Below are 57,418 nucleotides of genomic sequence, written 5' to 3' on the forward strand. Positions count from 1 at the left end.
ACCTCCACCAACAGCGCAGAAATCACGTGATAATCAAAGTCGCCTCGGGCGGCTTTTTTTATTTCCGCGACACTTCCCGCCATACCCCTCGGGGGAAATATGGCTAAGCTGTTAGCGCGCTTGCATGGCATGCAAGAGGTCAGCGCTTAGCCCCCGCCAACCTCCACCAACAGCGCAGAAATCACGTGATAATCAAAGTCGCCTCGGGCGGCTTTTTTTATTTCCGCGACACTTCCCGCCATACCCCTCGGGGGAAATATGGCTAAGCTGTTAGCGCGCTTGCATGGCATGCAAGAGGTCAGCGGTTAGCCCCCGCCAACCTCCACCAACAGCGCAGAAACGGGTAGGTAAGGCAGTAAATAGATCAAAGTCGCCTCGGGCGGCTTTTTTTATTTCCGCAACACTTCCCGCCATACCCCTCGGGGGAATATGGCTAAGCTGTTAGCGCGCTTGCATGGCATGCAAGAGGTCAGCGGTTAGCTCCCGCTTACCTCCACCAACAGCGCAGAAATCACGTGATAATCAAAGTCGCCTCGGGCGGCTTTTTTTATTTCCGGGCCAATTTCGCCATACCCTTCGGCGAGCGTGGCCAAGCTGTTAGCGCGCTAGCGGTCGCGATAGATCGGCAGTGAAGTCGACATATTGGGTGGAAAGCCCGCGTAGCTGGTCGAGCAGTGGGCGGTTGTCTCCGCGCCGCCACTGAAAAGAATAGATTACCGGCGCTGGCATTTCGGCGGCGGCGAGCGGGAGCAGCAGGCCCTGGTTAACCAGCTTTTGACTCCAGCCAGTGGGCAGTATGCCGATCCCGACAGAGGCAATCAGCATGCCGGCAATGGCCCCCCAATTATTGCAACTTATGCGCTCAACGGCAGCGATGCCGTGAGCCAGCAGCCAGTCATCAATCAGTCGCGTGGTGCCAGCTGAAGGCGGTAAGGCAACGATGGGCTGTCCAGCGCCAAGTAAATCGGCGGCACCACGTAAGCCAGGCGGGCTGTCAGATACAGCCAGGGTTGGCGCGGCAAGCCAGATGAATTGTGCTTGGCTGACCGGTTGCGACAGGATGCCGTGGTGCGATGAGCGTCCGGCAATGATCGCAAAATCGAGCTCGCCCTTGGTAACACGGCTTTCCAGAACTGAGCCCACGTCGACATAGGGTTCAAGCGTCAATTTGGGATGCAGTGCCCGGACTTGCGCAATGAACTGCGGTAGCCAGGTCAGCGCGCTGAGTTCGCCAACACCAAAGGCGCAACGGCCAACTAGCCCGGCAGAGGGTGCGAAGGCGGTACGTATTGCGGCGGCGTCATCGAGCAGCGCCAGCGCGCGTGGCAGCAATGCCTGGCCTGCATCGCTGAGTACGGCGCGGTGGCCACTCCGGTCGAACAGATTGATGCCAAGCGCTTCCTCCAGTTCTGAAATGCGCTTGGAGAGAGACGATACGGACAAATGCAGGCGTTCGGCGGCAATCGCAAAGTTGGCGCAGGTGGCGGCCCAGTAGAACGCTTCGAGTTGCTTTAAAGTCATGGACATCACTTGTTCTCTTTTTTCGAAATTAATTGTACATAATTTTTCGCTTTTATCTAAATTGTGCTTGATCAAAAATGCTTGACAGGGCAAATCGCGTCGGTGCCAGGCGTTGGGCGGGCGGCATGTGCAGGCCTTCACCCTTCGCCAAAGTGATGCATGTAGCAGTGAAATGACGAGTTTGCTATTTTTTTGAGAGGCGCAATGAACAAGAAGCGTTATGCAGTTATCGGCGGGGGGATAAATGGCCTCGCAGTCGCACGTCAGTTATTGTTGGATTTTCCCGACGCCACGGTGGTGCTGTTCGAAAAGGAGGCGAGTGTCGCCAGTCATCAGTCCAGCCACAATTCGGGTGTGGTCCATGCCGGTCTGTACTATGAGCCGGGGGGGCTCAAGGCGCGACTTTGCAGGCGCGGGGGCGAATTGATTGGCAACTATTGCCGCGACAATGCGATCCCCTACGACGAGTGCGGCAAAGTTGTCGTCGCGCTACAAGAGGAAGAGTTGCCTCGCCTGGAGGCGATTTATCGGAAAGCGCAGGCCAACGGTGTGCCTGGCGTGCGGCTGATCGGCTCAAATGAGCTGCGCGAAATCGAGCCCAACTGCATCGGCCTGGGCGCCTTGCATTCACCGAAAACGGCGATTGTCAGTTACGGTCAAATTGCGGCCCGAATCGCCGATGAAATCAGGGAACGTGGCGGGCGCATTTGTCTCAATTCGCCGGTTGAGCGCCTGCTTGAGCAAGGCGGCGAAGTACGGGTCGAACTTGCAGACGGAGAGGTCTTCGATACGGTATTCGATCAGGCAATTGCCTGCGCGGGTTTGCAGTCAGATCGCCTGGCAGAGCGTTCGGGCGATCAGGGCACGCCACGCATCGTACCGTTCTTCGGCCAGTATTACGTGATCGACGAGGCTTTCAAGTCGCATGTCAAAGGCTTGATCTATCCGGTGCCGGACCCGCGCTTTCCTTTCCTCGGGGTGCATTTCACAAAGCGTATCGACGGACAGATGACGATCGGCCCGAATGCTTTCATATCCTTCGGTCGCGAGAACTATGACGGCCGCAGCATGAACCTGGCCGACATCTTCAATTTTGCCAGCTACCCCGGCTTTTGGAAGTTTGCGGCCCGTAACCTGCCGGCGACGCTTCGGGAACTGAAGACTGTGGTCAGCGAGGCGAGCTTTGTCCGCGAGGCGGCGCGCTATGTGCCGACGCTTGCCTCGGTCGGTATTGTTCCCGCGGTTCGTGGGATCCGTGCCCAGGCCATGGAGGCCAATGGTGCGCTGGTTGACGATTTCGTGATTCGCCAACACGGCAACATTACCCACATCCGCAATGCACCGTCACCAGGGGCGACATCGTCGCTAGCCATTGCTGAATACATTGTGCGTGAAGTGATGCGGCGCTGAGTTTGCGCAGCGGACAACGTACGGTTGTCTGTCGCTCCCCAGCTGGCCCCAACTCGAACGCTCTAGGCGAAAAAGAAAAAAATTAATTCATGAAGGAGACATTTTGAACATTCAAAAAACAGAACAGGAAACCCCGGCACAGACAAAAAGTCGTTTGCGCAAAGTGGCGGCAGCGACCATCGTCGGCTCAATGCTGGAGTGGTATGACTTTTATCTTTACGCGACGATGGCGTCGATTGTCTTCAGTAAGGTCTTCTTCGATACCTCGGACCCGGCGAATGCATCGCTGCAAGCCTTTGCCACCTTCGCCATCGGCTTTGTGGCGCGACCGATCGGGGGGCTGTTCTTCGGCTACTTCGGCGACCGCTACGGGCGCAAGAAAATGTTGTTCGTTACTTTCTGTATGATGGGCTTGTGCACGACCGCCATTGGCCTGATCCCTTCCTACGCCAGCATCGGCGTTTGGGCGCCCTTGTGCCTGGTGCTGATCCGTATTGTGCAGGGCCTGGGCGCCGGTGCTGAACTGGCGGGGGCGGCGGTAACTTCCTACGAGCATGCGGCCGACAACAAGAAGGGGCGACAAGGTGCGTGGCCTGCATTGGGGCTGAACCTTGGCCTGTTGCTGTCGTCGCTGACCGTTTATCTGCTGACCATCAATGGCGACAAGTTTTTGCTTGCCGGCGGTTGGCGCATTCCCTTCATCCTCAGTTTCGTGCTGGTACTGGTTGGCCTCTGGGTGCGTGGGAGTCTGCCGGAAACGCCAGAGTATCACCACTTCGAGGAAAGCCATCGCCAGAAGAGGCCGTTCCGCGAATTGTGGAAAACCAATCTTAAGGGCCTGGGCGTCGTGTTCTTTGTCGCCATCGGTTACAACGCACTGAGCTATGTCTTCAAGACCTTCTCGCTGGCCTACCTGACCCAGTTCAAAGGCATTTCGGCCAGCGTGACATCGCTATCGGTGACACTGGCCAGTCTGGTCGCAATCGTTACCGTCCCGCTCTTCGGCTATCTGTGTGACAAGTTCAGCAGCAAGAAGCTGCTGATCGTCGGCGGCCTGCTGTCAGCATTGTTCGCGTACCCGTTCATGCAGTTGCTCGACAGTGGCGAGAACAGGCTGATTTACCTGGCGCTGATCATCGGCACCGGGGTGCTGGCGCCGATGATGTTCGCCCCACAGGGCTCTTTCCTCAGTCGCCAGTTTGCCGTACAAAACCGCTCGACGGGCGTCGGTTCGGGGCGTGAAATCGGCACTGCCATTGCCGGCGGCATTGCCCCGTTGTGGGCGTTGTCAATGGTTGCCCAGTCTGCGACTCGTGATACGAGCGCAGTGGCCTTGATGCTCACGTGCTCCGGAGTGATCGTCGCATTGGCAGCATACTTCGACCAAGGTTATCGCTTTAGCCATTACAAGAACTGATGGTCAAGGCGGCGGGTCAAGCTTGCTCAGCTCCTCCCGCCGCCCAACCCTTGTATGACGTGGGTTGGGCCAGTACAAACGAAGGGGGAGGGGCAAGAGGCTTTCCTTTTGCTGGTCTGGCTGCTGTTGCTGAGGACCTGTACCTCGCCCGCGCAGCCGATCGATTGCACATTGAGCAATTGCCGCCGGGAACGGTTTCTTCCATGGAAAATAAGATGCGCCTGCGGTTGATTTTGTGAATGGCCCCGTGCTATACTTCGCGCACGCTTTTTTGAGGGGCTAGGCAAAGCCTTCAACGAAGAGTCCGCTGAGAGTAAAGCCAGCACAGGTCCCCATCGTCTAGAGGCCTAGGACATCACCCTTTCACGGTGAGTACAGGGGTTCGAATCCCCTTGGGGACGCCAGGATTTAGTTGTAAAGTAAGATTGCAGAGCTGAATGGGCCTGACAAGTCAGGCTTTTTTTGTTTCTGCGGTTGCTGCAGTACCGGGTCAGGATGCGAAGTAGTGCATTCAGGACAGATTTCTGTCCCCATCGTCTAGAGGCCTAGGACATCACCCTTTCACGGTGAGTACAGGGGTTCGAATCCCCTTGGGGACGCCAGATTCGCAAGCAGTCAGCACGTAAAGTAACAGGTCGGGATGCAAAGCAGCGCATTCAGGACAGATTTTCTGTCCCCATCGTCTAGAGGCCTAGGACATCACCCTTTCACGGTGAGTACAGGGGTTCGAATCCCCTTGGGGACGCCAGACCGGCTGAATCAGCCAACAAAAAAGCCGCCTGGTAACAGTGCGGCTTTTTTGTCATTGGCCGCCATGCCCATGTTTTTCTCTTCCCGTCGACTATGCCATTACCTACCGATCGCGCACCATCCCTTGCCATCTTCTGCAAAGTCGTCGACAACTACGGCGATATCGGCATTTGCTGGCGTTTGGCGCGGCAGTTGAGCGGCGAGCATGGCGTCGCCGTCACCCTGTGGGTCGATGATTTGCCCAGTTTCCGGCGCATCTGTCCCGAAATCGACGTGGCGGCCGAGGCGCAGCGGGCTGCGGGCGTCACGGTCCGCCACTGGCGCGGCCAGGATGGCGCGTTTGCGCCCGCCGATATCGCCGACATCGTCATCGAGTTCTTTGCCTGCGACATTCCGCCCGGCTATATCGCCGCCATGGCGCAGTGCGTGCCGCATCCGGTATGGCTGAACCTGGAAGGTTTGACGGCGGAAGAGTGGGTCGAGGGTTGCCATGCGCTGACGTCGCCGCGCCACGGCATGATCAAGCATTTCTTCTTTCCCGGTTTTACCGATAAGACGGGCGGCTTGCTGCGCGAAGCGGCACTCGACGAGCGGCGGCTGGCGTTCCAGGCCGATGCGGGGGCCATGTCGGCCTTCCTGGGGCAGCTCGGCGTGACGCCGGCAGAGGTGGGGGCATTAAAGGTGTCGCTGTTCTGCTATCCGCACGCGCCCGTGGCCGAGCTGTTCGCCGCGTGGCAGGCGGGAGGCGGGCCCGTGGTCTGCCTGGTGCCGGAAGGCGTCGCGTTCGATGCCGTTCAGGAATTTATCGGCGACGATGCGGCGGTAGCAGGGGTGGCGCGCACGCGTGGCGCGCTGACCGTGCGCGTCCTGCCCTTCGTGCCGCAGGATGATTACGACCGCCTGCTGTGGGCTTGCGACGTCAATTTCGTGCGCGGCGAGGATTCCTTCGTGCGTGCGCAATGGGCGGGCAAGCCCTTTCTCTGGCATATCTATCCGCAGGATGAAAACCTGCATCATGTAAAATTGCGCGCCTTCCTGCAGCGCTATGCGGTGGACGCGGACGGCGCCATCGACAGCCTCGTGCAGGCGGCGCTGGCCTGGAATGACGCCAGTGCGGACGCCTTGCCGTGGGTGCGGCTGTGGCCCGCATTGCAGGCCGATCTGCCGCGCATCGTCGCGCGCGCGCAGGACTGGGAGCGGCAGATGCGGACCCATGGTGATCTGGCAAGTAACTTGCTGGCGTTCGCCGGCGCGACGAGATAGGCGCTTGCTCAAAATTAAGGTAAAATGCCCGGTTATTTCTAACGTATTTTTAACCGATCAAACGCAAGCTTGCGGCGCTGATGGCACCCAGGCGGCAGATGGTCTTCATGCAACCCACTTTTTACGTACATTCCTATGAAACCCGCAAAAGAAATTCGTGTTGGCAATATCATCATGGTCGACAGCAAGCCAATGATCGTGTTGCGTTCTGATGTCAACGGTTCGAGCCGCACGGGCTTCACCTACAAATGGAAGATGAAAAATCTTCTGACGAACACCCCGATGGAAAACGTGTTCCGCGGCGACGACAAGTTCGACGTTGTTGTTCTGGATAAAAAGCCAGTAACGTACTCCTATTTCGCCGATCCGCTGTTCGTCTTCATGGACGCCGAGTACAACCAGTACGAAATCGAAGAAGAAAACCTGGGCGAAGCGCTGAACTACCTGAAAGATGGCATGGAATGCGAAGCCATTTTCTACGACGGCAAGGCCATCTCCGTGGAACTGCCTACGACCATCGCCCGTCAAGTGGTGTACTCGGAGCCTGCAGTCAAGGGCAACACCTCGGGTAACGTCCTGAAGGAAGCGAAGATCGAAAACGCCATCGACGCACACCGCCACACCGTGCAAGTGCCGCTGTTCGTGGCACAAGATGATGTCATCGAAATCGACACCCGCACCAACGAATACAAGCGTGTCGTGCGCAACTAATCGATGTCCGCGCTGCGCGGCACGCGTGGCCCGGCAAATGCCGGCCAGGCTTGCTCCAGTTGTCGATTATCAAGAAACGCTGCCTTCGGGCAGCGTTTTTTTTGCTTAAAAAATAATTCCTTGTCACAACTATTAGCTTGCAAGGACTGCTATGCTACGGCTATCACACTGTTGCGTTAAAAACAGTGAAGTTTCCTGGAGACTCCATGCAGCGCAGTCACTCGTTACGCAATGGCCCAGTCCGGGGTGTCTCGGCCGTGCCGGCGCGTGCTTCGCGGCCCGTACTGGCCCGCGCCACGGCACCGGCCAGTCCCATGACCCATCTGCTTGACGCAGGTGTGCTGCCGCAGCAGCAGATGATGCAGGCTGGCAAGCTCAGCTCGCATGCCCTGACGTCGCAGTACCTGGCGCGCATCCGCTCGCTGTGCAGCATGGGCGCGCGCGCCCACGCCGGCATTGAAATCAACCCCGATGCGCTGAAAATCGCCCTGGAAATGGACCGGGAACGCCAGGGGCACAAGGTGCGCGGGCCCTTGCACGGCATCCCCATCGTCTTGCGCGACAGTATTGCCACGGGCGACCGCATGAAGACGCGCACGCAGGCGCCGTCGGCCACGCGCGCCAGCTGCGATTCCTTTGTCGCGGCGCGCCTGCGCGCGGCCGGTGCCGTCATCATCGGCAAAAGCAACTTGCGTCAGTGGGCGGCCGTCAGCGTGCCGCATGCCAGTGCCAGCTGGGCTGGCCTGACCATCCTGGCCGTCGACAGCGAAGCGGACGGCTCCATCGTCGCGCCCGCGTCCGCCTGCGGCCTGGTCGCCATCGCGCCAACGGGCCGGGCCGCCGTCGCCGGGCAAGCCACGACCGGGCCGATGGCGCCCAGCGTGCGCGAGGCGGCCTGGCTGCTGGCGGCGTTGAACGGCGAGCTCGTGGCCGATGCGCTTGTCCTGAATGGTTCCGGCTTGCAAGGGCGCCGCATCGGCGTGGCGCGCAGCCTGTTTGGCCGCTGCACCGAGACCGATGCCGTGATCGAACTGGCCTTGCAGGTATTGCGCGCGCAAGGGGCCGAACTGGTCGACACGCTGCCGGCGCCCGGCGCCTGCGGCGACTGGCTGCAGGACCATGGGCTCGACGCGCTGGTCGGCCCCACTTGCCATGCCGTGCCGCAGGCGCACGCTGGCCAGCCGCACATCACCGTGCCTGCAGGCATGGTGCGCGGCTTGCCGGTCGGGCTGTCGTTCATCGGCGCCATGCATGCCGAGACGCAGCTCATTGCCATGGCGTATGCGTATGAGCAGGCAACCTTGCACCGGCGCACGCCAGCATTGCCGTCCAGCATTACCGAGGCGCTGCGCTGAGCATGCTGTTTTCCTTTTCTTTAGCGATCTGTTGATATCCTATGCTTGCAACTTTTCTGCTGAGTGCGGCCGTGACCGCCGCGACCACTCCCTTTGATGTCACCCAGCTGTCCGGCAGCTGGTCCGACAGCGTCAACGCCAACAGCGTGTGCGACCAGGCGCGGCACTTTACGCGCATGCAGCTGTCTGATGATCATGCACGTCTGGCGATCTTCAATGACCGTACCTGGAAAAGCAAGCTGGGCGAGACCAACCGCTTTGCCGCCACCGTGGTGGCGGAAACGGAACGCAGCCTCACTTTGCGCTATGACAATGAAACCCGCCTCAATGCGAATGGCAAGCTGGTGGAGTGGCAGTTGATCATCGTCGCGCCCGGCGTGTACCGCTGGCGCGAGACGGACTGGCCGGAAGGCAAGGTCAACGGCGTGGTGGGCATCCGCTGTTCGCCTTGATGCGGTGTGAAAGGCAGGCATGCCATTCTGCTATGCTGTGCGCATTTGCTTACAGGAGATGTCATGTCCGCACGTTTGTTGTTACCACTGTTCATGGGCGCGGCCGTGGCGCTGGCCACCATGCCGGCGCAAGCGCGTACGCCCAAATTGTCGCTCGTTGAGCAGGCGCAAAGCTGCGACGGCGGCCACACCTGCCCATATTTCCCCGATGTCTACAAGGCCGACTACGCCTTTCGCAAGGCCTTCAATGTGGGCATCAAGAAAGCCGGGCTGAAGCGGCAACGCTGGGTGCCCGATGGCGTGGCCAGTCCGCTCAAGCCTGTCGAGATCGATGGCAAGGCGCGCCTGCTGACCAGCGTCTGCGAACCGCACAATTGCGGCCACCGTTATGCCATTCTGTACGATCCGGCCGCGCGCAGCATGACGGGCGTGTACGTGGGCAGCGATCACAAGGGCGGCGTGCGTACCGTCTATTTCGGCGAGCCCAGCATTGCGGAAGCCGACATGCTGATCAAGAACTAATGCTCATGCGCATTTCCACCGATCGCGGCGAACTGGACGTGGCCATGATACACCGCTATCTGAGCGAACAAGCGTACTGGAAACGGGGCGTGGCGCTGGAAACGGTACGCAAGGGCATCGAGAATTCCCTGTGCTTTGGCGGCTATGTGGATGGCCAGCAAGTCGCTTTCGCCAGGGTCGTCACCGACTACACGGACTTTGCCTACCTGCGCGACGTCTTCGTGTTGCCCGCCTGCCAAGGGAGGGGATATGGCAAGCAACTGGTAGCCGCCGTGCTCGGAGATGAACGCTTGCGCGATGTCGTCTGGATGCTGGGAACCGATGATGCACATGGCCTGTATGCGGGCTTCGGCTTTGCGCCACTGGAGCAGCCGCAAAAATACATGCGCCGGCCAGCGCGAGGGAAATTATCAAAATAACCTTTAGGTGTCAAGATAACTATTAACATTATTATACATAATAATGTTGCCTTGATAATGACGTTATGTCATTATTTGCGCTCTGCTGTAATGTTGGAGCGATGCCTTCCTTTGCCGTGCCCATCGGGCCCGGGCAAAGGTGGTGAGCAGTGCAGTCGGTCATCCCTGGCAGGTTTTCTCGTCACTTTGAAGGAATACATCATGAAACAGTATGGAGCCGAGTTTCTCGGTACGTTCTGGCTGGTGCTGGGCGGCTGCGGCAGCGCCGTGCTTGCCGCCGCCTTTCCCGGCCTCGGCATCGGCTTTGCCGGCGTGGCGCTGGCGTTTGGCCTGACGGTGCTGACCATGGCCTATGCCATCGGCCACATCTCGGGTTGCCACCTGAATCCCGCCGTTTCCATCGGCCTGTGGGCAGGCGGCCGCTTCCCGGCGAATCAATTGTTGCCTTATATCATAGCGCAAGTGCTGGGCGCCATCGTGGCCGGCGGCGTGCTGTATGTGATCGCCAGCGGCCAGGCCGGTTTCGACGTCAGCAAGGGCTTTGCCTCGAACGGCTACGGCGCCCATTCGCCAGGCGGTTATTCGATGCTGTCGGCGCTCGTCATTGAAATCGTGCTGACGATGTTCTTCCTGATCGTCATCCTGGGTGCCACCGACAAGCGCGCCCCGGCCGGCTTCGCGCCGCTGCCGATCGGCCTGGCCCTGACCCTGATCCACCTGATCAGCATCCCCGTGACGAATACCTCCGTCAATCCGGCCCGCAGCACGGGCGTGGCGCTGTACGTGGGCGACTGGGCCACCAGCCAGCTGTGGCTGTTCTGGCTGGCACCGATCATCGGCGCCCTGCTGGGCGCGCTGGCCTACCGGTTGATTTCCGGCGAGAAAAACTAATCTTGCTCACTCCGCTAAAAGCGCAGCCTGCGGGCTGCGTTATTTTTGGGCTCTGTCCCCGTTAAACAGGGGATGTTCAGGAAATCTTGCGCTGCCCTGGCTGTCTGACTGTCTATACCAGACAAGCCGGAGCCTTCCATGCGGCGAGCCAACCGGATCCGTTTTACCGCGCAGTTTGCCCAGTTGCGCCGCCGCCAGCGCTGTTTGTTGCCGGTCATGCATCATGATGTCGTGCTGGTCACCGATGGCCATGCCGCCTGCCGGGCCTTCGCTGCGCAAGCGGGCATTCGCCACGTGGCCGTCAACTTGCGCGCCGGCATCCGCGTGCGGGGCGCCGCCCCATGTACAGAACGTCAACGCTTCTCACCGCCGCCTGCGCCTGGCTGCGGCCCATTCACGGCGTGGCGACGCGCTGCCTGCCGAATTGCCTGGCATGGCGCTGGATCCTCGACGCAGGTGCATCCGCTCGCCAGAAGCGTTATTGAAAGCAACGGTGGGAGCATTCCCACCGCTGGCGGTGACATCGCCTTTTTTTCGTCAGTCGCCGCCGCGCCACTCGCTCAGGTAATGTTGCGGCGTACGTCCCAGGATGCGGCGGAACATGGCGCTGAAGGCGCTGGGGCTGGCGTAGCCGAGTGCATAGGCGATGGCGGCCACGCCTTCGCCCCGGTCCAGGCGGCAGAACGCCTCGGCCAGGTGCACTTGCTGCAGCCATTGCCGGTAGTGCAAGCCGGTTTCCTTGGGGAACAGGCGGATCAGGGTACGCGCGCTGGCCCCCGCATCCTGGGCCCAGTCCTCGATGCTGCGCCGGCTGCCGGGCGCATCCATGATGGCCGAGCAGACGGCCACCAGCCGGCGGTCGCGGGGCCAGGGAATGGCGATGGGTACGGTATCGGCGGCCGCCAGCTCCGACAGGATCAGGTGCGCCAGCCAGTCGCCGCGCCCATCGAGCGCGTACTCGACCGGTTCGGCCAGCAGGGCCAGTATCAGTTCGCGCAACAGCCGGCTCACTTCCAGCACCTTGCAGGCGGGGCCGAAGACGGCGGCCACCTGCGCGTCGATGTATATGGTGCGCATGCTCAGCTTGCTAAGTATCTGCAACTCATGCACGACACCCACCGGTATCAGCAGGGCGCGGCGGGGCGGCAGTATCCACACGCCGTGCTCGGTGCTCACGCGCATCACGCCTTCGGTGGCAAACAGCAACTGCGCCCGCACATGGCAGTGCGGCGGTGTGTAGTCGGACGCCTCATATTGCTTGGACATGGCCGTCACGGGGCGCGCCACGTGCTGGTAGTCGTGCGCATTGGTGCTGCGGCTGAAGGGCATGCCGTCCTCATCGGCCAGGGCGGGGTGGGTCGTGTACATGGTGGCGGCGGCAAAAGTGGCGCCGAGCGGGTGTGGAATGTCACTTACTCGACGATTGTTGGAAGTTAGTAGTTCAGTGGCCATACTATACTGCTTTCTTTGCCGGGCTGCCTGCGGCGCCCGATCACTGCGGAAGATTCATGCACACCATCACCCCACCTCCCGGCACCATGCCGGCGGCCACCACAATTTCCACCCCACACCAGCAATCGGGCCTGGCCATGCACATCCTGGGCGCCGTCGCCTTCGTGCATTTGCTCAACGACTTGATCCAGGCCCTGTTGCCCTCGATTTATCCGATGCTGAAAGCCGAGTTTTCACTCAGTTTTACCCAGGTCGGCCTTATAACCCTGACGTTCCAGTGCACGGCATCGCTGCTGCAGCCGTGGATCGGCCTGTACACGGACCGCCGTCCGCTGCCATTCCTGTTGCCGATCGGCATGTGCTTTACCCTGGCCGGCGTGCTGATGCTGGCCGTCGTCTCCACCTTCCCGACGCTCTTGATCGCCTCGGGCCTGATCGGCGTCGGCTCCTCGACCTTCCACCCGGAAGCGTCGCGCGTGGCGCGCATGGCCTCGGGCGGGCGCTATGGTTTCGCCCAGTCGCTGTTCCAGGTGGGCGGCAACGTCGGTTCCGCCCTGGGGCCGCTGCTGGCGGCCGCCGTCATCGTGAACCGTGGCCACGGCAATATCGCCTGGTTCAGCCTGCTGGCCGTGCTGGCCATCGGCATACTGTACAAGGTCAGCGGCTGGTACAGCGGCCACCTGGCCAGCTTCAAGCCGAAGGCGGGCGGCCATGGCCCGAACTTGTCGCGCAACAAGGTAATGGGGGCGCTGGGCGTGCTGGCCCTGCTGGTGTTTTCAAAATACATCTATATGGCCAGCCTGTCGAGCTACTACACCTTTTATCTGATCGACAAATTCCACCTTTCGCTCGGCGATGCCCAGCTCTATCTGTTCCTGTTCCTCGCCGCCGTGGCGGCCGGCACCTTCATGGGCGGCCCCATCGGCGACCGTATCGGGCGCAAGCGCGTGATCTGGATTTCCATCCTGGGCGCCGCGCCGTTCACCCTGCTGCTGCCGTATGTCGACCTGTTCTGGACGGCTGTATTGACGGTGATCATCGGATTCGTCATTTCTTCCGCCTTTTCCGCCATCGTTGTCTTTGCGCAAGAGCTGGTGCCGGGCAAGGTGGGCATGATCGCGGGCATCTTCTTCGGCCTGATGTTCGGCGTGTCCGGCATCGCGGCGGCGGCCATGGGCCACCTGGCCGACGTGGCGGGCATCGCCTACGTGTATAAAATCTGCTCCTACCTGCCGCTGCTGGGCATCTTGACGGTGCTGCTGCCGCATATCGAGCAGGCGAAGAAGTAAGCGGCGGAGCGGGTCATGCAACGCTGGTCACTGGTTCTTCTATGCTGGGCGCAGCTGGCGCAGGCGCAGCCGCCCACTTGTCCCGGCTTTCCCGATACCTCGGGCCACAGCTTGCTGGCGCGCTTGCGCGCCTTGCCGCCCGTGGGCATCGACGAAGAGCGCGACAGCTGTCCGCCTGCCACGGTAACAAGCCTCGTGCATGGCGCCGGCGACCTGTGCCTGTTCAATGGCGAGGTGCTGGCGGCCATGGCTGCCGTCACGGCCCTGGCCAGCGACGCCACCGTGGTTGAATACAATTATCTGCTGCCGTATGCGCCAGCCGCGCACGCGCGGCTGCTGGCCATCCTTGACAAAAAATATGCGCGCTTGCCGGTGCAGCAGGCACCCGCGCATCTGCGCGCGCCTGTCAGGGGCCAGGAAACGACGGCTTTCTTCGACGGCGGCGCGTGGCTGGTCGCGCTGGGCAAGCCGACGCAGGGCGATCCGGCCGGCTGGTATTCCAACATCATCTTCGAGAGCCGCGCCCATCCCGCGCTGGGACTGCGCAAGCGCTGCCAGCCTTGACGGCCTGCGCCGCATATGGGATATTTGCGCCATGACGACCTTCGCCTTCTCCTCCCAGCATGCCGCCAGCGCCACCGCGCTGTGTCCGCGCGCACGGCCACGCGAGGGGACTGCTGCGCGCAGCTAGTCAGAACCAGCCGGTTCTATCCCCATTCCGATGGCCACAGCGTTGAAAAACCTGTGGCCATTTTCTTTTCCAGCAGCGCCTAGAGAAACCAGACCAGCATGCCACTGCACCTATACGACACCTACAGCCGCAGCCTGCGGCCCTTTGAATCCATCGAAGAAGGCAAGGCCGGCCTGTACGCCTGCGGCCCGACCGTGTATGACTACGCGCATCTGGGCAATTTGCGCACCTATCTGTTCGTCGACGGCCTGCGCCGCACGCTGGAGTTCAACGGCTGGCAAGTGCGCCACGTGATGAACATCACCGATGTGGGGCACCTGACGTCGGACGGCGACAGCGGCGACGACAAGATCGAGGCGAGGAGCGCCCGCAGCGGCAAGTCCGCCTGGGACCTTGCCGCCGAATTCACGCGCGCGTTCGAGGATGATTTGTGCCAGCTCAATATCCTGTCACCGACCGTCTGCTGCCGCGCCACCGACCACATCGCGGAACAGATCGCGTTCATCTCCGACCTGGAGGCGAAGGGCTACACCTACCGCACACAGGACGGCATTTATTTCGATACGACGCGCCAGGACAGTTACGGCAGGCTGGCGCGCCTGAAGCGCGATGGCCTGCAGGCGGGGAAAAGGGTGGAACTGGGCGAGAAGCGCGACATCTGCGACTTCGCGCTGTGGAAATTCAGCGGCGTGCCTGGCCAGCGGCAGATGGAGTGGGACAGCCCCTGGGGCCTGGGCTTTCCCGGCTGGCATATCGAATGCTCGGCCATGGGGGAAAAGCACCTGGGCCGCTATTTCGACATTCATTGCGGCGGCGAAGACCACGTGGCCGTCCATCACAGCAACGAGATCGCGCAGACGGAGGCGCGCCACGGCACGCGGCTGGCCAATTTCTGGCTGCATGGCGCGTTCCTGAAAACGCAGGATGCGAAGATGTCGAAGTCGTCGGGCGACTTCCTGCGCCTGCAAAGCCTGCTGGACCAGGGTATTGATCCGCTCGCCTACCGCTACCTGTGCCTGGGCGCCCATTACCGCAGCAGCCTCAATTTCAGCGGTCAGGCGCTCGATGCCGCCGCCAGTGGCCTGGCCCGCATGCGCGCCAGCGTGCATGGTCTGGGCGACGTCGCGGGAGAGGTTGATCGCGCGTGGCTGGCCCGCTTTACGGAACAGATCAACGAGGATCTGAATTTCCCGCGCGCGCTGGCCGTGGCCTGGGAAATGCTCAAGAGCGGCTTGCCGGACGCAGTGAAGAAGGCGACCATTGCGCGCTTCGATGCGGCGCTGGGCCTGGACCTCATGCGCTGGCAGCCGGCTGCGCTGGTGGTGCCTGCGCAGGTGAGCGCGTGGCTGGCGCAGCGTGAGACGGCGCGCGAGGAGCGGCGCTGGCACGATGCCGACGCGCTGCGCGCGCGGGTGCGCGAGGCCGGCTACGAGATCGACGACACGCCGCAGGGGCCGCAGGCGAGGGCGTCATGACGGGATCCGTCGAAGAGCAGGCCTTTCCCGCCGCATTGCGGCCTGCCGTGCGCGCCGTTGTGCTGCAAGTGGCGGGCGGCGTGCCGGAGCGGCTGCCGGCCGGCTACCGCGTCGTGCATGCGGGCGAGGCTTTGCTGCTTCCCGTGCGCGTGTATTACCCGCCGGCCGCGCTGCTGGCCGGCGTCGCACAAGAGGGGGATGCCGGACTCATCGCGCTGTGCCTGGGTACGCGCCACCACGACGGCCATGTGCGCGAACGCTGTATTCAGGGTGTGCTGGAAAGGGGCGCGCCATGGGCGATGCCCTTCGTGCTGCAGGCGCTGGACGACTACGTGCTGCCAGTGGTGCTGCGCATCGAAGCCGCCCGCACTGCGGGGGCGCGCGGATGGGATGAAAGTATTGCGGTGCGGCTGGCCGGCGAAAATCCGGCCTGGTTCGCCACGCTGGAACGGCGCGCCATCAGCTACTGGAATGAGCATCACCGGGCGCGCTACCAGCAGCGGCAGGCATATCCAGCCTGCCGCGTGATAGCAGCGCTGCGCGGCGCGGCGGGGCTTACGCCTCGATAAAGCGCATCTTGAAGCTGCGGCCCTTGATGTTGCCGAAGTCGCGGCCCAGGGAGTTACCGGCGTTGAGGCGCTTGAAGGCCGCTTCGGCCACCGTGCGGTCGAGCGCCACGTAGGTCATGAATTCGAACACGTTGATCTTGCCCACCTGCTCCTTGGTGAGACCAGCATCGCCCGTCAGCGCGCCCAGCAAGTCGCCCGGACGCAGCTTGTCCTTCTTGCCGCCCATGATGCACAGGGTAACCATCGGCGCCGGCAGCGCTTCTGCGCCATCGTCCTCGTTCAGCTCCTTCAGGTCGTGCCATTCGGCGGCGCTGTTCTGGTATTGCTCGATCAGCTTGACCCATTTCTTCTCGTTCGGCGCGCACAGCGACAGGGCCAGGCCCTTCTTGCTGCCGCGGCCCGTGCGGCCGATGCGGTGGATGTGCACTTCCGTGTCTTTCGAGACGTCGACGTTGATCACGGCGCCCAGGTCGGAAATATCGAGGCCGCGCGCGGCGACGTCGGTGGCCACCAGCACGGAGCAGCTGCGGTTGGCGAACAGCACAAGAATTTCATCGCGCTCGCGCTGTTCCAGCTCGCCGTACAGGGCCAGCGCGGAAAAGCCCTGCTGGCGCAGTTCCTCGGCCAGCTCGCGGCAATGCACCTTGGTGTTGCAGAAGGCCAGGGTGGATTCCGGCTTGAAGTGTTTCAGCAGCTTGCCGACGGCGCTGTTGCGCTCGTCGAAGCCGATTTCATAGAAGCGCTGCTCGATCTTGTCGTTGTCATGCTGCGCCTCGACCGTCACTTCCAGCGGATTGACGAGGAAGGACGCCGTGGCGCGGCGGATGTCTTCCGGGTACGTGGCCGAGAACAGCAGGGTCTGGCGGCGCGCCGGGCAGGCGCTGACGATGCCGGCGATTTCCTCGTAAAAGCCCATGTCCGTCATACGGTCCGCTTCATCGAGCACCAGGGTCTGCACGTGATTCAGGTTGATGGTGCCGCGGCCCAGGTGGTCGCGCAGACGGCCCGGCGTGCCGACGACGATGTGGGCGCCGTGTTCCAGCGAGGCGATTTGCGGGCGCATCGGCGCGCCGCCCGTCAGGGTCAGGATCTTGATGTTGCCGGCCGCGCGCGCCAGGCGGCGCAATTCATTGGCCACCTGGTCGGCCAGCTCGCGCGTGGGGCACAGCACCAGGCCCTGCACGGCAAACCAGGCCGGATTGAGCTTGTGCAGGATGCCGATGCCGAAGGCGGCCGTCTTGCCGCTGCCCGTTTTCGCCTGGGCGATCAGGTCGCGGCCATCGAGCACCGCCGGCAGGCTTTGCGCCTGGATGGTGGTCATCTCGTGGTAGCCGAGCGAATCCAGGTTGGCCAGGAAGGCGGGCGTCAGCGGCAGGCTGGAAAAAGAGGTGGTGGCAGTGGTGGTGTTCATAAAGGGCGGAGCCGGTAAAAAGCGGGTGGATGGGCACAGTCTACAGGCGTTCTACGCCCTTGTGCGGATGGTGGTGTGGAAGCCGGCGGCAAACGGCCGCCGGCGTGGGTACTAATTATCTGGCGCCCAGATGGGCAAGCCGGTGAGATCGAGGCCGGCGTCGCGCGTCCATATGGGCAAGCCCGTGGCGTCGGTCGGCTCCAGCAATTCGAGCTGCACCTGCTTCAGCGCCGCCTTGCGTACGCGCGCGCGGCGCTGCGGCTCCGGCGCCGGCTCTGGCGCCTCGAGCGCTGGCGGCGGGCCGAAACCGGGCAAGTCGATGGTGGCGTTGTCTTTTTTATCTCTCATTTCTGAACCTCTGGCCCCTGGCAGCGAAAAAACGGCGCCGGGGAGCGGGCAAAACGCTGCCCGCCGTGTGAATACTCTGTACGCTTCGTCCACAAAACAAAAGCCCGGCTACTGGAGTCGGGCTCATTGTTGGAACATCCATCAGGAATATCTGACCTGCGGATTTAAGTGCGGCACGCAGTGTATCACAGGCGTGCCGCATTGTGGGCGGCTTAGCGGAAGCTCAGGGCGCCCGTCAGGTCACCCGGCGGCAGCGCACCCCGTGCCGCGAAGGCGTCGTTGCGCACTTTCAGGCCTTCGAGCAGCGGCAGGTCGTGCAGGCGCGTGATCAGGCGCAGGATCGACGTCGTGTCGTAGAAACTGTGGTCGACGGCGCCTTTCTTCGCGTACGGCGAGACGACGATGGCGGGAATGCGCGTGCCCGGACCCCAGCGGTCGCCCTTAGGCGGCGCCACGTGGTCCCACCAGCCGCCGTTTTCGTCGAACGTGATCACCACGATCATGTCCTTCCACTGCGGCGATTCCTTCAGGTGCTGGATGACGTTGGCCACGTGCTGGTCGCCCGACTCGATATCCGAATAGCCCGCGTGCAGGTTCAGATTGCCCTGCGGCTTGTAGAAGGTCACGGCCGGCAGCTTGCCTGCCACGGCGGCGGCGAGGAATTTGTTCGAGATCGGGCTGTCGCCCGTGCCGCCGTCGCGCAGGTGTTCGGCGCGCGCGGCCGTGCCGGGGGCGAACTGCTTGAAGTAGTTCAGCGGCTGGTGGTGGAACTGGAAATTTGGTTTACTGCCGCCGCCCTTGTGGTCGAGCGCCGCTTGCCAGCCGCCGCCATACCACGCCCAGCTGACGCCCTTGCGCGACAGCAGGTCGCCGATGGTGTCGTAGGTTTGCGGCGGCAGGGTGTTCGCGTCGGCCGGGTCGGCGTGCAGCGGGTCGCCGTCGTAGGCAGGGCGAATGTAGCTGGGCTGGTAGGGCGGCGCCATGGTGTTGACGGCATAGCCGTCCGGCGTGATGGCGCCGTCGTTGACGTATTTCGGCTTGCCGTCCAGCGCCGAGGCGGGGCACTCGGGCGACAGGGCCAGGCGCACGCCTTGCGGGCCGTCGGCCAGCACGGCGATCTTTTTCTTCGCCGCCGTCTCGGCAGCATTGAAGTATTCGTTGACGCGGCCCGTGACGAGGAACTGGTGGTTCATATAGGAGCCGCCGAAGGCCGCCATGAAGAAATTGTCGCACAAGGTGTACTGCTCGGCGATCTGCCACAGGTTCAGGTTTTTCGACGTTTCGCCGTAGTGGCCCATCACCAGGCCGCCGCTGTCGGCCCACGCGGCGAAGCCGTCGTTCTTGCCGCCGTTGATCTGCATCTGGTTGTTATAGAAGCGGTGCACGAGGTCGCGCGTGATGATGCTCTCGGGCAGCGGCTTGCCGGCCGCGTCGCTCAGTTTGTAGGGCGCGTTGGCCAGGCCCGTGATCTGGTCTTCCTTGATCAGGTAATCGGTGCCGCCGATATTTTGCTGGTTCGGTACCAGGCCGCCCCAGATCTTCGGCAGGCTGGCCAGCGGCTTGCCGTCGCGGTCCAGCTGCTGCGCCTGTTCCGCCGTGACGGCGGACAGGGGCGCGCTGGTGCCGGGGAAGTTGGCGAACAGGTTGTTGAAGCTGCGGTTTTCCAGATAGATCACCACCACGTTCTTGACGTGCGCCTTGAGTTTCGCGTCGAGCGAACCCTTGGCGATGGTCTTCCTGGCTGGTGCGGCGTCGGCCAGCGCCGGCAGGCTGGCGGCCAGGCCGACTGCGGACGCAGCCTGGAAAATGCGCCGGCGCGAGGGATTGGCGGGTTGGTCGGCCGGATCGGCTGGCAGGGCGGGGGCGAGGTCCTTCACACATTCTCCTTGGGTGTCTCTATGGGCACGGGCGTTGGCGGCAATGGCCGGCAACGCCCGTGAAGCGGGAAAATTGTATCACCGGCCCTGCGCCCCTGTGAAATATTCGGCCTGCCTTAGAACTGGTAGCGCACCTTCAGTGCCACCTTGCGCGCCGGGCCATACATGCCCGAGTACCACCAGTCCGACACGGAAGCCGTGTACTGCTTGTCGAACAGGTTGGCCACGTTCACGGTGGCAGACAGCTTGTCGTTGACGTCGTAGCGCGCCATCAGGCTGGCCACCGAGTACGCCTTCTGTTCCCAGTGCAGGGTACTGTTGATCTGCCACGCGTCGATGTCGGAATACACGCGGCTTTGCCAGTTCACGCCGCCGCCCACCGTCACCCGACTCAGCTCGCCGGGCAGCCGGTAAGTGGTCCACAGTTTCACCAGGTGGCGCGGGAAGGTGGTCAGGATCGCCTTGCCGGTATTGTTTTCCGTCTGGCTGTAGGACCACGCAGCCGAGATGTTCCAGTCCGGCGTCAGCGCGCCCGTCGCTTCCAGGTCCACGCCCTGGGTCCTGGCGCCCTTGATGGTGCGGTTGGCGGGATTGTTCGTGCCAGGGACGGTGTAGCCGGGGTCCGATTCGGCCAGGTTGCTCTGGCGGATCTGGTACAGCGCGGCGGCCGTGTTCAGGCGGCCGTCGAGCCAGCCGCTCTTGATGCCCGCTTCAAAGGTCTTGCCCTCGCGCGGCGCCAGCAGCTTGCCGTAGCGGTCTTGCTGGGCTTGCGGCTGGTAGATGGTGGAATAGCTGGCGTAGGCGCTGTGCGTGCCGTCGATGTCGAACACCAGGCCGCCATACGGCGTGAAGACGCGGCTTTCCGAAGCCGGCGACGCGCTGTAAAACGGCACGGAAGGCGCGTCCGAGATGTAGTTCTCGCTGTAGCGCAGCACCTTGGCGCCGGCGATCAGCTTCAGACGTTCGGACAGGTTGAGGCGCGTGGCGGCATACGCGCTGGCCTGGCGGCGCGTGCTGTCGTAGGTGACGTAGGTATCGCCAAACACGGGCGTTGCCATGCGATTCCAGCGGTACAGGTTGACGTCGCTGCCCTGGATGCTCCAGTCGAAGCGCCCGTCCGTCTTGCTCTGGAATTCGCTGTAGTCCATGCCCAGCACCAGTTCGTGCTGGCGGCCGAAGGCGCTGAACGGCCCGCGCACATTGACGTCCACGCTGTTGACCTTCAGCTGGTAATCGCGGTAGTCGGCGCTCAAGCCCAGGCCATCGCCCGTGGCCTGGTCGGGGAAGCTTCCGCTCACGTTCATGTAGACGGCGCGCTCTTCCTGCGACGATTGCACGCGGTTGGCGGAGACTTTCAGCGTCCAGTCGTTCGCCAGTGCGTGCTCCACGGTGGCGAAGATGTCGGTTGAATTGGTGTTGAAGCGATTCGACCTGGCTGCCGGGCTGAAGGAGCGGGGCAGGTCCGTCATGGTGCCATTGCTGTAGAACAGGGGGAAGCCCAGGTAGGAGAGGGAGCCGTCCGAGCGCTTGCGCTGGTGCGTCACGCCGGCCGTCAGTTTCGTGTCGCTGGACAGGTCCGCTTCGACCACGCCGTAGACGACTTTCTTGTCGCGGCTGTAGCCCTCGATGATGCTGTCGCCTTCCTCGTACACGGTCACCAGGCGGCCGCGCACCGTGCGCGCCTCGTTCAGCGGACCCGAGATGTCGGCCATGGCGCGCCGTTCATCGTAGGAGCCCAGCTCGCCCTCGACGGCGGCCTGGAACTGCGCCGTCGGCTTCTTGCGCACCATGTTGATGGCGCCCGAAGCGTCGCCCGCGCCCGTCATCAGGCCCGAGGCGCCGCGCAGCACTTCGATGCGGTCGTACAGCGCCATGTCGGCCAGGCTTTGCGACGGTATCGCGTCGAGGCCCAGGTTTTCCGAATGCGTGCTGACGCCGTCGAGCTGGTAATTGGTGATCGAATAGCCGCGCGAGGTAAAGCCCGTGCGCTCGCTGCCCAGCGAGAACAGGGTGACGCCCGGCGTTTGCGCCATCACTTGCGCGATGGTGCTCAAGCCCTGGTCCTGCATGCGCTGCTGGGTGATGACGCTGACCGACTGCGGCGTTTCCCTGATCGACAGGCCCAGCGGCGTGGCCGTGGCGATCGGCAGGGCGGAGACATATGCGCCCGAGCCTTCGGTGGCGTCCTGCTGCGCCTTGACCGACACTTCCGGCATCATGGCGATGGCCTCCGCGCCGGATTCCGCCTGGACCGGGCGCAGCACGTAGCTGCCATTGGCGCTGCGCTCGGCCTTCAGGCCCGTGCCGCGCAGCACGCCGTTCAGGGCGGCCAGCACGTCGTGGCGGCCCGCGAGGCCCGCCGACGTCTTGCCGCGCGTCTGGTCCGGCGTGAAGCTGAGGATGACCCGGCACTGGCTGGCGACCTGGCGCAGCGCCGCCGCCAGGTCGCCGGCCGGCACCTGGAAGTCGAGAGTGGCCGCTGGCGCTGCCGCGCTTTCCTGCGCCAGGGCTGGCGCGGGGATATTCAGCAGCAGGGCCGAACCGATGAAGACGAGCTGGATGGCATACGCCATGGGTTTAATGCGCGGCTTGGAATGAATGGCAGGAGACATGGTTACCTTGTGGTGTAGTCGTCAAAAAGAACGTTGCCTACACAGGTCACGCGAGAATCGAAAACGGCTACCTTTTTTTTGCGCTGGCGTGAAAATACATGTTCAGCGCTGCCGCCGCGCTTCCACCTGCACCCAATAGCGCGTGCGCAGGCGCACGTCCACCGGCAGCGAATCGGGCAGCGATAGCAGCACGCTATCCAGGTCAGCCAGCGGGAAGACGCCGGAGATGCGCAGGCCGGCCACCGCGTCGTCGCAGCCCAGCAAGCCGTGGCGGTAGCGGCTCAATTCGTGCAGGAAGTCGCGCAGCGGCATGGCGTCGGCCAGCAGCAAGCCCTGGCGCCAGGCCCAGATGTCGGGCGAGACGGCGTGCGCGGGCGAGGTATTCTGCTCCGTCATGCCGCCGCCCTGGCCCGCTTGGACGACCAGGCTGCCGGCGCCCTCGCGCGGCGTGAGCCTGACGGCGCCCTGTTCGACGGCGACGCTGGTGCGCCCGTCTTCCTGGCGCACGGAATAGCGCGTGCCCAGCGCCTGCGCCCGGCCTTGCGCCGTTTCGACGAGGAAGGGGCGGTAGGGCCGGCGTGTTTCGCGGGCGGTGGCGATGAAGACTTCGCCCCGCACCAGTTGCAGCATCCGCTGCGTGTCCGTAAAGCGGATGTTCACGGTGCTGCCGCTGTTCAGATGCAGGCGGGTACCGTCGGGCAGGGCCAGTTCGCGGTGTTCGCCCACGCCGGTGGACAGGTCGGCCAGCGCGGCGCGGGCCATGCCGGGCGCATATTCCGAGCGCGCGCCGAACCAGCCGGTGAGACCGATGGCCGATACCCACGCCAGCAGTCGAAGGCTGCCGCGCCGCGAGACGGAAGGCGAATGGGGACTTTGCAGCAGCGCCTGGCGACTGGCTGGCCCATCGAGTTCGCGCAAGCCGCCGCTGACGCTTTCGATGTGTTTCCACGCCCGTTCATGGTCGGGGTGCGCCTGGCGCCATTGCCGCCACGCCGTTTTTTCCGCCGGCGTGCTTTCGCCGCTCATCAGAGTGGTCAGCCATTCGGCCGCCTGCATGGCGACGGCCAGGTCGATGGGCTGGCCGTGGGCGTAGACGGTGGCGGCGCGCATGTCAGGGGGCGGCAAAGTCGGGCACGGCAAAAAAGCACAGCAGATTGGCCTTGCTCAGGTACTTTTTGACGGAATGCGTGGTGGTGCCCAGTTCTTGCGCGATCTCGGCATAGCTCATGCCGTCCAGATGGGCCAGCAGGAAGGCCGCCCTGGCCTTGGCGGACAGCTTGCCCAGTGCGCGGTCGATCAGCTGCAGTGATTCGAGCACGATGGACAGGGTCTCCGGCGATGGCGTACAGGCTTGCGGCTGGTGCAGCAGGGCGTCGAGGTAGGCGCGTTCCAGTTCTTCTCGCCGGCAGTGGTTGGCCAGCAGGCGCCTGGCGATGGTGGCCAGGAAAGGGCGCGGCTGCGCGATGCCGGCACTGCTGCGCGCAACGAAGATCTTGAGGAAGGTATCCTGCGCCAGATCGCCCGCCAGCCCCGCATCGTGCAGGCGGCGCTTCAGCCAGTGCAGCAGCCACGAGTGGTGGTCGGCATACAGGGCCTGGAAGTCGGACGGCGGGGAAGGCGCGGACAGCATGTGTACAGGAGGGCTTAATCTAAATGAGAATTGTTCTCATAATAACGCAGCGGTGCACGCCAGGCAATCGGGAAAACGCGGCGTTGCTGAAATGCGACTGCGCCCCTGGCCGCCTGCGGCAAGAGATTTGCGCCTGCGCACGGCAGGTGTAAAAGTTTCCTTAGCGCAAGCTTTCATGTGAGAAAATGGGGTTGGCCATGTGGAGCGGAGCAAAAAAATGATGTGGATGGTTGGCGGTGCCCTGGTTCTTTTGGTCGCCAGATTCTTATGGTTGGCCTTTTTTCATCGGGTCAACGCGATGTCGCGCCAGGCGGAACTGATGAACTGGCTCGACATCGGCCGCGTGTCGAATGCCGATGGCGGCAAGGATATTTTGTTGGCGAGAAATGAGCGCGGCGCCCGGATCGACTGGCGCACGGGCGAAGTCTGGCTGATGAATCCGAAGGTGGAGGAGCCGTTTGCCGATTTTCTCGCCGTCGAGCGCTGGCTGACTTTGCGCGAGCTGCCGGTGGCGGACAAGCCGGTACATGTCGCTCCCGCGCCAGCGGAGCCGGAACCGGCGCCGGACGCCGGGCCCGTGCGCGACACCTTGCCGGCCTTCCAGCAAAAGGTCGATGCCTGCCTGGCCAAGGCGGAAGGCGGCCAGGAATTGCTGGAAACCAAGCAGGCATTCGAGGCGGGCAGCGAGCCTTATCTCGAGGCGTCGACGGAATTGAGCAAGGCCGCGCTGGAGCTGGAAGTGTCGCCCGCCATGGTGGCCACGTTTCACATCAGCGCCTTTGCGGCCCTGGCCGAAACGGCGGGCGCCGACAAGCTGGAACGGGTGGCGGCCAGCCTGCACGCGGCGGCCAGGCAGATCAGGGCCAGCGTCACGGCGTCAAAGCATTGACCGAGTATTGACCCGGCCTGGAATGAAAAAACCGCTGAAGCCCTTGCAGGCATCAGCGGTTTTTATGTATTGGTTGCGGGGACAGGATTTGAACCTGTGACCTTCGGGTTATGAGCCCGACGAGCTGCCAGACTGCTCCACCCCGCAGGCGAATTATAACCGAGTTTGCTGCATTGCGAAAGGGCGGATGGAAATGAGGGATATTTGGCTTGCAGGATGGCCATTGAGATACTGCGCCGCAATGGAAAAAGCCGCTGATTCTCTTGCAAGAATCAGCGGCTTTTCGGTATCTGGTTGCGGGGACAGGATTTGAACCTGTGACCTTCGGGTTATGAGCCCGACGAGCTGCCAGACTGCTCCACCCCGCAGGCGAATTATAGCGGGGTTTGCTGCAATGCGCAATGGCTGCCTCGATTACGCCGCCGCCAGGCGCCACAGCGAGGTGATTTCCTTCGAGCGGGCCGCGTGCAGGCTGTCCGTGGCGTCCTGCGCGCGCGGGTGCGTGGGTTTCACGTCCAGGCGGTCGATGACTGTCAAGCCTGCCTGTTCTATCCATTCCAGCAATTGCGCGCGCGGGCGCAGGCCCAGGTGCTCGGCCAGGTCCGACAGGATCAGCCAGCCTTCGCCGCCCGGTTCCAGGTGAGCGGCCAGGCCGGAAAGGAAGCCGCGCAGCATGCGGCTGTCCGGATCGTAGACGGCGTATTCGATCGGCGAGCTTGGGCGGGCCGGCAGCCATGGCGGATTACATACGACGAGCGGGGCGCGTCCGGCGGGGAACAGGTCGGCCTGCACCACCTCGACCTTGCCCTGCAAGTCGAGGCGGGCCAGGTTTTCGCGCGCGCAGGACAGGGCGCGCGGGTCCTGGTCGGTGGCGACGATGTGCTCGATGCCGCGCTGCGCCAGCACGGCGGCCAGCACGCCCGTGCCGGTGCCGATGTCGAAGGCCAGCTTGGCGCGGGCGGGCAGGGGGGCTTCCGCCACCAGGCCCACGTACTCGCCGCGGATGGGCGCGAACACGCCGTAGTGCGGATGGATGCGCTGGCCCAGGGCCGGCAGTTCCACGCCCGTGCGGCGCCATTCGTGCGCGCCGATCAGGCCCAGCAGTTCGCGCAGCGAGGCGACGAAGGCTTCTTCGCCGCGGCCATACGCTTCATTGCAAGCCAGTTTTACATCTGGCGCGCGGCGCAGCGGGATCGTGTAGTCGGCGTCGAAAGGCAGCAGCAGCATGGCCAGGGTGCGGGCGCGCTGCGACTGCGCCTGGCGGTGCAGGTGGAAGGCTTCCGTGGCCGATGGTTCCGGTTTTGCGAGCTTGGCGGCTTTGGCCTTCTTGCTCGGCTTGTCGTTCTTGTGGTCGGCGCGCCGCGCCAGCGCCTGCAGCAGCTGGCGCGCGTTCTGGAAGTCGCCGCGCCACAGCATGGCCGTGCCTTCGCAGGCCAGGCGGTAAGCCTGGTCGGCCGTCGTGCGGTCATCGGCGATGACGACGCGCTTGGGCGGCGGCATGCCGCTTTCCGAGCGCCAGCGGGCCGAATGCTCGGCGCCGTTTTCGCTCCAGTGGATCTGCGGATGAACGGTAGGGGAAGAAGTGTCGGACATGGGTTTCAATCGATAGAAGGGGGCGCGCGGCATGGTCGCCTGCGCAGGCCGTCTTCCATTATACGTCGCGGGCCGTGCCGTCAGCAGTGTCCGTGCCATAGGCGAGTGCCAGCGCGCGGGCGCGCGCCTGGTCTTCCGGCGTGTTTTGCGCGGCGTTCTTGTCCGCTTTGACCGCCGCGTCCGGCTGTACCAGCTTGAGCAAGCGCAAGCTCAGGCTGCCCGCCAGGTCGCCATCGTTGCCGCTGGCGCTGGCGCCATCGACGTTGTTGTTGACGTTGTTATTAAAAATGTTGCTTTGCAACTGCTGGCCCAGCAGCTTGAACAGGTCGTGCAGATTGCCGCCGAAGGTCGTGGCGGGCAACTCCTTGGCGGGCAGGGCGGCGTCATCGGATGGCGGAACTTCCTGCGCGTCATCTTGCGTTTGCGCAAATGCGCCCGCGCTGATGTTCGATTGATATTGCACTTCCACTTCGAAGTCGAAGGTCTGGCCGTCGGCCGTCGTGATCTTGCCCTTGCCGATGAAATGGGCGTTTTCATCGAGGCTGAAGGCGGCCGCGCGGCTGCTGCCGCTTGCGCCCGAGACGCTGGCGCTGCCGCTGCTGAAGCTGGAACCGGCCTGCAGGTCGACGGAATCGAAGGCGATGCTGGCGCCGTCGCCGAACAGCTGGCGCGTCATGTTGGAGAGAAAATCCTGCGCCACGTCGACGGTGGCGTTGCCCAGCGCATCGGTGCGCTGCGACAGTCCCTTGGCCGACAGGTCCAGGCCATTCTTCGACAAGGCCACCACGTCTTGCGCGGTGCGCTGCATCAGGGGCGAAGCGGCCAGGCCCGTGGCGCTGCTGCCCGTGCGTGACGGCTGCTGGCCAGTCAGCGTAGTCGAGGCGGGTTGACGGCTGGCAAGGGCGGGAAGCTGGGACATGAACAAATTCCGAGTGAGCAAGTACTCAGTTAACGGCAGCCGTGTCCCATTCTTTAACCATTAGTGGTGGTGCGACCAGCTACCATCCTCCGACTCCAGGTAAGACTTGACGGCATCGGCCTGGCCCGTGGCGTGGCGCTTCAGTTCGCCGCATGCGCAAATGCCCTGATACGGCTGGATATGCGAGCAGGCGGAGACTTTTTGCAGGTAGACCTGCATGGATTTGTGACATTTGACGCACTTGAAGGTGAGGCTGCGGGCGGCTTTCATGGGATTCCTTGAACTGTTGCGGGGCGTAGCGTTCGGCTACGCGAAGGACGGGATTCTAACCCACTCCGCCGGTCGTTACATACTGTTGCAACTGCGCCACGCGCAAGTCAACTGAATCCGCGCCGTGACGTTGAACGGATATGGGAGGCCGACTGGCATCCATTGAAGAGGTAGCATCATGGAAAAGCGTGACAAGGAACAGCCTGTACAACCTGGCAAGGAATTGGTCAGGAAATGGTTGAAAGCGGAGCTGGAACAGCGCCGCCCCCCGCCCGACCCGGAGCAGATCCGCCGCGAATTGGGCTGGGACATGCTGAGGCTATGCCGGGAGGCGGAGCCGCGCTGACACGCCAGCCGGCCCCTTAGCGCACCGTCACCACGCTCTTGCCGCCCGCCCCAGGCTGCACGACGATGCGGGTGGCGATGCGCTCCGTCATTTCCTGCACGTGCGAGATCACGCCCACCTTGCGGCCCATCGCTTGCAGGCCGTCGAGTGCATCCATGGCCACGCGCAGGGTTTCCGTATCGAGGCTGCCGAAGCCCTCGTCGATGAACAGCGATTCGACGCGCACGCGGTTCGAGGACAGCGAGGCAAGGCCCAGCGCCAAGGCCAGCGAGACGAGGAACGATTCGCCGCCTGACAGCGAGTGCACGGAGCGCAGCTCGCCGCCCATGTCCTGGTCGCGCACCATCAGGCCCAGCGACGGATTGTTCGGGTTCTCGATGCGTTCGAGCTGGTAGCGGCGCGCCAGGTGGTTCAGGTGTGCATTCGCATAGCCGAGCAGCACTTCCAGCGTGAATTGCTGGGCGTAGTTGCGGAATTTCTTGCCGTCGGCCGAGCCGATCAATTCATTCAGGCTGGCCCAGCGCCGCTCGATGACGGCTTGCGCCTCGATCAGCGCCAGCATCGCTTGCGCGCTGTGGCGCCGCGCGTCGTCCTGCGCGATGGCCAGGCGTAAGCGCGTCGCTTCCTGGTTGGCTGCCTGGCGTTCCAGCAGCAGCGCGTCGAGCGCGGCCTGCAGCGCCGCCTCGTCCGTTTCCAGTGCCTCCGGCGGTTGCTGCCCATGTGCTGCCAGCTGCTGCCGGCGTTCGGCCAGCACGGACGCAGCCGCCGTGTGGCGGTCGGCGATTGCTTGCAGGGCGGCCCGCTCCGCGCGCATGGCGTCCGGCGCGATGGCCAAGCGTGCGCGCAAGGCGTCCATGTCGGCCGGCGCATGGGCAGGGTGGGCATCCTGGAACTGGCGCAGCCAGTCGTGCAGGGCGGCGTTGGCGCCGTGTTCCTGTTCACGCAAGGCGGCCAGGCGCTGCGACAGCTGCGCGCACGCTTCTTCCAGGCGCGTGCGCTGCTGGCTGGCCGACTGCGCCGCCGTTTGCTGCTGCGCCAGCTGTTCTTTGGCTTGCGCGATGGCCGCTGCCAGGCTGCGTTCCACCTCGGCCACGCTCCGGCCCTGCCATAGCGCATGGCGCTCCGCCTGCATTGCCGCGCGCTGCTTGTCGGCGGCGGCAAAGACGGCGTGGGCTTGCTGCGCCGCTTGCTGCGCCTTGCCAGCGGCCAGCTGCGCCGCTTCCAGCTGCGCGGCCAGCGTCGCCAGCGCGTGACCCAGGTTATCCTGGTCCGCCTGCTGTTTCAGCCATTGCCGGCTTTCCGTTTCACGCGCCGCGCGGAAGGCGGCCGGGCCGGCGCGCCAGCTGTCTTTCCAGTCCTCGGCGCCATCGGCGTCGGCAAACGCGCCATCGAGCTGCGCCAGCAAGGCATCGAGCGCGGCGCGCGCCGTCTCGCCCTTGTCGGCGTTGCCCGCTTGCTGCGCCTGCAGCTGCGCCAGCCGCGCCTGCGCTTCGGCGACGCTGCTTGTGCAGCGCGCGTGCTCGGTGGATGCCAGTTCGTGCGCCGCCTGCGCCTGCTCGCGCCGCGCGCCGGCCTGGCGCAGCGCCGTTTCCTGCTGCGCCAGCGCCTGCAAGCCGGCCGCATTGGCCGCCAGCTGCTGCGCGAACCAGTCCGCGCGCTGGTTTGCCGGCGGCAGTGCCAACGTGTCCGCATGCGGCTGCCACTGCGCGAGCAAGCTGTCGATGGCGGGCGGCAGGGCTGCCAGTTCGGCATCCGTTTGCGCCTGCTCGCGCGCCGTCGCGGCCAGCGCCGCCCTGTGCGTGGCCAGCCGCTCCAGATTGCCGCGCGCCTGCGTGCGGCAAGCGAGCACCTCATCCTGCAAGCTGGCCAGCATCGCCTGCAAGGCGTGATCGGCGTGGCTGTACGGGTGTTCCAGCGCGCCGCAGACGGGGCAGGGCTGCTCGTCCTGCAAATTGGCCCGTAGCTGCTCGACGCTGGCCGCGCATGCCGCTTCCGCGCCTTTCAAGGACTTTTCCGCCTGCGCCAGGCGCGCTTCCAGCAGCGGCGTCTGCGCCGTTTCCGCCGCCAACGCCGTGCTTTCCGTTTGCTCTGCCTGTGCCAGCTGGGCCGCCCTCGCTTGCCAGTGGGCCAGCGCCTGCTGCTGGCGCGCCAGTTCGCTCCAGGTCTTTTCCGCGCTGGCCAAGATGCGCGCGTGCGCCTCCAGCTGGCCGCGCTGCTCCTGCAGTCCCTGGCCATCGATGGCTTGTACGGCCGCTTGCGCCTCGCGCCGCTGCGCCTCGCGCACGGCCAGGGCGGCAGCGGCGCTGGCCAGCGCCGCTTGCGCCGCCTGCGTGGCGTCCGAGGCCTGGCGCAGCTGCTGTCTTGACTCGGCCATGCTGGCGTCGGCCGCATCGGCTTGCGCGGCCGCTTGCCCGGCCTGGGCAAACAATTGATCCCACAACTGCCACGATTGCGCCAGCGCCTGCCACTGCTGGTGCGATGCCAGCCACTGGCGGCCCGCTTCCTGTTCCGCCTGCGCGGCGTGCTGGCGCTGCTGCAGATCGTGCAGCGCGGCGCGCGCCGTCTCGTTGGCCTGGTCGGCGGCCAGGGCGCCATCTTGCGCGTGGCGGTGCGCGGGCATGTGCGCCGCAATGCCCGCGTCGAGCGCCTTGGCCTGGTCAAGCACGGGCGCCGCGTCGCCCTGCGCCGCTTCCCTGGCAAGCAAGGCCGCTGCCGCCTGCTGCACGGCCTGCGACAGCCGCGCCTCGCTCGCGATGGCTTGCGCCGCCTGCACGCGTGACGCTTCCAGCGCGGCGCCCGTGCCGGCGATGTCGCCGGCCAGGCGCGCCACGTCGTCGACGAGGGACCGCGCCGGCTGCAGCAATTCCCACTGCGCCAGCGCCGCCTGGCGCTCCTGTGCAGCGGCCCGCTCGGCATCGGCGCCATCCAGCGCCTCTTGCGCGGCCGTCACCTGGGTTTGCAGCTTGTGCGTCTCCTGGTGCCAGCGCTGCTGCAGTTCCAGCACCGCCTTGCGCAGGTCGATGGTGTGCAGGGCCGCTTCGGCGGCCTCACCCAGCATTGCCGTTTCAGCGCGTTCTTCCGGCGACAAGGGCCGCTGGTCGGCCAGTTTCTCGCCCAGGCGTTCGAGGACCTGTTTTTCCTTTTTTGCACGCTCGAAGGCGCGCATGGAAATATCGCTATAGATGCTGCTGCCCGTCAGCGTCTCCAGCAGCTCGCCCCGCTCATTGTCTTCCGTCTTGAGGAAGGTGGAAAACTCGTTCTGCGCCAGCAGCACGGCGCGCGTAAACTGGTCGAAGGACAGGCCGATGCGTTTTTCGATCTCTTCCTTCACTTCCGTCTTGGTGCCGCCGATGGGCTGCAGCGCGGGCAGCTGGTGCAAGCTCATGGCGGTGGCCTGCAGCGCCCCTTCGGCCTTGGTGCGCGAGCGGCGCACGCTCCAGCGCGCGCGGTAGCTTGCGCCGTCGTTACCGACGAAATCCACCTGCGCGTAACCGTCCGGCGTGCCGCGGCGCAGCAGGGTGCGCGTATCCTGCGCGCCGACGGTTTCCTTGCCCACGTCGGGCAGGGCACTGCGCCCCAGCACCTTGAGCAGGCGTGGCGTGGCGTCGTACAGGGCCAGGCACAGCGCGTCGAGCAGGGTGCTCTTGCCCGCGCCCGTGGGGCCGCTGATGGCGAACAGGCCGGAGGACGCCAGCGGCTCCTGCTGGAAGTCGACTTCAAATTCGCCGGCCAGCGAAGCCAGGTTCTTACCGCTGATTTTCAGGATTTTCATGGTTCTTCGGGAGCGAAAAGGTCAGGCACCGGGCAGCAGCAGTTCGGCCAGGCCCGAGAGGAGCTCGGGCGGCGCTTCCTTGGCGTATTTTTGCTGATACAGGCGGCGGAAGATGTCGTCGGGCTGCAGCTGGCCCAATTGGTCGAGCGTCATGTTGTCGGGGGCGCTGGCGCGCGCGGCGCTCGATGTTTCGATCTTCGCCAGGCGCACGGGTTTGCCGTCGAGCGCCGTCTCGATGCGCGTGCGCAGGCCCGGTTCGGGCGCGTCCAGGCGCACGCGCACTTCCAGGAAGGGCTGCGCCTCGGCCGGAGCGTCCGGCACGTCGAGGGCGGCCAGCTGCGCCAGCACTTCGCTGATGGGCGCCGGTGTGGCCGGCACGCGCAGCAGGGGCACGGCGCGCGGCACGGCGATGACGCGCACGGATTGCAGCGTTTCACCGTCGATATCGAGGCACAGCACCTGGTGGCGGTAGTTCACTTCGGCGAACGACAGCGGTATCGGGCTGCCGCAGTAGCGGATGTGCTCCTGGCCGCCCACGGCCTGCGCCTTGTGCAAATGGCCCAGCGCCGCATACGCGATGGATGCATCAAAAATCCCCGACGGCAGCATTTCCGTGCCGCCGATGACGATGCGGCGCTCGGAATCGTTCGACATTTCGCCGCCCACCATATGGCAGTGGCCCATGGCAAGAATGGCTTGCCCCGGCTGGCGGCGCGCCAGCGCCAGGTCGGTCAACTGGCGGTACAGCAGGGCGATGCCGCCCAGGTAGGCGTCCTGGGTGTCGCCAGCCGGCAGTTTCGGCACGTCGCCGGGACGCAGGAACGGTACGGCCAGGCACCAGGCCTGCACTTGTCCATCGCTGCCGGTAAGCGGCAGCAGCAGGCGTTCCAGGTCGATCTGGCCCGCGTCGTCGCGCAGCACATGGCCGATCACGTGGGTGCCGTGCGCGGCCAGCAGGGGGCCGGGCGCTTCCAGCCGTCCCGCCGAATCGTGGTTGCCGGCGACGACGATCAGCTGCAGCGCGGGCAGGCGCGCGCGCGCCTGCTGCAGGAAGACATACAGCTGCTTTTGCGAGGCGGCCGAAGGATTGGCATTGTCGAACACGTCGCCGGCGACGAGCAGCACGTCGACCCGCTCGGCCACGAGGGTGTCGAGCAGCCAGTCGAGGAAGCGCTGGTGCTCGTAGCCCCGTTCATAGTTGTGCAGGGTCTGGCCCAGATGCCAGTCGGAAGTGTGCAGCAGGCGCATGATGGGGCAAGGGTAGGGAAGACAGGCGCCAATATAGCTGAAATGAGGCAGGTACTGGAGAGTTGAACGAATTTCGAAGAGCGTTTTCGATTTTTATCAATACATCCAGAGTGCCTGAAAAACGTTCAGGGCAAGGTACTGCAACGCAGCCATGGACGTTTTCTCCGGTGCTCAAGTCGTCAGCACGCCGGCCCGGTAGGTATTGCGCCCATCCTGCTTGGCCTGATACAGCAGCACGTCGGCCCGCTGCAGCAGCACGGCGGGGGAAATGTCTTCGTCGCGGTAGAAGGCCAGGCCGATGCTGGCGGAAATGCGCACGGTGATGCCGTCGAGTTCGAACGGCTGCTGCATGGCGGCGACGATCTTTTCCGCCAGCACGGCCGCGTCGTCGGGCCGGCTGATCTGTTCCATGATGATGGTGAATTCGTCGCCGCCCAGGCGGGCGATGATGTCGGTGGCGCGCATGGTCTGCGTCAGGCGCTGGGCGAAGGCGCGCAGCAGGGCGTCGCCCGTGCCGTGTCCGTGCGTGTCGTTGACGGGCTTGAAGCGGTCGATGTCCATGTACATGACGGCCATCAGGTGCTGCTGCCGGCGGCTCGCGTGCATGGCGTCGCTGAGCTTTTGCTGGAAGCCGGCGCGGTTCGACAGGCCCGTGAGCGCATCGACCTGCGCCAGTTTCAGCAGCCGCTGCTTTTCGCGCTTTTGCACGGTGATATCCTGGCGCATCACGTGAAAACCCACCACCTGCAGCCGGTCTTCGCCGATCTGCGGGATGTAGATGACTTCCATGCAGCGCTCGATGCCTTCCTTCTCGTCCTCTTCCTCGAAGCTCAGGGTCTCGCCATCGAGCACGCGCCGGATGTAGGGCGCTACCGTGCCGTAGCGGGCCGCGCCGACCGTATCGAGCACGCTCTTGCCCAGCACCTGGGTGCCTGCGAGGCCGAATTCGCGCTCGTAGGCGATGTTCAGGAAGCGGTAGATCTGGTCGGCGTCGATGTAGGCGATCATGGCCGGCAGGGTGTCGGCGATGGTGCGCAGGCGCGCCTCGCTCTCCAGCAGCGCCACTTCCGATTCGCGCAGGGTGGTGATGTCGTCCAGGCTGCCCACGTAGCCTTCCACCTGACCGTCGACGAGGATGGGAGCGATTTTGACGGAAACCCACACCAGCTTGCCGTCGCGGTGCAGGCAGCGCAGGGTGGACTGGAACGGCGCATGGCTGCGCGTGAGCTGCTCCAGCGCCACGTGCATGCGCGGATAGTCGTCCGGATGCAGGGCGCTGGTCCAGCCGGCGCCCAGGGCGGCGGCGCGCGGCAGGCCCGTGATGGCCTCGAAGGTGCGGTTGACGTAGGTGCAGCGGCGCTGGCGGTCCAGGCGCACCAGGCCGAGAGGCGAGGCATCGTTGACGGCGGCCAGTTCTGCCTGTTTCTGGCGCAGTTCCAGTTCCTGCTGGCGGCGCTGCGAGATATCCTCGGCGATGCACAGGATATGCTCGACCTGCTGGCGCTCGTCGAATACGGGCACGGAGACGGAGCGCAGGTAGCGCTGGCTGCCGTCAAACAGGCGCAGCGGCTTTTCCGTATGGTCGATGACGCCCCGTTCGGCCAGGATGGCGCGGTCATCGTCGGCGTCATGCAGGCCGAAGTCGGGCGGAAAGGCCTGGCAGTCGGTCTTGCCGATGACGTCGCCGGCCAGGTAGCCGGTGATGTCCTCTGCCGCCTTGTTCCACACCTCCATCTGGCCGAAGTTCTCCGGGCGCGCGCTTTTCACGTACACCAGCACGGGCAAATGGTCGATCAGCGACTGCAGGAAGCTGCGGTTGTCCTGCAGCGCCAGTTCATCATGCTTGCGCGCACTGATGTCGCGCGAGGTGACGGCCACGCCGTCGGTGATGGGCACGACCTGGTGGCGCAGCCAGCGCGTGCCGCCCGAGGCCAGTTTCAGCTCGAATTCATCTTCCAGCGGCTGGCCCGTTTCCATCACCAGCACGAAGCGCTTGAAAAAGCGTTCGCCGCGCAGCAGCGGCACCCGCGGCAGCACGCGCTGGCCCAGCAGTTCCGAGCGCGGCTTGCCCAGCATGTCGGCTGCCCGTTCGTTGATGTCGGCGAAAATGAAGTCCTCCACCGGCTTGCCCGGCGCCGCTCGCCAGGCTTTCAGCAGCAGTACGGCGTCAAGGCTGCCCTGGTGCGCCGCGCGCAGCAGGGCCTGCGTTTCCTTGGCCTGGCGGATGCTGCGGCGCAGGCGCGCGCTCTGGTTCGCCAGCAGCGCCGTGAAGCCCGCGATGAGCACGCTGGCGGCGATCAGCGCGCCCAGATATGCCAGGCGGCGTTGCTCGAAGCGGGCCAGCGCGGTGGCGCGGCTCACGCCCACTACGGCCAGCAGCGGATAGCGGGGCAGCTCGCGGTAGCTGTAGATGCGCGAGGTGGCGTCGACGGGCGGCTCGATCTCCAGTTCGTCTGGCGCGTGCAGGGGCGCGCCCGGCATGCGGAAATCGATGCGGTCGCTGATGAGCAGCTGCTCGCCGATGCGTCCCACCGTCAGGCCGCTGTCGCGCGCCACCAGCATCAGCGCATCGTGTTCGTCAAGGTTCAGGCGGTCGTAGTCGTCGACGAAATAGGTGGGGTCGACGTGAATGATGATGGCGCCGGCGAAGCGTCCCTGGGCATCGTTCAGGCGGCGCGCCATGCGGATGGTCCAGCGTTTGCTGTCGGCGTCGAGCATGGGCGTGTCGACCAGGGCCGTGTCGGCCGGGTTGGCGGCCAGCGTCCGGAAAAAGGCTTGCCGGGCCAGTTTTTCAGGGAAATACGCGTTGGCGCTGTCGGTGATGTTGCCCTGCGCGTCGACCAGGGCGATCGGCAGTTCCAGCTTGGACGGCAGCACGCTGTCGAGCAGGCCCTGGCGGCGCGTGAATTCATTGAGGCGCAGGCTGCCGCCCGATTCCTCGTACTTGAGCTTGAACAATTGCGTGGCGTGGTCCGTCTGGCGCAGGATGAAGCTGGTATGGTCGGCCAGGGTGCGCGCGAGGGTCTGGCTGCCGGCCACGGCATCGCGCACGGCGCCGGCCTGCTCCTGGCCGATCTGATAGATGACGGCACCCCACAGCACCAGCAGTAAAAGCAGTGCGAACACGGGGACCAGGCTGATGCGGTAAAGGCGGCTGGCAAAGCGTTGCAGGGGTCTCGTTATCGATATCACGGGCGCTTGCAGGCAAGAATCATTGAAAAGGGGCGGAAGGGGCGGCGTGGCGCGCATGATAGCCGAAATATGCCGACCTGCGCGCTGCCAGCGTTTGCCGCCCCGGCGTCTGTTCATCGTCTGTCGCTGGTCTTATTTTGCGTTAAATCAAGCACTTGTGGCGCCGCGCACGCTAAAAAAATCGCGCGGGCGGCGACACGGGCCTGGGCCGTGGCAGAAAAAGTACAATTTCACCCGCATCCTCATTAAAATGGCTGCTTCTTCCTCCCATATCGAAAGTTGTCATGCAGAGTAAAAAGCCCGACGCGGCACGGCTGGACAAGATCGTGGCCGAAGCGCGCCGCGCCGCCGACCAGCGCGAGAGCGGCTACCGCGAACGCTCGCTGAAGATGTATCCGTGGGTGTGCGGCCGCTGCATGCGTGAATTTACGCGTGCCAACGTGCAGCAGCTGACGGTGCACCACCGCGACCACAACCACGACAACAATCCTCCCGACGGCAGCAACTGGGAGCTGCTGTGCCTGTATTGCCATGACAATGAGCACTCGCGCTACCTGGAGGCGGACCGTGGCGCCGGCCTGCTGTCGGCCGAGGTGGCGCCCGCCACGCACAATCCGTTTGCCGCGCTGGCAGGCCTGATCAAGAAGAAGGACTGAGCGGCCCGCGCCGCTTTCCCATGCGCATCCTGCTGACCGAAGACGACCCGCAACTGGGGCGCGCCACGCAGATCGGCCTGGAACAGGGCGGTTACGCCGTCGACTGGGTCACGAGCGCCGAACAGGCGCACACGGCCGTGCACCTGCACGACTATGGCTGCATCCTGCTCGACCTGGGATTGCCGGGGCAGGACGGCATGCAGGCGTTAGGCGTGCTGCGCGACAACGGCTACAGCGGCGCCGTGCTGATCGTCACGGCGCGCGACAAGGTGGGCGAGCGCATCGCCGGCCTGGACGCGGGCGCCGACGACTTTATCGTCAAGCCGTTCGACCTCGACGAGCTGGCCGCGCGCATCCGCAGCGCCTGCCGCCGCGCCGCCGGCCGCCTGCGCGAACATCTCGTGCATGGCGACCTGGTGCTCGATATCGCCGACCGGCACGTGACGCAAGGGGGCGTGCCCGTGACCCTGACCGTCAAGGAGTTCCGCATCCTGCAATTGCTGCTGGAACATGGCGGCCGCGTGCTGAGCCGCGAACAGCTGGAAAAAAACCTGTACAGCTGGGGTGGCGAAGTGGAAAGCAATGCCGTGCAGGTGCACATCCACCACCTGCGCAAGAAGCTGGGGCGGGACTTGATACGCACGGTGCATGCGATCGGTTACTGCATTGATAAAGCGCAAACGGCTTGACGAAAAAACGGGCCGCCCTGCGGCAGCCCGTTCGATGTTGACGCGGATGGCGCCTTACCTCATCAGAAATCGACGGTGGCCGACAGCCACAGACGGCGTCCGTCCAGGCTGTTGACGTAGCGGTTGGCATAGTCCAAGGCCGGTGCGCGGTACGCCTGGTAGTCGATGAAGTCCTTGTTGAGCAGGTTGTACACGGCCGCGTTCAGGGTCACGCGCTTGTTCAACTGATAACTGCTGCCCAGGTGCAGCATGGTGTAGCCCTTGTAGTCGCCCAGCGCGGCCTTGGCGGCGCGCGTGGAAGCCGACGTGCCCGGATCGCGGAAACGCTCGCTGCGGTACTCGGCGCGCAGCCAGCCGTTCCAATCGCGCGAGATATCCCAGCTCAAACGGGCGTTGACGGCGTGCTTGGGCGTGTCGCTCAGCGGTTTGCCCGCATTGCTGCCGCTCTTCTGTTCGCTTTCCGTGTAGGTGTAGTTGGCGCTGGCCGACAAGGTCTTGCCCAGCGGGAAGCGCGTGTTCAGCTCGACGCCGCGTGTGACGGCCTCATCCACGTTGACGGACTGGCCGAACGCATCGACGTTGGGCCAGTTGCCGAAGCTGACGCAGCCGGGACGGTTGGGCGAAGGACGGTAGCTGCAATTGACGAGGCCCGTACCCGTCGTGATCTTGTCCTTGAAGGTATTGTTGAACACGGTGCCGCTGGCCGTCCAGCCGGCCAGGTTGTCGAAGTAGGCGCCGATTTCCGCCGTCGTGCTCGTTTCCGGCTTCAGGTTCGGGCTGCCGACGAGGGGAATCGTGCCCTGGCCGCCGAAACCGTTGATGCCTGGCGACAGTTGTTCCACGCGGGGCGTCTTGTAGCCCTTGCTGACGCCGCCCTTGACGGTCCAGCTCGTCGAGGCGTTCCACACGGCATAGGCGCGGGGGCTGGTCTGGCCGCCAAAGATGCTGTGATCGTCATAGCGGGCGCCGAAGGTCAGCGCGAGATGCTCCAGTACCTGCCATTCGTCTTCCGCGAACAGGGCTTTTTGCGTGAATTCGAATGTCTTCGGCGCCACGCCATCCGTCATTTCCGCTTTCCACCATTGCGCGCCGACGGTAGCCATGTGCTTGCCCAAAGGCATGACCAATTTGGTGTCGAAGACCTGGCTTTCCACTTCCAGCGTGCGCGCGCTGCCGGCCACGGCGCCCGGCGTGCCCGGAGGAATCGTGCGGCCCAGGGTTTCCGTCTTGTTCACCATGTAGCTGCTGTCGAGCGTGCCAAAGCCGAAGCGGCCCGTGTGCGACAGGGTCCACTGGTCGCGCTTGTATTTCTGTTCTGGCCCGTAGCCGCCCTGCACGGTCTTGGTGCCGAGCTGGCCGCGCGAATTGTCGTAGGTCTGGCGGCCCGCGTCGGCGTCGAGGATGACGGTGTGGTAGCGGTTCGGCGTCAACGCCAGGCGCGCGCCGAAGTTGTCGATATCCGCACGCACGGGGTTGGCGCCCATTCTGGTGGCGACTTCCGCGCCGGCCACGTCGTTGTAGCGGATGTCGGCCGCGTCGCGTCGCTGCTTGCTGCCGCGCAGGGACAGGCCCAGCAGGTCGGTGGCGATGGGGCCGCTCAGGTAGAAGCGGCCGCTTTTCACGTCGCCGAAAGCGGATTCTTCCTGCAAGGTGTAGTCGGCCGAGACGGAGCCCATCCACTGCTTGCCCACCTTGCGCGTGATGATGTTGATCACGCCGCCCATGGCGTCCGAGCCGTACAGGGTCGACATGGGGCCGCGGATGATCTCGATGCGCTCGATGGCGGCCAGCGGCGGCATGAAGCTCGTCTGCGTGCCGCCGAAGCCGTTCGGCGTGACGTTGCCGGCCGCGTTCTGGCGCCGTCCGTCGATCAGCACCAGGGTGTAGTCGCTGGGCATGCCGCGGATGCTGATGTTCATGCCGCCCGTCTTGTCGCCCGCCGCGCCCACGTCGATGCCTTCCACGCTTTCCAGCGCCTGCGTCAGGTTGCCGAAGCGCTCCTTCGACAGTTCCTCGCGCGTCAGCACCGTGATCGACGCGGGCGCCTGCTTGATATCCTGCTCGAAGCCGGACGCGGACACGACCACTTCCGGCATGCTGGCCGGCGTGCCCGTCTGGGCGTGAGCCGGCAGGCAGGACAGGGCGGCCACGGCCAGGGCCAGGGTGGTGGGACGCGGCAGGCGCGCGCGGCGGGTGCTGTTGGACATGCAAACTCCTGAAGGTGAATTCATTATTGGTCTGTATTTGTGGGGAATGGGAATCATGAAAGCAATAAGAATCATTTACAATTGCGGACATGGCTCGCCAAAAAATATTTCGCTCCGGATCATGCGCAGAAGTTCTTAAGAGATTCTTAACAGCCGGCGGCAGCGTGCCAAGCTGGTCGCTGCGGCGCACCTTGCTGACGGTGTTGCTGGGCCTGACCTTGGCCCTGTGGGCGGGCGGCGCCGCCATCGTGTATGTCGAGGCGCGCCGCGAAAGCCAGGAATTGTTCGACCCGTCGCTGACCGAGACGGGCCATCTGCTGCTGTCGCTGGTGGAAAAGGACGTGCGCGAACACGGCTTGACGGGGCCCATCGACCTGCCCCTGCGCGGCCAGCGCAATCCCCACCGATACCCGCTGTTCACGGGCGCAGCTACCTGCGCGTGGCCGATACGGGGCCGGGCATCGCGCAAGACATGCATGAGCGCGTGTTCGAGCGCTTCGTGCGCCCGGGCGGCGCACAGCATCCCGGCAGCAGGCTGGGCCTGTCCATCGTGCGCCGCATCGCCGAGCGGCATGGCGCGCAGATCATGCTTGGCGCCGGCTTGCAGGGCCGTGGACTGGCCGTGACGCTGGTGTTTCCCGCCGCGTAGCGTGGCTGCCGGCCGGACGATCCGATAGCGAGAAAACGCACAAGGCGCGTCCGGAATGCGGTATCTTTCTGTTATGCACAGTCTCGACCTATCCACGCCTCCCGACCACCCCCCGCTATCGCTGGCCGCCGCGCGCGCCCTGCACCTGGCCGCCCAGGGCCTGCTGCAGGCGCGGCGTAAAAAAGCCGTGAAGGCCGACGTGCTGGCCGCCATCCGCCAGATGGGCGTGCTGCAGATCGACACCATCCACGTGGTGGCGCGCAGCCCGTATCTGGTGCTGTGGAGCCGGCTGGGCGATTATCCGCAGCCGTGGCTCGAACAATTGCTGGCCGAGGGCGCGCTGTTCGAATACTGGGCGCATGAAGCGTGCTTCGTGCCCATCGAAGACTATGGCTTGTACCGCCACCGCATGCTCGATCCGGCCGCCATGGGCTGGAAATACTCGGTCAAATGGATGGCCGAGCAGGGCGAGGCCGTCGCGTCGGTGCTCGACCACATCCGCGCCAACGGCGCCGCCCGTTCGGCCGATTTTGAACGCACGGATGGCCAGGCGGGCGGCTGGTGGAGCTGGAAGCCGGAAAAGCGCTCGCTGGAAGTGCTGTTTACGTCGGGCGTGCTGATGATCGCCAAGCGGCATCAGTTCCAGCGCTATTACGACCTGGCCGAACGGGTGCTGCCGGGCTGGCACGATGGCTTGCTGCCGCCCGAGGACGAGGTGCGCCGCCGCCTGCTGCTGGCCAGCGTGAAGGCGCTGGGCCTGGCGCGCGCCGGCTGGATCAGCGATTATTTTCGCACCAAGCAGTCACGCGCCAGCCTGGCGCACGATCTGCAGGCGCTGGTGGACGCGGGCGCGCTGCTGCGCTGCGCGGTGGACGGCTGGACGGACGCCGTCTACGTGCATGCGGAGCATGGGGAGTTGCTGCGCGCGGCGGCCGACGGCAAGCTGGCGCCCACCCTGACGACCATCCTGTCGCCGTTCGACCCCGTCGTCTGGGACCGGCGCCGCGCGCTGGAACTGTTCGGTTTTGACTACCGGCTCGAATGCTATACGCCCGCTGAAAAACGCCGCTATGGCTACTTCACCTTACCGATCCTGCGCCGCGGCGCGCTCGTGGGACGGCTGGATGCCAAGGCGCACCGCGCACAGGGCCGCTTCGAAATCAAGTCGCTGGTGCTGGAAGAGGGCGTGCGCCTCAGCCCCCGCCTGGTGCAGGACGTGGCCGGCGCCGTGCGGCGCCTGGCGCTCTGGCATGCGTGTCCGCAGATTGATATTGCGCAAGCGCAGCCGGCAGTCTTCGGTGCGCAGCTGGCCGCTGCCCTGCACGATGGCGGCGCTGCCGCAAGGCGGGCCGCATGATGCTGCCACCGGCACCGCCCGCGCTGCTTGACGCCGATGGCGTCCCCTGTTTTGGCCGCTACACGGGGCAATTGAACGCCTTCGACTGGGCCGCGCTGGCGCCGCCGCACGCGCGCGGCGCCCTGTGGCGTTTGTTCCACCACAAGCGCTGGCATTACGTGGCCCTGTCGACACCGGCCGTGTTCTGCGGCGTGGCCATCGTCGACCTGGGCTGGACCAGCACGGCCTTCGCCTACGCCTTCGACCGCCACAAGGGCAAGATCGTGGCCAGCTTTTCGCAGGATGGCATTCCCGGCCTGTGCGCCACGGTGGCGCCGCATGCGGGCGCCTCCAGCCGTTTCCGCTTCCTCTCGCACGTGATCTCCATCGAGGCGCAGCCGCAGCAGCGCTACCGTTTGCGGCTCGATTGCGGCCATTTCGGCATCGACGCGGAATGCGGCCCGCCCGTGTCGCCCACCCTGCTGGCCGTCGGGCCCGTGGCCGAGGGCGGCAGCGTGCATGCGACGCAAAAATCGGGCGGCCTGCCCTTGTGGGGCAGCGTGCGCTGCGGCGCCGTCGGCTACAGCCTGGACGACGGCGTGGCCAGCTTCGATTATTCCAATGGCCTGCTGGCGCGCGAGACGGAATGGCGCTGGGCCTCGGCGCACAGCCTGGACCTCGGTTTCAACCTGCAGGCCGGCTATTTCGGCGCGCATGAAAACGCGCTGTGGCTCGATGGCCAGCTGTATCAGCTGGGGCGCGCGCATTTCGACTTCAATCCCGACAACCCGCTGGCGCCGTGGCATGTATGGACGGACGACGATCTGCTCGACCTGCACTTCAGGCCGGAAGGGGCGCGGCGCGAGGACAAGAACCTGTGGATCGCCGCCAGCCGCTACATCCAGCCCATCGGCACCTTCAGCGGCTGGGTGCGCGCCAGCGCGGACTCGCCCAAGCGCATCGTGGCGCAGCTGGCGGGCGTGACGGAAAGCCACCGCTCGCGCTGGTAGGCGCGTGGTTTTTTCGTGAAACGCTTCACAAAGTCAAATTTTTTTGGCAACGCATCCTATACACTGGGGGAGTACCTTTAGCCACTCCGGCAAACCATGAGGCCAGAACATGAGTATCCGTAATCTCGACAAGCTGTTCAAGCCGGCCTCGGTGGCCCTGATCGGCGCCACGGCGCGCGAACGCAAGCTGGGCGCCATCGCCCTGTACAACCTGCTGGGAGGCGGCTACCAGGGAGAGATCTGGCCCGTCAATCCCAAGTATGACGAGCTGATGGGCCTGAAATGCTACCGCAAGCTGGCGCAGCTGCCCAAGGCGCCGGACCTGGCCATCATCTGCACGCCGCCGGCCACCATCACGGCGCTGATCCGCGAACTGGGCGCGCTGGGCACGCGCGCGGCCATCGTCATGACTTCCGGCATCGACCCCGTGCGCGAGCAAGCGCTGCGCCTGGCCATGCTGAAGGCGGCCAAGCCGCATCTGCTGCGCATCCTCGGCCCCAACAGCATGGGGCTGCTCGTGCCGAGACTGGGCTTGAACGCCAGCTTTGCCCACGTGGGGGCGACGGCCGGCAAGATCGCCTTCGTGTCGCAGTCGGGCGCGCTGGTGTCGGGCGTGCTCGACTGGGCCAACGCGCATGGCGTGGGCTTTTCCAAGTTCATTTCGCTCGGCGGCAGCTACGACATCGATTTCGGCGACCTGCTCGACTACCTGGCCGGCGATGCCGACACGGCCGCCATCCTGCTGTACATGGAAGACATCCAGGCCGCGCGCAAATTCATGTCGGCGGCGCGGGCGGCCGCGCGCAGCAAGCCCGTCATCGTGCTGAAGGCGGGGCGCGAGGCGGAAGGCGCGGCCATGGCGGCCTGGCATACGGGCGCGCTGGCCGGTTCCGACGCCGTGTACGACGCGGCCATCCGCCGCGCCGGCATGCTGCGCGTGTATTCGGCCGAGGAACTGTTCGACGCCGTGGAAACGCTCACGCACATCCGCTCGCAGCGCGGCGAGCGCCTGGCGATCCTGTGCAATGGCGGCGGCCTGGGCGTGATGGCCACCGACGCGCTGGTGGGCAGCGGCGGCAAGCTGGCCGAACTGTCGCCCGATACCGTGATCGCGCTGGAAAAGGCCCTGCCAAGGGGCTGGTCGCACGACAACCCCGTCGGCTTGCCCGGCGACGCGGCCGTGCAGCGCTATGCCGACGCCATCAAGCCGCTGCTCGACGAGCCGCAGGCGGACGCCTTGCTGCTGCTGCACGCGCCCACGGCCATGGTTTCGTCGATCGACATCGCCGAAGCCGTCACGCCGCTGATCAAGGCCACCTCGCGCACGGTGCTGTCGTGCCTGTTGGGCGGCACCACCGTGGCGCCCGCGCGCCAGGTTTTCAATCGCGCCGGCATTCCCACCTATGACACGCCGGAAAAGGCCGTGCATGGCTTCATGCAGATCGTGCAGTACCGGCGCAACCAGGAAACCCTGATGCAGGTGCCGGCGCAGCTGCCGATGTCGGCCACGCCGCGCCGCGCCCGTGTGCGCGAAATCGTCGCCGCCGCGCTGGCGGCTGGCCAGACGGTGCTCGGCGAATGCCGCTCGAAAGAGATTCTGGCCGCCTACGGCATTCCCGTGGCCACCACGCGCATGGCGGCCGACGTGGAAGCGGCGCTGGCCGTGGCGGCGGACATCGGCTATCCCGTCGCGCTGAAGATCCATTCGCCCGATATCGCCCACAAATCCGACGTGGGCGGCGTGGCGCTGGACCTCGACACGCCCGACATCCTGCGCACGGCCGCCGCCGCCATGCTCAAGCGCGTGCGCCGCATGCGTCCCGACGCGCTGATCGACGGTTTTACGGTGCAGCAGATGGCGCGCCGGCCGCAGTCGCATGAACTGATCGTCGGCGTCACGACGGACGCCGCCTTCGGCCCCGTGATCCTGGTGGGGCAGGGCGGCATCGCCGTGGAAGTGACGGCCGATCACGCCATCGGCCTGCCGCCGCTGAACATGGTGCTGGCGCGCGACATGCTGGCGCGCACGCGCGTGTCGAAACTGCTGGCCGGCTACCGCAACCAGCCGCCGGCCGACATCGACGCCATCTGCTATACCCTGATCCAGGTGGCCGAACTGGTGGCCGACATCGGCGAACTGGCCGAACTCGACATCAACCCGCTGGTGGCCGACGCGGACGGCGTGATCGCCCTCGACGCGCGCATCCGTTTGCAGCCGGGCCAGCAGCGCGACCGCCTGGCCATCCGCCCGTATCCGCAGGAACTGGAAGAGCAGGTGACGTGGATGGATAAACCGATTCTGCTGCGCCCCATCCGCCCCGAGGACGCGCCGCAGCACATGGAGCTGTTCCACGCGCTGGACCCGGACGACGTGCGCCTGCGCTTTTTTACCTCGATGCGCGAGCTGCCCGTGTCGCAGCTGGCGCGTTTGACGCAGATCGATTACGACCGCGCCATGGCCTTCATCGCCACCCACACGGGGCCGGACGGCAAGCCGGAAACCCTGGGCGTGGTGCGCGCCGTGGCCGACCCGGACAATATCCACGCCGACTTCGCCATCGCCGTGCGCTCGGCCCTGAAGGGCAAGGGCCTCGGGCACATCCTGTTCGAAAAGCTGGTCGACTACTTCCGCAGCCGGGGCACGGAGGCGCTGGTGGGCGAGGCCATGGCGCGCAACAAGGGCATGCAGCGGCTGGTGAAAAGCTTTGGCGGCGAGGTCACGCCGTCGGAAGAGCCGGGCGTCGTGGACCTGCATATCGGCTTGCGGCCGCCGCGCTGAAAAATGCGCGCAGCCCGCGCAGGGTTTGTGCAGGATCAAACCCGGCCCTGTCGGTAGTCTTTACACTTTCACTTCCAGGATCAGACATCCGGCGCATTTTCGGGAGTGAGTGCATGCTTACGGCAACATATATATTGGTATCCCTGACGGTGGAGCAGACCAGCATCCGCATGAGCTTGTTGGCTTTTCAGAAATACATGCATGCGCAGCTGCGCCAGCAGAGCGAGCTGAACCTGGCGCAGATGCAGTACGCGGCCGACTGGCTGAGCCGCCTGTTTCAGGGCGGCTACTGGCGCAAGGTCGAGATGTACCTGATTCCCGCCATCCGCCAGGCCACGCCCCATGCGGACGGCTTGCTCAATGAGCTCAACGGCTTGAACCACGCGGCGCTGGAAAGCATCAATGTGGTGCAGCAGCGCGCGGGCGCCGCCATCGACACGTCCGGGCTGCAGGCGGGGCAGCTGTGTGCGGCCATCGACGCCTTTTGCGCGGCCTTGCTGCAGCGCCTGGAAAAAGAAGAACGCGAACTGTTTGCGCTGGCCCGCAAGGTCATCGTGGGCGAAGCGTGGTTTGCCATCGCCTATCAATTCCTGGCCCACGATGCGCGCGCGCGGGAGGCGCGCCGCGGCAAGGCGCAAGTGCTGCCCTTTGTTTTACCGGCACCGTTGCCGGCACCGTTGCCGGCAACAGGCGGCAGCGCTGAAACGGCAGCCGATGGCGCCGCATCCGCGTTGCCCGTGCCGGCGCAGCCGCTGCGCGCGCACGCTTGAACGGAAGCGGGCACACACCCCGCCGTCGCGTTTGCGCCGGGGCGGCGCCCCTGGTTTTGCCGCAGCGCAGGGCTGGCGCAGCACGGTTGCTGCCATAGGAGAAATCTGGCGTTAGTCATTTGCTAACTTGCACGGACCCGTCCGATGCAATACCCCGGGCTTTGTTATGATGGTGGTTTTGATCCACGCGAAACCCGTCATGTTCGAATTTCTTTTCAAGCGTTCTGCCAGCAAGACTGCCGTCCCCGATCCTGTCGTGGCAGAACAGGCCGCCGCCTCGGCGCAGAGCGCATCGCGCCGCGCCGAACAGGTTGCGCGTGCCCATGCCGTGGCTGGCGACGAAGCCGCCGCCTCTGAATTCATCCTGTCGAGCGAATTTGCCGATGCCCGCCTGATCGCGGCCGAACACGTCCACGCCTTGCCCCTGCTGGAAAAAGTCCACCACGCCATGCGCAACACGGACCGCCGCGTCGCCAAGCTGATGCAGGGCCGCATCGACCTGATCCGCCATCAGGCGGCCGAGACGCAACGCGCCCAGGCCAGCATCGAGACGGCCCAGCGCCTGTTGAACGATGACAAGCTGAGCCCGAACCAGGTGGCCGAGCTGGACCGCCAATGGCAGGTGATCAAGGCTACGCCCGAACTGGAGAGTGCCTTTGCCGCCGCGCGCGCCGCGCTGGCCGCCCGCCTGGAAGCACAAGTGGTGCTGCAGCGCGCCGTGATCGACGCCGTGGCTGCCATGCGCGCGCTGGCCAGCAATGGCCACGCGGCCGAAGAGCTGGCGCAGGCGCTGGCCCGCCTGGACGCGGAGCACGCGCAGCATGCGCAATCGCCTGAGCGCGGCTCGCTGCCGAAACATCTGGAACTTGACTTTACGCAAGCGCGCGAACAGGCGCAGTCCGCCTTGCAGGCGCTGCAGCAGCACCAGGCCGTGTTCGACGCGCGCCAGCTTGCGCTGGCCGAATGGCAGGCGCAGGACGCCGCCACCCTGGACGTGGATGTGTTGAAACGCACGTGGCAAGCCCTGCCGCGCCTGCCCGAATCGGGTCTGTCCGACAGCCTGCAGCAGCAATTTGCGGCCCTGCTGGCCAGTGCCCCAGCGCCTGTCGTTCCTGCTGCCGACGTGGAAGCGCCAGCGCATGCGGAACCGGCGCCGCGCAAGCCGCGTCAGGAGCACGCCCCCGTGTCGAAGGAAGCGACAGAGCAGTTCTTCAAGACGCTCGACGCCATGGAAGCGGCCCTGCAGGATGGCTTGCTGCACGTGGCATCCGAGCACGATAAAGCCTTGCGCGACAGCAAACATGGCCGTTTGACGTCGGCCCAGTCCGATCGCCTGGCCCATGTGCGCGCGCAATTCAAGCAACTGGCCGACTGGGCTCGCTGGGGCGGCAACGTGTCGCGCGAGGAACTGGTCAAGGCGGCGGAGGAATTGCCGGCGCAGGAACTCCCGATGGCCGAGCTGGCCAAGAAGGTGGGCAGCCTGCGCGAGCGCTGGAAGTCGCTCGACACCTTGTCCGGCCCCGCGCCGAAGTCCCTGTGGGAGCGTTTCGACGCGGCCTGCAGCGTGGCGTACGCTCCGGCGGCCCAGCATTTCAAGCAGTTGGCCGAAGAGCGCCACGGCAACGCGGCCAAGGCCCAGGAATTGATCGCGGAAACGGCGGCCCTGGCGGCCGAAGAAAGTACCGACTGGAAACACGTTGCTTCCGCCGCGCAGCGTTTGCGCCAGGCGTGGACGCGCCTGGGCACCATCGACCGCAAGGAAAAGAAGCGCCTCGATGCGGAATTTGGCGCCGCGCTGGACGCCCTGTCGAAACCGCTGGAAACGCAGCGCCAGATCGAGACGGCGCGCCGCGAACAATTGATCGTCGAAGTGGGCCTGCTCAAGCCGTCGGAGCGCAACACGGTCGACATGCTCAAAGCCCTGCAGGACAAATGGCAGGAACTGGCGAAAGCCTTGCCGCTGGAACGCCGCGCGGAACAGGCGCTGTGGCAGCGCTTCCGCGCCGCGTGCGACGATATCTTTGCCAGGCGCAAGGAAACGGCCCACGCGGCCGACCACGAGCGCCGCGAACACCTGCATGCGCGCGAAGCGCTGTGCGCGGCGCTGGAAACGGCTGTCGTGCCCGAGGGCGACGACAAGGCGCGCAGCGCCTTCATCCATCACTTGCTGCGCGACACGCGCGCCGCCTGGAACGCCACCGGCCCCGTGCCGCGCGCCAGCGAAGCGAAGATCGAACAGCGCTACCAGGCAGCGGTTGCTGGCGTGCAAGCGCAGGCGGACGCCATCGCCGAGCGCGCCGGCGCGGCCCAGGCCAACGCCCTGCGCGACAAGCTGCGCCTGGTGCAGGCGCTGGAAGCCGCACTGGCGGACGGCGGCGACAGCGCCGACGCGGCCACCTGGCTTCAGCGCTGGAGCGCCTTGCCGCCGCTCGACGCCCAGTACGAACGCAGCCTGCAGCAGCGCTTTGCCGCCGCCCAGGCCGCCTTGGGCGAGGGCAGCGCCGCCTACGCGCAGCAATTGCAGGCCAACCAGGAGCGCTTGCTTGCTGAACTCTTGCGCCTGGAAATCGTCGCCGGCGTCGACAGCGGCGCCGAATTTGCCCGCGACCGCCTGAAGATGCAGGTGGAAGTGCTGCAATCGTCGCTCAAATCAGGCCAGAAGCCGCTCACGCAAGTGTCGCAGCTGATGCAGTTGTGCGCGATTGCCGCCGCCACCGATGCGCGCACGGCCAGCCGCATCGAAACCCTGCTGCGCCGCATCGGAGGTGTGTCCAAATGACCACTACCGTCCGCGTCCAGCAAGCCGATTTTGACTTGAGTCAAGAAATCGCACAATTGCGTGCAGGAAACCCCAAGGTGGGTGCCGTCGTCGGCTTCGTCGGCACGGTGCGCGACATGAACGAGGGGCTGGACGTGGCGGCGATGGAGCTCGAGCACTATCCGGGCATGACGGAAAAGTCCATTCTAGCCATCGTCGAGCAGGCGCGCGGTCGCTGGCCCCTGTCCGGCGCGCTGGTGATTCACCGTGTGGGACCCCTGCTGCCGCAGGAGCAGATCGTGCTGGTGGCCGTCTCGTCGGCCCACCGGGGCGAGGCGTTTGCCGCCTGCGAATTCATCATCGACTACCTGAAGACGGAAGCGCCGTTCTGGAAGAAGGAAGACACGCCGGAAGGGGCGCGCTGGGTCGATGCGCGCGACAGCGACGCGACGGCGCTGGACAAATGGACGGCAAAAGCAAGCCCTATTTGAATCGGACGCGGACCACACCGTAGCATTTGCCAAAGTGCATTAGTTTTCTGCTTTGTGTATGCTTGAAAAGTACTGCCTCACCCCAATTTGGTTAACAACTAATTAACCGGGAGCGCTTTTCATGCGACAAGATAAACTGACTACCAAGTTACAGGAAGCCCTGGCCGACGCGCAAAGTCTGGCCGTGGGCAACGACAATCCCTATATCGAACCAGTCCACCTGCTGACGGCCCTGTTGAACCAGGACGACGGCGGCGCCCGCTCGCTCTTGCAGCGGGCCGGCGTCAACGTGGGCGGCCTGTCCAAGGCCCTGGGCGCGTCCCTCGAACGCTTGCCGAAAGTCTCCGGCACGGGCGGCGACGTGCAGATCAGCCGCGAATTCGTGGCCCTGCTGAACCTGGCCGACAAGGAATCGCAAAAGGCGGGCGACCAGTTCGTGTCCAGCGAAATGGTCTTGCTGGCCATGACGGACGACAAGTCCGACTGCGGCAAGCTGGCGCGCGAAAACGGCCTGACCCGCAAGGCCCTGGAAGCGGCCATCGACGCCGTGCGCGGCGGTAACAAGGTCGACTCGCAAGAGGCAGAGGGCCAGCGCGAAGCCCTGAAAAAATACACCCTGGACCTGACGGAGCGGGCGCGCAAGGGCAAGCTCGACCCTGTGATCGGCCGCGACGATGAAATCCGCCGCACCATCCAGATCCTGCAGCGCCGCAGCAAGAACAATCCCGTGCTGATCGGCGAACCTGGCGTGGGCAAGACGGCCATCGTCGAAGGCCTGGCGCAGCGCATCGTCAACGGCGAAGTGCCCGAATCGCTGAAAGGCAAGCGCGTGCTGGCGCTGGACATGGCCGCCCTGGTTGCCGGTGCCAAGTTCCGCGGCGAGTTCGAGGAGCGCCTGAAATCCGTGCTGAAGGAACTGGCCATGGATGAAGGGCAAACCATCGTCTTCATCGACGAGATGCACACGATGGTGGGCGCGGGCAAGGCCGACGGCGCGATGGATGCCGGCAATATGCTGAAACCGGCACTGGCGCGCGGCGAGCTGCACTGCGTGGGCGCCACGACCCTCGACGAGTACCGCAAGTACATCGAGAAGGACGCCGCGCTGGAACGCCGCTTCCAGAAAGTGCTCGTCGACGAGCCGACCGTGGAAGCGACGATCGCCATCCTGCGCGGCTTGCAGGATAAATACGCGCTGCATCACAAGGTGGAAATCACGGACGCGGCCATCATTGCCGCCGCGGAATTGTCGCACCGCTACATCACGGACCGCTTCCTGCCCGACAAGGCGATCGACCTGATCGATGAAGCGGCGGCGAAGATCAAGATCGAGATCGATTCGAAGCCGGAAGTGATGGACAAGCTGGAACGCCGTTTGATCCAGCTCAAGATCGAGCGCGAAGCCGTCAAGAAGGAAAAAGACGAAGCGTCGTTGCGCCGCCTGGGGCTGATCGAAGAGGAAATCCTCAAGCTGCAGCGCGAATACAATGACTTCGAGGAAATCCTGAAGGCGGAAAAAGCCGTGGTGCAGGGCAGCACGCACATCAAGGAAGAGATCGAGAACGTCAAGCTGCAGATGGAGCAGGCCACGCGCGAGAGCAACTGGCAGAAAGTATCGGAATTGCAGTACGGCAAGCTGCCGCAGCTGGAAGCCCAGCTCAAGCAGGCTGACAGCGGCATGCCGAAGGTCGATCCCGACCAGCCGAAGCTGCTGCGCACGGAAGTGGGCGCCGAGGAAATCGCCGAAGTGGTGTCGCGCGCGACGGGCATTCCCGTGTCGCGCATGATGCAGGGCGAACGCGACAAGCTGCTGCACATCGAAGAGAAGCTGCATGAGCGCGTCGTGGGCCAGGATGAGGCAATCACGGCCGTGGCCGACGCCATCCGCCGCTCGCGCGCCGGCTTGTCGGACCCGAACCGTCCGTATGGTTCCTTCATGTTCCTGGGACCGACGGGGGTCGGTAAGACCGAGCTGAGCAAGGCGCTGGCGACCTTCCTGTTCGATACGGAAGAATCGATGATCCGCATCGACATGAGCGAGTTCATGGAGAAGCATTCCGTGGCCCGCCTGATCGGCGCGCCGCCCGGCTACGTGGGCTACGACGAGGGCGGCTACCTGACGGAAGCCGTGCGCCGCAAGCCGTACAGCGTGATCCTGCTCGACGAAGTGGAAAAAGCGCATGCCGACGTCTTCAACGTGCTGCTGCAAGTGCTCGACGACGGACGCATGACGGACGGCCAGGGCCGCACGGTGGACTTCAAGAATACCGTCATCATCATGACCTCGAACCTCGGTTCGCACAAGATCCAGGCCATGGAAAGCGATGACCCCGGTGTCGTGAAGCTGGCCGTGATGGCCGAGGTGCGCGCGCACTTCCGTCCCGAGTTCGTCAACCGCATCGACGAAATCGTCGTGTTCCACGGCCTCGACGAGAAGAACATCGGCGCGATCGCGAAGATCCAGCTGAAGATCCTCGAAGAACGCCTGGAGCGCATGGACATGCGCCTGAGCCTGACGGACGCTGCCTTGCAGCAAATCGCCGAGGCGGGCTACGACCCGGTGTATGGCGCCCGTCCTTTGAAACGGGCGATCCAGCAGCAGATCGAAAATCCGCTGTCGAAGCTGATCCTCGAAGGCCGCTTCGGCCCGAAAGACGAGATCCGCATCGACGCCCAGAACGGCAACCTCGTGTTTACCGGGGCGCAAGTGGGGCTGGACAAGGTGTAATGTTGACCCCAGCGGCGAAAGGCTGGGTTCGGACCCTCAGGGGGCATGCGCCACAATGCGGCGCATGCCGATTCCGGAGGAACCGAACCCGGTCTTTGCTTTTGGGTTGAATCTTAGCAAGGGCGCGATCAGGCTAGACCTGATCGTGCCCTTCTTGCTATCATCGTCACTATTTTCTGACTAATTTTCGGAGGCGGTACGATGGCAAACACATGGCAGGCAGGACGGCGCATTGGACTGGGACTGGCCTTGGCGGCGGCTATGCTGGCATTGTCTGCCCAAGCTCAGGCCCAGGAAGAGAAGGTCCTGAACATCTACAACTGGTCGGACTATATCGGCGACGATACGATCAAGAATTTTGAGAAGGAAACGGGCATCAAGGTGCGCTATGATGTTTTCGATAACAATGAAATCCTCAATGCGAAATTGGTGGCAGGCAAGTCCGGCTACGACATCGTCGTGCCGACGGCCCAGTGGGCGCGCCTGCAGATCGACGCGGGACTGCTGCGCAAGCTCGACAAGAGCAAGCTGACGAACCTGGGCAACCTGGACCCCCACCTGCAGGCCAAGCTGTCGAAGATAGACCCGAACAACGATTACCTGGTCGACTGGCTGTGGGGCTACACGACGGTGGGCATCAACGTCAACAAGGTCAAGGCGGCGCTGGGCGGCATGGCCATGCCCGACAACGCCTGGGACCTGGTGTTCGACCCGAAATACGCGGCCAAGCTGAAATCGTGCGGCGTGTCCTTCCTCGATTCGCCGTCGGAGGTGCTGCCGGCCGCCCTGCAATACCTGGGCAAGCCCGCCTACTCGAAAACGGCGGCCGACTACCAGGAAGCGGGCAAGGTGCTGCAGGCGATTCGTCCCTACGTGACCCTGTTCAGCTCGTCCGGCTACATCAACGACATGGCCAACGGCTCCGTCTGCGTGGCGCTGGGCTGGTCGGGCGACATCAATATCGCGCGCCAGCGCGCCATCGATGCGAAAAACGGCAATGTGATCCAGGTGCTGGTGCCGAAGACGGCCGCGCTGATGTTCGACACCATGGCCATTCCCGCCGACGCGCCGCACCCGAACAATGCGCACCTGTTCATCAATTACATTTTGCGTCCGCAAGTGCATGCCAGCCTGAGCAACAAAGTGTTCTACGCGAACCCGAATCCGGCCAGCATCAAGTACGTGCGCAAGGACATCGGCGAGAACAAGGCCATTTTCCTGTCGGACGCCGACAAGCAGCGCATGGCCGCGCCGGAAGCGACCACGGCCGACATCCGCCGCTTGATGACGCGCATCTATACGAAGTTCAAGACGGGAGTGTAAATACAAGGATGGCGCGAGAGACGGGCCGGGTGCGGCCGTCGCTGGCGCCATGCGATAGTGCCGAAGTGAACGCTACTCGTGATAGCGGTCCAACAGCTTGTGATGACTGCCGCGCATTTCTTCGATCAATTCAAAGGCGACAAAGCCAATGATGGCGGCGAAGATGGCGATGAAGAGAAAAACGAGGAAGGTGATTAACATGGTCTTTCAGCCGCCGTTGGACGGCCGTCCGCTGGGTTGCTCAATGTGCGGGAGCGGTGCTCGGGCACGTAGTTGATGCAATTAAACTCTAGCAGATCGGCAGCGCTTTACAAGGCTGCCGAGTTGTAATTCCTACCAGTATTTGTCCCAGCGCACTTTTTGCGCATTTTCCTTATTTCACCACCAGGTCATGCGCCATCACGGCCTTCAAATAGACGCTGATGGGGTCACCGGGGTCGCGCTGCGGGAACCTGTCCATCCTGCGCTGGCCTTGCGCATTTCCCTGTTTGACTACTTCACCACCAGGTCATGCGCCATCACGGCCTTCAAATAGACGCTGACGGGGTCACCGGGGTCGCGCTGCGGGAACCTGTCCATCCTTGCGCTGGCCTTGCGCATTTCCCTGTTTGACTACTTCACCACCAGGTCATGCGCCATCACGGCCTTCAAATAGACGCTGACGGGGTCGCCCGGGTCGCGCTGCGGGAACCTGTCCATCCTTGCGCTGGCCTTGCGCATTTCCCTGTTTGACTACTTCACCATCAGGTCATGCGCCATCACGGCCTTCAAATAGACGCTGACGGGGTCGCCGGGGTCGCGCTGCGAGAACCACCACGCGCTGGCCTTGCGCATTTCCCATTCCTGTTCTTCGCCCGTCAGCAGCAGCGCTGCCGCCTGGCCCAGGGTGGGCTGGTGGCCGACGATGAGCACGCTTTCCTTGCCGCCAGGCCAGTTGGCTGCCTTCAGGATATCTTCCGCTTCGGCGCCGGGCGCCAGTTCCGGCATCAGCTTGAACTTGCGCCCCAGCGCCTCGGCCGTCTGCAGGGTGCGCAGGGCGGGGCTGACGAGGATGCGGCAATTTTCCGGCAATTGCGAAGCGAGCCACTCGCCCATGCGGCGCGCCTGTTTCTGGCCTTTGACTGTCAGTGCGCGCTCCAGGTCGGGGACGCCCGGCTCGGCTTCTGCGTGTCGCCACAAGATGAGGTCCATGTTGTACTCCTCTGTGTTGAAAGTCGAAAGCTGTTTACTCGCCGACCTCCGCGCCCGGCGTGCCCAGTGTGTGCATCAGGTATTGCTGGGCGCTGAACGGCGTTTGCTTGCCGCGCGGCTTGCGGCGCGCGTAGTGGCCTGTCGGTTCCAGCTCCCATGCATTCGTATTATCCTTCAAATACGGGTTCAGGCCCTCGGCGATCACGCGCCGCTTCAGCGCCCGGTCCAGCACGGGGAAGGCCACTTCCACGCGGCGGAACAGGTTGCGGCTCATCCAGTCGGCGCTGGCCAGGTAGACATCGTGCGCCAGGTCGTTGCGGAAGTAATAGATGCGGCTGTGCTCGAGGAAGCGGCCGATCACGGAACGCACCTTGATATTTTCCGACAGGCCCGGCACACCCGGCTTCAGGGTGCAGGCGCCGCGCACGATCAGGTCGATCTTCACGCCGTCGGTCGAGGCCGCATACAGGGCGCGGATCACGGATTCGTCCACGAGCGCATTGATTTTCACGATGATGCGCCCGCGCCGGCCCGCGCGGGCGATCTTCGCCTCGTTGCGGATGGCCTTGATGATCTCGCTTTGCAGGCCGAACGGCGCCAGCCACAAATGGTTCAGGTTGTGCGGCTTGGTCAGGCTGGTCAGGTGGATGAACACTTCGTTGACTTCCACGGCCAGGTCCTGGTTGGCCGTCAGCAAGCCGAAGTCCGTGTACAGCTTGGTGGTCGTGGGATGATAGTTGCCGGTGCCCAAGTGGGCATAGAAGCGCAGCGCGCCTTCCTCGCGGCGGATGACGAGCGCCACCTTGGCGTGCGTCTTCAGGCCCACCACGCCGTAGACCACTTGCGCACCCGCCTGTTCCAGCTTGTCGGCCCAGTTGATATTGGCTTCTTCGTCGAAACGCGCCATCAGCTCCACGATGACGGTCACTTCCTTGCCCATCTTCGCCGCCGTGATGAGCGACTCCATCAGGTCCGAATTCATGCCGGTACGGTAGATCGTCTGCTTGATGGCCACGACGGACGGGTCGTAGGCGGCGCTGCGGATGAAGTCGATGACCGTCTGGAACGACTGATAGGGATGGTGCAGCAGGATGTCGTGCTTGTTCAGGGCGACAAAGATGTCGTTGCCGATGGCTTTATGGGCCAGGCCGGGGAAGAACGGCGGGAAGCGCAGCTCGGGCTGCTTGACGTGGTCGATCATTTCCGACAGGCGCACGAGGTTCACGGGACCGTTGACGCGGTAGAGGCGGCTTTGATCCAGGCTGAACTGGTCGAGCAGGAACTGTGATAATTCCGGTGGACAATTGCGCGCCACTTCCAGGCGCACCGAGGTGCCGAACTGGCGGCCCACGAGTTCGCCTTTCAGGGCCTGGCGCAGATTCTTGACTTCATCCTCGTCCACCCACAGGTCGCTGTCGCGCGTGACGCGAAATTGCGAATAGGCAATCACTTCGCGCCCGGCGAACAGGTCCGAGATGTGCGCATGTATGACGGAAGACAACAAACAGAAGGACACGCCATCGCCGGATATGTCGTCCGGCAACTTGATGACGCGCGGCAATACGCGGGGCGCCTTGACGATGGCGATGGCCGTGCCGCGCCCGAACGCATCCTTGCCGCTCAGCGAAACGATGAAATTGAGACTCTTATTCACCACTTGCGGGAAGGGGTGGGCCGGGTCGAGGCCGATCGGGGTCAGCAGGGGGCGCACTTCGCGGTCGAAATACTGCTTGACCCAGGCGCGCTGCGCCACGTTGCGGTCGCTGTCGCGCAGCAAATGCACGCCCGCTTCGCGCAGGGCCGGCAAGACTTCGCTATTTAATATCTCATACTGGCGTTCCACCAGCGCATGGCATTCCTTGCCGATGCGCTCCAGGTTGGCCGCCAGGGCAGGGTGGCCGGCCAGCGAACCGCCGATGCTGCCGGCCGCCAGCAGGCTGGCCACGCGCACTTCGAAGAACTCATCCATGTTGCTGCTGACGATGCACAGGTAGCGCAGGCGCTCGAGCAGGGGAATGTTCGGGTCTTCCGCCTGTGCCATCACGCGCCGGTTGAAAGTCAGTTGCGACAGCTCGCGGTCAAGCAGGATGCCCGATTTGGTCACTTCCGTGTGCAGTTCAGGTTTCATATTCTTTTGTCTTTGCAGATAGTTAATTCTAGCCGTATTTCTCATTGTATGACGCGCTGTGAGTGTAATCATGAAATATGACGTAAGCGTGACAAGAGATGTCATATAACACTGTTCTGGATGTCATTTTTCCCGTCGAAAACAGCGCTTTCCGGGGCGTAGGCAAATATTTCAGGATTTTTTCAGCATGTCATAAAGCTGTCATATTCGCTTGCTAGACTGCGCAGCATTCAACCGGGACTTTGAGCCCTAACAACCCTGAGGACTTGATATGCAAATGAAGCAAATGTTCAAATTTATCGTCGTGGGTGCTTCGGCAGCGATGGCATTTTCTTCCGCTTCCGTCATGGCGGCAGATATGACAGGTGCTGGTGCAACCTTCCCGTACCCGATCTACGCGAAATGGGCC

General features: G+C 64.3%; 46 protein-coding genes, 5 tRNA genes and 1 pseudogene (1 of these 52 running past the window's edge). 31 read left to right on the plus strand and 21 right to left on the minus strand.

Annotated features, from left to right (window positions below; all coding sequences use genetic code 11):
* Window positions 1–597 precede the first annotated feature (597 nt).
* Entirely contained in the window at window positions 598–1,521 is a 924-nt protein-coding gene (locus tag BXA07_RS21725) for a LysR family transcriptional regulator (RefSeq protein WP_076570951.1), read from the minus strand.
* A 204-nt stretch (window positions 1,522–1,725) separates the two neighbouring features.
* On the opposite strand from BXA07_RS21725, the gene lhgO reads away from it, so the two are divergent.
* From lhgO to aqpZ, 12 genes are all read left to right on the plus strand, one after another.
* Window positions 1,726–2,931, plus strand: coding sequence for an L-2-hydroxyglutarate oxidase (lhgO, locus tag BXA07_RS21730; RefSeq protein WP_076570789.1), 1,206 nt, complete (start codon window positions 1,726–1,728; stop codon window positions 2,929–2,931).
* Between the two features lie 103 nt (window positions 2,932–3,034).
* Entirely contained in the window at window positions 3,035–4,348 is a 1,314-nt protein-coding gene (locus BXA07_RS21735) for an MFS transporter (protein WP_244556353.1), read from the plus strand.
* Between the two features lie 328 nt (window positions 4,349–4,676).
* Window positions 4,677–4,752: transfer RNA gene (locus BXA07_RS21740), tRNA-Glu, on the plus strand.
* A gap of 122 nt (window positions 4,753–4,874) precedes the next feature.
* A tRNA-Glu gene (locus BXA07_RS21745) sits at window positions 4,875–4,950 on the plus strand.
* Window positions 4,951–5,020: 70 nt separating this feature from the next.
* Window positions 5,021–5,096, plus strand: a tRNA-Glu gene (locus tag BXA07_RS21750).
* A 95-nt stretch (window positions 5,097–5,191) separates the two neighbouring features.
* Window positions 5,192–6,361: an elongation factor P maturation arginine rhamnosyltransferase EarP gene (gene earP, locus BXA07_RS21755; protein ID WP_076570792.1), complete on the plus strand. Its 1,170-nt coding sequence runs from the start codon at window positions 5,192–5,194 to the stop codon at window positions 6,359–6,361.
* Window positions 6,362–6,496: 135 nt separating this feature from the next.
* A complete protein-coding gene (locus BXA07_RS21760) occupies window positions 6,497–7,072 on the plus strand; it encodes an elongation factor P (protein WP_034778059.1) in 576 nt (191 codons plus the stop codon).
* Between the two features lie 206 nt (window positions 7,073–7,278).
* Window positions 7,279–8,427, plus strand: a complete 1,149-nt coding sequence (locus BXA07_RS21765) for an amidase family protein (RefSeq protein ID WP_076570794.1) — start codon at window positions 7,279–7,281, stop codon at window positions 8,425–8,427.
* Window positions 8,428–8,468: 41 nt separating this feature from the next.
* Window positions 8,469–8,879: a hypothetical protein gene (locus tag BXA07_RS21770; RefSeq protein WP_076570795.1), complete on the plus strand. Its 411-nt coding sequence runs from the start codon at window positions 8,469–8,471 to the stop codon at window positions 8,877–8,879.
* Between the two features lie 63 nt (window positions 8,880–8,942).
* On the plus strand, window positions 8,943–9,401 hold the full coding sequence (locus BXA07_RS21775) for an Ivy family c-type lysozyme inhibitor (protein ID WP_076570797.1): 459 nt from the start codon (window positions 8,943–8,945) through the stop codon (window positions 9,399–9,401).
* Between the two features lie 5 nt (window positions 9,402–9,406).
* Window positions 9,407–9,820 (plus strand): GNAT family N-acetyltransferase, encoded by a 414-nt coding sequence (locus BXA07_RS21780; RefSeq protein WP_244556354.1) that lies wholly within the window; start codon window positions 9,407–9,409, stop codon window positions 9,818–9,820.
* Window positions 9,821–10,021: 201 nt separating this feature from the next.
* Complete coding sequence (aqpZ, locus tag BXA07_RS21785; RefSeq protein WP_076570800.1) at window positions 10,022–10,711, plus strand: aquaporin Z; 690 nt, start codon at window positions 10,022–10,024, stop codon at window positions 10,709–10,711.
* 39 nt (window positions 10,712–10,750) lie between these two features.
* Here the strand turns inward: aqpZ and BXA07_RS30875 are convergent, their stop codons facing one another.
* On the minus strand, window positions 10,751–10,963 hold the full coding sequence (locus tag BXA07_RS30875; RefSeq protein ID WP_170909706.1) for a hypothetical protein: 213 nt from the start codon (window positions 10,961–10,963) through the stop codon (window positions 10,751–10,753).
* On the opposite strand from BXA07_RS30875, the pseudogene BXA07_RS30360 reads away from it, so the two are divergent.
* Window positions 10,913–11,279: pseudogene (locus tag BXA07_RS30360) on the plus strand (hypothetical protein); the annotation flags it as partial. The gene BXA07_RS30875 and the pseudogene BXA07_RS30360 sit on opposite strands and share 51 nt — an antisense overlap.
* On the opposite strand, the gene BXA07_RS21795 reads toward BXA07_RS30360, so the two are convergent.
* The gene (locus BXA07_RS21795; RefSeq protein WP_076570803.1) at window positions 11,249–12,079 is read right to left on the minus strand and encodes an AraC family transcriptional regulator; all 831 of its coding nucleotides are present in this window, start codon (window positions 12,077–12,079) and stop codon (window positions 11,249–11,251) included. The pseudogene BXA07_RS30360 and the gene BXA07_RS21795 overlap by 31 nt on opposite strands.
* A gap of 221 nt (window positions 12,080–12,300) precedes the next feature.
* Between BXA07_RS21795 and BXA07_RS21800 the strand changes: the two genes are divergently transcribed.
* The 4 genes from BXA07_RS21800 (at window position 12,301) to BXA07_RS21815 (ending at window position 16,187) form a co-directional block, all read left to right on the plus strand.
* Window positions 12,301–13,452, plus strand: coding sequence for an MFS transporter (locus BXA07_RS21800; RefSeq protein ID WP_212592350.1), 1,152 nt, complete (start codon window positions 12,301–12,303; stop codon window positions 13,450–13,452).
* A 15-nt stretch (window positions 13,453–13,467) separates the two neighbouring features.
* Window positions 13,468–14,016, plus strand: a complete 549-nt coding sequence (locus tag BXA07_RS21805) for a hypothetical protein (RefSeq protein WP_076570807.1) — start codon at window positions 13,468–13,470, stop codon at window positions 14,014–14,016.
* Between the two features lie 225 nt (window positions 14,017–14,241).
* On the plus strand, window positions 14,242–15,618 hold the full coding sequence (gene cysS, locus BXA07_RS21810) for a cysteine--tRNA ligase (RefSeq protein ID WP_076570809.1): 1,377 nt from the start codon (window positions 14,242–14,244) through the stop codon (window positions 15,616–15,618).
* On the plus strand, window positions 15,615–16,187 hold the full coding sequence (locus BXA07_RS21815) for a hypothetical protein (RefSeq protein WP_076570810.1): 573 nt from the start codon (window positions 15,615–15,617) through the stop codon (window positions 16,185–16,187). Before cysS ends, BXA07_RS21815 begins: the two co-directional genes overlap by 4 nt.
* On the opposite strand, the gene dbpA is transcribed toward BXA07_RS21815, so the two are convergent.
* The 6 genes from dbpA to BXA07_RS21845 all read right to left on the minus strand — a co-directional run bounded on the left by dbpA (window position 16,174) and on the right by BXA07_RS21845 (window position 24,065).
* Window positions 16,174–17,598: an ATP-dependent RNA helicase DbpA gene (dbpA, locus tag BXA07_RS21820; protein ID WP_076570812.1), complete on the minus strand. Its 1,425-nt coding sequence runs from the start codon at window positions 17,596–17,598 to the stop codon at window positions 16,174–16,176. The genes BXA07_RS21815 and dbpA overlap by 14 nt on opposite strands.
* Before the next feature lie 111 nt (window positions 17,599–17,709).
* On the minus strand, window positions 17,710–17,946 hold the full coding sequence (locus BXA07_RS21825) for a hypothetical protein (RefSeq protein WP_076570814.1): 237 nt from the start codon (window positions 17,944–17,946) through the stop codon (window positions 17,710–17,712).
* A gap of 212 nt (window positions 17,947–18,158) precedes the next feature.
* Window positions 18,159–19,823 (minus strand): acid phosphatase, encoded by a 1,665-nt coding sequence (locus BXA07_RS21830; protein WP_076570815.1) that lies wholly within the window; start codon window positions 19,821–19,823, stop codon window positions 18,159–18,161.
* Window positions 19,824–19,939: 116 nt separating this feature from the next.
* Window positions 19,940–22,435, minus strand: a complete 2,496-nt coding sequence (locus BXA07_RS21835) for a TonB-dependent siderophore receptor (protein WP_076570817.1) — start codon at window positions 22,433–22,435, stop codon at window positions 19,940–19,942.
* 102 nt (window positions 22,436–22,537) lie between these two features.
* The gene (locus BXA07_RS21840; RefSeq protein ID WP_076570819.1) at window positions 22,538–23,545 is read right to left on the minus strand and encodes a FecR domain-containing protein; all 1,008 of its coding nucleotides are present in this window, start codon (window positions 23,543–23,545) and stop codon (window positions 22,538–22,540) included.
* Between the two features lies 1 nt (window position 23,546).
* On the minus strand, window positions 23,547–24,065 hold the full coding sequence (locus BXA07_RS21845) for a sigma-70 family RNA polymerase sigma factor (protein ID WP_076570821.1): 519 nt from the start codon (window positions 24,063–24,065) through the stop codon (window positions 23,547–23,549).
* A gap of 319 nt (window positions 24,066–24,384) precedes the next feature.
* Here BXA07_RS21845 and BXA07_RS21850 point away from each other — a divergent pair, with 319 nt between their 5' ends.
* On the plus strand, window positions 24,385–24,954 hold the full coding sequence (locus BXA07_RS21850; RefSeq protein ID WP_139335693.1) for a hypothetical protein: 570 nt from the start codon (window positions 24,385–24,387) through the stop codon (window positions 24,952–24,954).
* A gap of 70 nt (window positions 24,955–25,024) precedes the next feature.
* Here BXA07_RS21850 and BXA07_RS21855 read toward each other — a convergent pair.
* The 5 genes from BXA07_RS21855 to BXA07_RS21875 form a co-directional block, all read right to left on the minus strand.
* A tRNA-Met gene (locus BXA07_RS21855) sits at window positions 25,025–25,101 on the minus strand.
* Window positions 25,102–25,245: 144 nt separating this feature from the next.
* Window positions 25,246–25,322: transfer RNA gene (locus tag BXA07_RS21860), tRNA-Met, on the minus strand.
* A 46-nt stretch (window positions 25,323–25,368) separates the two neighbouring features.
* Window positions 25,369–26,547: a methyltransferase gene (locus tag BXA07_RS21865; protein WP_076570825.1), complete on the minus strand. Its 1,179-nt coding sequence runs from the start codon at window positions 26,545–26,547 to the stop codon at window positions 25,369–25,371.
* A 58-nt stretch (window positions 26,548–26,605) separates the two neighbouring features.
* On the minus strand, window positions 26,606–27,466 hold the full coding sequence (locus BXA07_RS21870; protein WP_076570827.1) for a hypothetical protein: 861 nt from the start codon (window positions 27,464–27,466) through the stop codon (window positions 26,606–26,608).
* Window positions 27,467–27,526: 60 nt separating this feature from the next.
* Window positions 27,527–27,736: a hypothetical protein gene (locus tag BXA07_RS21875; RefSeq protein WP_076570829.1), complete on the minus strand. Its 210-nt coding sequence runs from the start codon at window positions 27,734–27,736 to the stop codon at window positions 27,527–27,529.
* Between the two features lie 178 nt (window positions 27,737–27,914).
* On the opposite strand from BXA07_RS21875, the gene BXA07_RS30880 reads away from it, so the two are divergent.
* Entirely contained in the window at window positions 27,915–28,082 is a 168-nt protein-coding gene (locus tag BXA07_RS30880; protein ID WP_170909709.1) for a hypothetical protein, read from the plus strand.
* A 16-nt stretch (window positions 28,083–28,098) separates the two neighbouring features.
* On the opposite strand, the gene BXA07_RS21880 is transcribed toward BXA07_RS30880, so the two are convergent.
* The 3 genes from BXA07_RS21880 to BXA07_RS21890 form a co-directional block, all read right to left on the minus strand.
* A complete protein-coding gene (locus BXA07_RS21880) occupies window positions 28,099–31,854 on the minus strand; it encodes an AAA family ATPase (protein ID WP_076570831.1) in 3,756 nt (1,251 codons plus the stop codon).
* Between the two features lie 21 nt (window positions 31,855–31,875).
* Window positions 31,876–33,102 (minus strand): exonuclease SbcCD subunit D C-terminal domain-containing protein, encoded by a 1,227-nt coding sequence (locus BXA07_RS21885; RefSeq protein WP_076570833.1) that lies wholly within the window; start codon window positions 33,100–33,102, stop codon window positions 31,876–31,878.
* Window positions 33,103–33,273: 171 nt separating this feature from the next.
* Complete coding sequence (locus BXA07_RS21890) at window positions 33,274–36,228, minus strand: PAS domain-containing protein (protein WP_244556355.1); 2,955 nt, start codon at window positions 36,226–36,228, stop codon at window positions 33,274–33,276.
* 350 nt (window positions 36,229–36,578) lie between these two features.
* Between BXA07_RS21890 and BXA07_RS21895 the strand changes: the two genes are divergently transcribed.
* Together BXA07_RS21895 and BXA07_RS21900 are read left to right on the plus strand one after the other, a co-directional pair.
* Complete coding sequence (locus BXA07_RS21895; RefSeq protein ID WP_034755042.1) at window positions 36,579–36,950, plus strand: YajD family HNH nuclease; 372 nt, start codon at window positions 36,579–36,581, stop codon at window positions 36,948–36,950.
* 20 nt (window positions 36,951–36,970) lie between these two features.
* Window positions 36,971–37,639, plus strand: coding sequence for a response regulator (locus BXA07_RS21900; protein ID WP_076570835.1), 669 nt, complete (start codon window positions 36,971–36,973; stop codon window positions 37,637–37,639).
* A 62-nt stretch (window positions 37,640–37,701) separates the two neighbouring features.
* Here BXA07_RS21900 and BXA07_RS21905 read toward each other — a convergent pair whose 3' ends face one another.
* Entirely contained in the window at window positions 37,702–39,846 is a 2,145-nt protein-coding gene (locus BXA07_RS21905) for a TonB-dependent receptor domain-containing protein (protein ID WP_076570837.1), read from the minus strand.
* Window positions 39,847–40,318: 472 nt separating this feature from the next.
* Between BXA07_RS21905 and BXA07_RS30370 the strand changes: the two genes are divergently transcribed.
* The 9 genes from BXA07_RS30370 to BXA07_RS21950 all read left to right on the plus strand — a co-directional run bounded on the left by BXA07_RS30370 (window position 40,319) and on the right by BXA07_RS21950 (window position 53,690).
* Entirely contained in the window at window positions 40,319–40,495 is a 177-nt protein-coding gene (locus tag BXA07_RS30370; RefSeq protein WP_244556365.1) for an ATP-binding protein, read from the plus strand.
* A gap of 73 nt (window positions 40,496–40,568) precedes the next feature.
* Window positions 40,569–41,852, plus strand: a complete 1,284-nt coding sequence (locus tag BXA07_RS21915; RefSeq protein WP_076570841.1) for a winged helix-turn-helix domain-containing protein — start codon at window positions 40,569–40,571, stop codon at window positions 41,850–41,852.
* A complete protein-coding gene (locus tag BXA07_RS21920; RefSeq protein ID WP_076570843.1) occupies window positions 41,849–42,841 on the plus strand; it encodes a DUF2804 domain-containing protein in 993 nt (330 codons plus the stop codon). Before BXA07_RS21915 ends, BXA07_RS21920 begins: the two co-directional genes overlap by 4 nt.
* A 109-nt stretch (window positions 42,842–42,950) precedes the next feature.
* Window positions 42,951–45,620 (plus strand): bifunctional acetate--CoA ligase family protein/GNAT family N-acetyltransferase, encoded by a 2,670-nt coding sequence (locus BXA07_RS21925; RefSeq protein ID WP_076570845.1) that lies wholly within the window; start codon window positions 42,951–42,953, stop codon window positions 45,618–45,620.
* A gap of 113 nt (window positions 45,621–45,733) precedes the next feature.
* Window positions 45,734–46,390: a hemerythrin domain-containing protein gene (locus BXA07_RS21930; RefSeq protein ID WP_139335694.1), complete on the plus strand. Its 657-nt coding sequence runs from the start codon at window positions 45,734–45,736 to the stop codon at window positions 46,388–46,390.
* A 199-nt stretch (window positions 46,391–46,589) separates the two neighbouring features.
* Window positions 46,590–49,169, plus strand: coding sequence for a DUF349 domain-containing protein (locus tag BXA07_RS21935; RefSeq protein ID WP_076570955.1), 2,580 nt, complete (start codon window positions 46,590–46,592; stop codon window positions 49,167–49,169).
* Window positions 49,166–49,639, plus strand: a complete 474-nt coding sequence (moaE, locus tag BXA07_RS21940) for a molybdopterin synthase catalytic subunit MoaE (RefSeq protein WP_076570849.1) — start codon at window positions 49,166–49,168, stop codon at window positions 49,637–49,639. The genes BXA07_RS21935 and moaE overlap by 4 nt, the downstream gene beginning before the upstream one ends.
* 121 nt (window positions 49,640–49,760) lie before the next feature.
* Window positions 49,761–52,367 carry an ATP-dependent chaperone ClpB gene (clpB, locus tag BXA07_RS21945; protein ID WP_076570851.1) on the plus strand — a complete coding sequence of 869 codons (2,607 nt, stop codon included), beginning with the start codon at window positions 49,761–49,763 and terminating at the stop codon, window positions 52,365–52,367.
* A 201-nt stretch (window positions 52,368–52,568) separates the two neighbouring features.
* Window positions 52,569–53,690, plus strand: coding sequence for a polyamine ABC transporter substrate-binding protein (locus tag BXA07_RS21950; protein ID WP_076570852.1), 1,122 nt, complete (start codon window positions 52,569–52,571; stop codon window positions 53,688–53,690).
* Between the two features lie 72 nt (window positions 53,691–53,762).
* Here the strand turns inward: BXA07_RS21950 and BXA07_RS31675 are convergent, their stop codons facing one another.
* The 3 genes from BXA07_RS31675 to ppk1 all read right to left on the minus strand — a co-directional run bounded on the left by BXA07_RS31675 (window position 53,763) and on the right by ppk1 (window position 57,009).
* The gene (locus BXA07_RS31675) at window positions 53,763–53,891 is read right to left on the minus strand and encodes a hypothetical protein (protein WP_280175070.1); all 129 of its coding nucleotides are present in this window, start codon (window positions 53,889–53,891) and stop codon (window positions 53,763–53,765) included.
* Between the two features lie 531 nt (window positions 53,892–54,422).
* A complete protein-coding gene (sixA, locus tag BXA07_RS21955; protein WP_076570854.1) occupies window positions 54,423–54,881 on the minus strand; it encodes a phosphohistidine phosphatase SixA in 459 nt (152 codons plus the stop codon).
* A 34-nt stretch (window positions 54,882–54,915) separates the two neighbouring features.
* Window positions 54,916–57,009, minus strand: a complete 2,094-nt coding sequence (gene ppk1 / locus BXA07_RS21960; RefSeq protein ID WP_076570855.1) for a polyphosphate kinase 1 — start codon at window positions 57,007–57,009, stop codon at window positions 54,916–54,918.
* Between the two features lie 271 nt (window positions 57,010–57,280).
* Between ppk1 and pstS the strand changes: the two genes are divergently transcribed.
* Window positions 57,281–57,418, plus strand: partial view of a phosphate ABC transporter substrate-binding protein PstS gene (pstS, locus tag BXA07_RS21965; protein ID WP_076570857.1) — the start only. 912 nt of this gene lie beyond the right edge of the window; only the first 138 of its 1,050 coding nucleotides appear in the window; it begins with the start codon at window positions 57,281–57,283; its stop codon lies off the right edge, out of view.

Origin of the sequence: Janthinobacterium sp. TND4EL3 (assembly GCF_900156175.1) — a bacterium.
Classification (GTDB): domain Bacteria; phylum Pseudomonadota; class Gammaproteobacteria; order Burkholderiales; family Burkholderiaceae_D; genus Janthinobacterium.

Bases quoted from the DNA above. Each gene is read 5' to 3' on its own strand.
- BXA07_RS21885 (WP_076570833.1), bottom strand. From the start codon at position 33,102: ATGCGCCTGCTGCACACTTCCGACTGGCATCTGGGCCAGACCCTGCAC.
- BXA07_RS21900 (WP_076570835.1), top strand. From the start codon at position 36,971: ATGCGCATCCTGCTGACCGAAGACGACCCGCAACTGGGGCGCGCCACG.
- dbpA (WP_076570812.1), bottom strand. From the start codon at position 17,598: ATGAACACCACCACTGCCACCACCTCTTTTTCCAGCCTGCCGCTGACG.
- BXA07_RS21925 (WP_076570845.1), top strand. From the start codon at position 42,951: ATGAGTATCCGTAATCTCGACAAGCTGTTCAAGCCGGCCTCGGTGGCC.
- aqpZ (WP_076570800.1), top strand. From the start codon at position 10,022: ATGAAACAGTATGGAGCCGAGTTTCTCGGTACGTTCTGGCTGGTGCTG.
- BXA07_RS21765 (WP_076570794.1), top strand. From the start codon at position 7,279: ATGCAGCGCAGTCACTCGTTACGCAATGGCCCAGTCCGGGGTGTCTCG.
- BXA07_RS21930 (WP_139335694.1), top strand. From the start codon at position 45,734: ATGCTTACGGCAACATATATATTGGTATCCCTGACGGTGGAGCAGACC.
- BXA07_RS21905 (WP_076570837.1), bottom strand. From the start codon at position 39,846: ATGTCCAACAGCACCCGCCGCGCGCGCCTGCCGCGTCCCACCACCCTG.
- BXA07_RS21840 (WP_076570819.1), bottom strand. From the start codon at position 23,545: ATGCGCGCCGCCACCGTCTACGCCCACGGCCAGCCCATCGACCTGGCC.
- BXA07_RS21835 (WP_076570817.1), bottom strand. From the start codon at position 22,435: ATGTCTCCTGCCATTCATTCCAAGCCGCGCATTAAACCCATGGCGTAT.
- clpB (WP_076570851.1), top strand. From the start codon at position 49,761: ATGCGACAAGATAAACTGACTACCAAGTTACAGGAAGCCCTGGCCGAC.
- sixA (WP_076570854.1), bottom strand. From the start codon at position 54,881: ATGGACCTCATCTTGTGGCGACACGCAGAAGCCGAGCCGGGCGTCCCC.
- BXA07_RS21780 (WP_244556354.1), top strand. From the start codon at position 9,407: ATGCGCATTTCCACCGATCGCGGCGAACTGGACGTGGCCATGATACAC.
- BXA07_RS21815 (WP_076570810.1), top strand. From the start codon at position 15,615: ATGACGGGATCCGTCGAAGAGCAGGCCTTTCCCGCCGCATTGCGGCCT.
- BXA07_RS30875 (WP_170909706.1), bottom strand. From the start codon at position 10,963: ATGGCCATCGGTGACCAGCACGACATCATGATGCATGACCGGCAACAA.
- BXA07_RS21870 (WP_076570827.1), bottom strand. From the start codon at position 27,466: ATGTCCCAGCTTCCCGCCCTTGCCAGCCGTCAACCCGCCTCGACTACG.
- ppk1 (WP_076570855.1), bottom strand. From the start codon at position 57,009: ATGAAACCTGAACTGCACACGGAAGTGACCAAATCGGGCATCCTGCTT.
- BXA07_RS21825 (WP_076570814.1), bottom strand. From the start codon at position 17,946: ATGAGAGATAAAAAAGACAACGCCACCATCGACTTGCCCGGTTTCGGC.
- cysS (WP_076570809.1), top strand. From the start codon at position 14,242: ATGCCACTGCACCTATACGACACCTACAGCCGCAGCCTGCGGCCCTTT.
- BXA07_RS21770 (WP_076570795.1), top strand. From the start codon at position 8,469: ATGCTTGCAACTTTTCTGCTGAGTGCGGCCGTGACCGCCGCGACCACT.
- earP (WP_076570792.1), top strand. From the start codon at position 5,192: ATGCCATTACCTACCGATCGCGCACCATCCCTTGCCATCTTCTGCAAA.
- BXA07_RS30370 (WP_244556365.1), top strand. From the start codon at position 40,319: ATGCATGAGCGCGTGTTCGAGCGCTTCGTGCGCCCGGGCGGCGCACAG.
- BXA07_RS21895 (WP_034755042.1), top strand. From the start codon at position 36,579: ATGCAGAGTAAAAAGCCCGACGCGGCACGGCTGGACAAGATCGTGGCC.
- BXA07_RS21920 (WP_076570843.1), top strand. From the start codon at position 41,849: ATGATGCTGCCACCGGCACCGCCCGCGCTGCTTGACGCCGATGGCGTC.
- BXA07_RS21865 (WP_076570825.1), bottom strand. From the start codon at position 26,547: ATGTCCGACACTTCTTCCCCTACCGTTCATCCGCAGATCCACTGGAGC.
- BXA07_RS21935 (WP_076570955.1), top strand. From the start codon at position 46,590: ATGTTCGAATTTCTTTTCAAGCGTTCTGCCAGCAAGACTGCCGTCCCC.
- BXA07_RS21850 (WP_139335693.1), top strand. From the start codon at position 24,385: ATGAACTGGCTCGACATCGGCCGCGTGTCGAATGCCGATGGCGGCAAG.
- BXA07_RS21795 (WP_076570803.1), bottom strand. From the start codon at position 12,079: ATGTACACGACCCACCCCGCCCTGGCCGATGAGGACGGCATGCCCTTC.
- BXA07_RS21725 (WP_076570951.1), bottom strand. From the start codon at position 1,521: ATGACTTTAAAGCAACTCGAAGCGTTCTACTGGGCCGCCACCTGCGCC.
- lhgO (WP_076570789.1), top strand. From the start codon at position 1,726: ATGAACAAGAAGCGTTATGCAGTTATCGGCGGGGGGATAAATGGCCTC.
- BXA07_RS31675 (WP_280175070.1), bottom strand. From the start codon at position 53,891: ATGTTAATCACCTTCCTCGTTTTTCTCTTCATCGCCATCTTCGCCGCC.
- BXA07_RS21775 (WP_076570797.1), top strand. From the start codon at position 8,943: ATGTCCGCACGTTTGTTGTTACCACTGTTCATGGGCGCGGCCGTGGCG.
- BXA07_RS21875 (WP_076570829.1), bottom strand. From the start codon at position 27,736: ATGAAAGCCGCCCGCAGCCTCACCTTCAAGTGCGTCAAATGTCACAAA.
- BXA07_RS21760 (WP_034778059.1), top strand. From the start codon at position 6,497: ATGAAACCCGCAAAAGAAATTCGTGTTGGCAATATCATCATGGTCGAC.
- BXA07_RS30880 (WP_170909709.1), top strand. From the start codon at position 27,915: ATGGAAAAGCGTGACAAGGAACAGCCTGTACAACCTGGCAAGGAATTG.
- BXA07_RS21845 (WP_076570821.1), bottom strand. From the start codon at position 24,065: ATGCTGTCCGCGCCTTCCCCGCCGTCCGACTTCCAGGCCCTGTATGCC.
- BXA07_RS21915 (WP_076570841.1), top strand. From the start codon at position 40,569: ATGCACAGTCTCGACCTATCCACGCCTCCCGACCACCCCCCGCTATCG.
- moaE (WP_076570849.1), top strand. From the start codon at position 49,166: ATGACCACTACCGTCCGCGTCCAGCAAGCCGATTTTGACTTGAGTCAA.
- BXA07_RS21800 (WP_212592350.1), top strand. From the start codon at position 12,301: ATGCACATCCTGGGCGCCGTCGCCTTCGTGCATTTGCTCAACGACTTG.
- BXA07_RS21950 (WP_076570852.1), top strand. From the start codon at position 52,569: ATGGCAAACACATGGCAGGCAGGACGGCGCATTGGACTGGGACTGGCC.
- BXA07_RS21805 (WP_076570807.1), top strand. From the start codon at position 13,468: ATGCAACGCTGGTCACTGGTTCTTCTATGCTGGGCGCAGCTGGCGCAG.
- BXA07_RS21880 (WP_076570831.1), bottom strand. From the start codon at position 31,854: ATGAAAATCCTGAAAATCAGCGGTAAGAACCTGGCTTCGCTGGCCGGC.